Genomic DNA, 54,994 nt, shown 5'->3' on the forward strand with positions numbered 1-54,994 from the left:
CGACCCGGTCCTTGGTCTTCGCCTGGGACCAGCCGATCATCTTCGGGACCAGGGCGATGTTCTGGGCGACGGTCATGTGCGGGAAGAGGCCGGACGCCTGGATGGCGTAGCCGATCTTGCGGCGCAGCTTGACCGGGTCCATGTCGGTGACGTCCTCGTCGCCGATCCGGATCCGTCCGGAGCTCGGTTCGATCAGCCTGTTGATCATCTTCAGGCAGGTGGACTTGCCGCAGCCCGAGGGCCCCACGAGGATCACGATCTCGCCGGCCTTGATCTCCATGTTGACGTTGTCCACCGCGGGGACGGGGTTCCCCTGGTAGATCTTCGTCAGGTTCTCCAGCTGGATGCTCGCACCGGAGGCGGCAGCGTTCTCGGGCGTCTCAGGCACGGATCCCCCTGGAGATGGTCAGGCGTCCGATCAGGACGTAGGCGGCGTCGAAGAGAAGGGCGAGGATGGCGATCCCGAGGGTGCCGGAGAGCACCTGGTTGAGGGAGTTGGCGCTGCCCAGCGAGGCGATCCCGCGGAAGATCTCGTTGCCCAGGCCGGGGCCGGAGGCGAACGCGGCGATGGCGGCGATGCCCATCAGCATCTGGGTGGCGACCCGGATGCCGGTGAGGATGGGCGGCCAGGCCAGCGGCAGTTCCACGCGGAAGAGCCGGGCGGCGCGGGACATCCCGATGCCGTTGGCCGCGTCGACCAGGTCCGGATCCACCCCGCGCAGCCCGACGATGGCGTTGCGGACCACCGGCAGCAGCCCGTACAGGGTCAGCGCGATCACCGTCGGGGGGACGCCCAGGCCGACGATCGGGATCAGCAGACCGATCAGGGCCAGGGACGGGATGGTCAGGATGGTGGCGGTCGACGTGGTGGCGAGGTTGCCCGCCCATTCGCTGCGGTAGGTCACCACGCCGATGAAGACGCCCAGCAGGGTGGCCAGCACCATGCACTGGAAGACGGCGCTGGCGTGCTGATACGTGTCCGTCAGCAGCTGGGCGTGCCGGGTGCCGACGTACTCCCAGAAGCTCACTCGGTCTCCTCGGTCAGTCTGCCGATGCCTGTTTCACCAGCGGGACGATCCGCAACGGAACCGGATTTTCCATGACGATTGCCGTCGATGCCCGCACGATCCCATCAAAGCCCACAACCCGGTCGATCACCCGCTGTAGATCGGCGTTGGACCGAGCGACGAGCCTGCAGAGCATGTCCCCGTGTCCGGTCGTTGTATGCAGCTCCAGCACCTCGGGAACGGTCGTCAAGTGAGCACGTACGTCGTTTCCTTGCCCTTGTTTGATCTCCAGCGTCGCGAATGCGGTCACCGGATACCCGAGGGCCGCCGGGTCCACATCCGGCCCGAAGCCCCGGATCACTCCATTCGACTGAAGCCGGTCGAGCCTGGCCTGGACCGTCCCGCGGGCCACCCCCAGCCGCCGGGACGCCTCCAGCACGCCGATCCGCGGCTCCTCGGCGAGCAGTTCCAGCAGCGCCCCGTCCAAATGATCGATCGCCATCGTTCGTACCGCCCTTGGTGATGGTCATCATGTACAGATAGCCGGGCGACTTCGCCCTTTCGCTATGCATAATGCCCAGAAGATTCGCGAACTATTGCGCACCTTGTGGATCGGGGGGACTCTGCGAACATGGCAGACACCACGATGCACACCCGGACCCAGACCACGGCCCCCGACACGGCCCGGCAGGCGGACCCCTTCCCGGTCAAGGGGATGGACGCGGTCGTCTTCGCCGTCGGGAACGCCAAGCAGGCCGCGCACTACTACTCGACCGCCTTCGGGATGCAGCGCGTCGCCTACTCCGGCCCGGAGAACGGCAGCCGCGAGACCGCGAGTTATGTGCTCGAATCCGGCGGCGCCCGGTTCGTGTTCACCTCCGTCGTCAAGCCCACGACCGAGTGGGGCCGCTTCCTCGCCGACCATGTCGCGGCGCACGGCGACGGCGTCATCGACCTCGCCATCGAGGTCCCGGACGCCCGCGCCGCCTACGAGCACGCGGTCGCCCACGGCGCCACCGGCCTGGAGAAGCCGCACGAGGTCCGCGACGAGCACGGCACCGTCGTCCTGGCGGCCATCGCCACGTACGGCAAGACCCGGCACACCCTCGTCGAGCGTTCCGGCTACGACGGCCCCTACCTGCCCGGCTTCGTCGCCGCCGAGCCGCTGGTGGCGCCCGGCCCGCGCCGCTTCCAGGCCATCGACCACTGCGTCGGCAACGTCGAACTCGGCAGGATGAACGAGTGGGTGGCCTTCTACAACGACGTCATGGGCTTCACCAACATGAAGGAGTTCGTGGGCGACGACATCGCCACCGAATACAGCGCCCTGATGTCGAAGGTCGTCGCGGACGGCACGCTCAAGGTCAAGTTCCCGATCAACGAGCCCGCGATCGCGAAGAAGAAGTCGCAGATCGACGAGTACCTGGAGTTCTACGGCGGCCCCGGCGTCCAGCACATCGCGCTGGCCACCAATGACATCGTCGCCAGCGTCCGGGCGATGCGCGCCGCCGGCGTCGAATTCCTCAACACCCCCGATTCCTACTACGACACCCTCGGCGAGTGGGCCGGCGAGACCCGGGTGCCCGTGGAAACGCTCCGTGAGCTGAAGATCCTGGTCGACCGGGACGAGGACGGCTATCTGCTGCAGATCTTCACCAAGCCGGTCCAGGACCGGCCGACGGTGTTCTTCGAAATGATCGAGCGGCACGGCTCCATGGGCTTCGGCAAGGGCAACTTCAAGGCGCTCTTCGAGGCGATCGAGCGGGAGCAGGAGCGGCGCGGCAATCTCTGACACGTGAGGCGTCGCCCGGCCCGGTGGCCGGTGCGGGCACGGGCCACCGGCCGTACGGTGGCCCGGTGCCCGGCCGTCCGGTGATCTTCCGTGTACGGCCCATCGATGCGAGGCTGAGGGTATGGACCTCATCGCACGTCTGCGCGCCGGGCTCCCGGGGGAAGCGATTCTCACCGACCCCGAGGTGACCGGCTCCTACGCCAACGACATGGCGAGCTTCTGCGAGGCCGGGACGCCCGCCGTGGTCGTGCTGCCGCGCACCGTCGAGCAGGTCCAGCACATCATGCGGACGGCCTCCGAGCTGCGGGTCCCGGTCGTCCCGCAGGGCGCGCGCACGGGGCTTTCGGGCGCCGCCAACGCCTCCGACGGCTGCCTGGTGCTCTCGCTGGTCAAGATGGACCGGATCCTCGAGATCAACCCCGTCGACCGGATCGCGGTGGTCGAACCCGGGGTCATCAACGCCGTGCTGTCCCGCGCGGTGAACGAGCACGGCCTCTACTACCCGCCCGACCCCTCCAGTTGGGAGCAGTGCTCGATCGGCGGGAACATCGGCACCGCCTCCGGCGGCCTGTGCTGCGTCAAATACGGCGTCACCGCCGAGTACGTCCTCGGCCTGGACGTCGTCCTCGCCGACGGGCGGCTGCTGACGACCGGCCGGCGCACCGCCAAGGGCGTCGCGGGCTACGACCTCACCCGGCTGTTCGTCGGCTCCGAGGGCAGCCTGGGCATCGTCGTACGCGCCGTGCTCGCCCTCAAGCCGGAGCCGCCCGCGCAGCTGGCGCTGGCCGCCGAGTTCCCCTCCACCGCGGCCGCCTGCGAGGCGGTCTGCGAGATCATGGCCCGCGGCCACGCCCCGTCGCTGCTGGAGCTGATGGACCGTACGAGCATCCGCGCGGTCAACGCCATGGCGCGGATGGGACTCCCGGACAGCACCGAGGCGCTGCTGCTGGCCGCCTTCGACACCCCCGATCCGGCCGCCGACCTCGCCGCCGTCGGCGCGCTGTGCACCGCCGCCGGCGCCACCGAGGTGGTGCCCGCCGAGACCGCCGCCGAGTCCGACCTGCTGCTGCAGGCCCGCCGGCTGACCCTGACCGCGCTGGAGCGGGTCAAATCCGCCACGATGATCGACGATGTGTGCGTACCGCGCTCCCGGCTCGCCGAACTGCTCGACGGCACCGCCGCCATCGCCGAGAAGTACGACCTGACCATCGGTGTCTGCGCGCACGCGGGGGACGGCAACACCCACCCCACGGTCTGCTTCGACGCCGCGGACGCCGACGAGTCCCGCCGGGCCCGGGAGTCCTTCGACGCCATCATGGCGCTCGGCCTGCAACTGGGCGGCACCATCACCGGTGAGCACGGCGTCGGCGTCCTGAAGAAGGAGTGGCTGGCGCGCGAACTGGGGCCGGTGGGCCTGGAGTTGCAGCGCGGCATCAAGGGCGTCTTCGACCCGCTGGGAATCCTCAACCCCGGAAAGCTCTTCTGAAGCACCCGCGCCCCGCCGGCCCGGCCGGGACCGGGATGTACAGGGCGGGGAGAGGGACGGTTGACTTCACCCATGACGATCAACGATCCGCACCGACCCGGCGAGGGCATGGTCACCTTCCGGGTGACCGGGAAGGGCGTCGACGACCTCACCTACGCCGTCCAGGCGCCGGGTGACTCCGGGGGCGAACAGCAGGTGGTCCGGCCCGGGTTGCCGTGGTTCGTGGTGACCGACGCACGGGGCGTGGGCGCGATGCCGATGCTCACCCTCACCCTCGAAGGACCGGACGCCTACGCCGAATGCGAGATCCTCACGGACGGCGCACCGGCCGTCCGGGGCAGCGTGCACGGCCCCGCGGCGACTGCCGTGTTCATGGCACGTGCCGCCGCCTCGTAGAGTTCCGGCATGGATTACGCACCCCTCGTAGCAGCAGTTTTCCTCCTCATCGGGGCCGCCGGCTTCGCCAGAGGGAGTGACCTGCGGGCCAAGCGGCAGGACCTGCGGCTCCAGCGGCTGGAACGCAAGGTGGACCTGCTGCTCGCACAGGCCGGGATCGTCGAGCCGGAGGACCCCAGGATGGCCGAGCTGGACGCCCTGCTGGCACAGGGGAAGAAGATCCAGGCGATCAAGGTGCACCGCGAGGTGACCGGCTCCGGACTCGCCGAGGCCAAGGAAGCGGTCGAACGCCGGATGCGCTGACGGCCCGTTGGGCAGAGGATGGCCAGAAGGACCCGCCGGGCCCACCGGGCCCTCACGTCCACCGGGCCCCCTCATGCCCACGCAGGAAGCGAGAGCCGATGGCAGCGACCGAAGCGAACCGAGCCGCTGATGAGGCGTATGACGTCATCGTGCTGGGGGCGGGGCCGACCGGCGAGAACGTCGCCGACCGGGCGCACGCCGCCGGGCTGAGCGCGGTGGTCGTGGAGAGCGAACTCGTCGGCGGCGAGTGCTCCTACTGGGCGTGTATGCCCAGCAAGGCCCTGCTGCGCCCGGTCGCCGCCCGCGCCGAGGCCCGCCGGGTCCCCGGCCTCAAGGAGGCCGCTGACGTGCCCCTGGACGTACCGGCGGTGCTCGCCCACCGCGACGAGTTCGTCTCCTACTGGAAGGACGACGGACAGGTCCGCTGGCTGGACTCGTCCGGCATCGACCTGGTGCGCGGCCACGGCCGGCTCGCCGGACCCCGGCGGGTGGTCGTCGACGGCGGACGGGTGCTCACCGCCCGGCACGCGGTCGCGGTGTGCACCGGCAGCCGCGCGGTGCTGCCCCCCGTCCCCGGGCTCGCCGAGGCCCGGCCCTGGACCAGCCGCGAGGCCACCAGCGCCAAGGCCGTACCGGGCCGTCTGGTGGTGGTCGGCGGCGGCGTGGTGGGCGTCGAGATGGCCACCGCCTGGCGGGCCCTGGGCTCCTCCGTGACGCTGCTGGTACGCGGCGACGGGCTGCTGCCCCGTATGGAGCCGTTCGCCGGCCACCTGGTCGCCGAATCGCTCGCCGAGGCCGGGGTCTTCCTGCGGACCGGCGTCGAGGTGCGCGAGGTACGCCGGGAAGCCCCGGGCGGCCCCGTCACCGTGCTGCTGGACTCTCCCCCTGGGCCTGGCGGCCCGGGAGGTGCCCCCAGGGACGAGATCGTCGCCGACGAGCTGCTGATCGCCACCGGCCGGGCCCCGCGCACCGAGGACATCGGCCTGGACACGGTCGGCCTGACCCCCGGCTCCTGGCTGGACGTCGACGACAGCCTCCGGGTGACGGGCGTGACCGGCGGCTGGCTCTACGGCGTCGGCGACGTCAACCACCGCGCCCTCCTGACCCACCAGGGCAAATACCAGGCCAGGATCGCCGGCGCCGCCATCTCCGCGCGCGCCCGGGGCGTCCCGATCCTGGAGTCCGACCGCTGGGGCGCGCACGCCGCCACCGCCGACCGTCTCGCCGTCCCCCAGGTCATCTTCACCGACCCCGAAGCCGCCTCGGTGGGCCTGACCGCCGCCGCGGCGGAGCAGGCCGGATACCGCATCCGGGTGGTCGACCAGGACCTGGCGGCCGTCGCCGGGGCGTCCCTGTACGCGGACGGCTACCGCGGCCGCGCCCGGATGGTCGTCGACCTGGACCGCGAGGTGCTGCTCGGCGCCACCTTCGTCGGCTCCGGGATCGCGGAGCTGCTGCACTCCGCGACGGTCGCGGTGGCCGGCGAGGTCCCCCTCGAACGGCTGTGGCACGCGGTGCCCTCCTACCCGACGATCAGCGAGGTCTGGCTGCGGCTGCTGGAGGCCTACCGCGGCTGAGCACGGCGCCCGCGCCGGGCCGCGGCGGCCGGGCGCCGTCCGCAACCCGGCCCCGGCGCGCCCCCGTTGGCCCACGTGGCAGCGGCCGCGCCACCCCTTACGCCCCGGGCTCGGGCGACTCCTCCGAGGGCCGGGGGCCGCCCGGCCGCTGCTCCTCCGCCGCCTCCGTCGGCGCCATGGCGAGCAGTTCGCTCAGTCCTTTGTCGAGGTCCAGATGCCCCTGCTCGGCCCCCGGCGGCACCACCCGCAACGTGCGCGCCAGCCATGCCGAGACCGCGGGGGCCGGTGTCTCCAGCAGCGCCCGGCCGTCCGGCGAGTCCAGCTCGATGCAGACCAGGCTGCGCCCGTCGAGCTTGGTCGGCCACACCCGTACGTCGCCGTCACCGCACGGCCGGAACACGCCCTCGACGAGCAGTTCGCGGGCGAAGGTCCACCGGACCGGGGAGTGGGAACCGATATGGAACGCCACATGCACGGCGTACGGGTCGTCCGTCCGGTACGTCAGCCGGGCCGGGACCGGAACACTCCGCTCCGGTGACAGGACCAGGCCCAGCTCCAGCTCTCGCTCCACCACGGTGTGCATGACGTCCGCCTCTCCTCGCGCCCGCGGGCACCCGGTACCGGGCCCGCACACAGGAGAGAGGCGCCGTGCGCCGGACCATTACACGACTTCGTACAACTTTTTTCCCGCGCCTCTTCCAGGTGGTCGTGGGCGGGCACGGGGATGAGCGCGACCGGGGTCTGATAGATGTGGACGCCGCCTTGCGGCAGACTGCACCCCACACCCACCAGGCCGAGTACAGATACGGGACTTCGGACATGAGCGCCCCTACCTCAGGATCCGCCGGCGGTAGCCCCACGCCAGGCTTCTACCCGGACCCGTCCATCCCCGGCTACATCCGGTACTGGAACGGTGCCGCATGGGTGCCGGGCACCAGCCGGCCCGCCCCCGCCGAGGGCGAGGCGATGCCCGCACCGCCGCCCGGTGTGGCCCCGGCGGCTTCCCCCGCCGTCGAGGAGACCGGACCGGTGTTCTTCGACGAGGAGGGGCCGGCCGGCGGCTCCTCGGTGCCGGCCGTACGCCAGAGCGGCGAGGTCGAGGCCCGGCCCGCGGCCGGCTGGGACGACCCGGCCCGGCTGCACGGCGCCGGCCCCGAACCGGCGGCCTCCTGGCAGGCCGACGCCTCCCGGCAGGGCGGCTACGGCGCCGAGACCGACCGCCGGATCTCCTGGGGCTCACCGGACCAGGCGCCCGCCGGTACTCCGTCGGGCGCCGCTCCCTGGGGCGGGGTGCCGCCACAGCGCGAGCAGGGCGGCGACGGGGCCCCGGCCGGCGAGGCGCCCGGCGCGTCCTCGCCCGCGCGGACCGAGGGCCCGTCCGACGGGACCGTCGCCATCCGGGCCGTGAACCCGGCCGCCCGCCGCGGCAACACCTCCGCGGACCAGGGCACCACCGCGATCCGTGCGGTACGGCCCGGCGCCGCACAGCCCGCCAAGGGCGGCGAGACCATGGCGATCCGTGTCGCGGGCGGCGGCCGTACCCCGACCCCGTCCGCCGCGCCCGCTGACGCCTCCCCGCAGTCGCTGCCGTCCGTCGGCAAGGGACAGCAGGACCGCCCGGCGCCGCAGCAGACCCCGGGTCCCGCCCCGCAGCACCAGGCCGCACAGCACCAGGCCGCCCCGCAGGCCCCGCAGCACCAGGCGTCCCCGGGCCCGCAGACCCCCGGCCCGCAGGCTTCCGCCCCCTCGGCCGGCTTCCCGGCGCAGGGCGGCGGCGCACCGGCCGGATCCGGCGCGCAGGGCGCCGACGCCGACGGTGTCATCCCCTGGAAGCCGCCGGCCGCCGCCGATCCGTTCTCGGCTCTGGCCCAGGCCGCGCAGGGCCACCCGGCCGGGCTCGGCCGCAGGCTGGCGGCCCGGCTGATCGACACGCTGGTGCTGGGGGCGCTCACCGCCGCGGTGGCCGTTCCCATGTGGAGCACCGTCACGGACCACATCGACGCCAAGGTCGAGGCGGCCAAGCAGTCCGGCCGCCAGATGACGGTCTATCTGATCGACGGCACCACCATCCCGGTCTTCGCCACGATCCTGGCCGTCCTGCTGCTCGGCGGTGCGCTCTACGAGGTGCTGCCGACCCTCAAGTGGGGCCGCACCCTGGGCAAGAAGCTGTGCGGCGTACGGGTCCTGGACATCGAGAGCCATGACACCCCGGCCCTCGGGGCGGCGCTGCGGCGCTGGTTCGTCTACGGCGTCCTCGGCGTGCTCGTCGTCGGCGTGCTGAACGTCCTGTGGTGCCTGTTCGACCGGCCGTGGCGCCAGTGCTGGCACGACAAGGCCGCGCGGACGTTCGTCGCCTCCGGCTGAGGCTCCTGGGGCCTGTCTCCACAGCGCCGCCCGCCGCGCCGCCCGCCCGGCCGGTAGCCGTCCCCCGAACGGACTTCGCCGGATGCGGCGGGCCGCGACAAGGGGTCGACTCGGGCCATGAGTACCGACCAGCCCCGGCCCGGTTCCGGTGAGCCGCCGGAGGACGACCCGTTCCTGAAGAAGCCGCAGGAGCCCCCGGCGGGCGGCGCTCCCCGTAACAGCTCGCCCCGCGAGAACGGCGCCCAGCGCAACCACGCTCCGCGCGGCAACGGTACGGGCGGCAACGGTACGGGCGCCGGTGAGGGCGGCGCGCCGCCCCCGGGAGGCCCGCCGCCGGGTGGGACCCCGCCGCCGGGCGGCACCCCGCCCCCGGGCGGTACCCCGCCGCCCTACGCGGGCGCCCCGTACGGCAGCGGCCCGTATGCCGGTGACCCCTACGGCGGGCAGCCCGGCCCGGCCGACCCGCTGGCCGGTATGCCGCCGTTGGCGAACCGCGGGCGCCGGCTCGTGGCGCGCATCATCGACGCGATCATCATCGGGGTGCCGGTATCCGTGATCATGACGCTGATCGTCGGCGGGGTGGACTACTTCAGTACCGACAGCGTGGAGGCCGGCAGGCAGTCGACGGTATCGGGCGTCACCATGCTGGCGTATCTCATCTACGAAGGGCTGATGCTCTCCAGCCGCGGCCAGACCCTCGGCAAGATGGCGATGAAGATCCGGGTGGCGATGCTCTCGAACGGCTCGATCCCCACCGCGCAGGCGGGCTGGACCCGGGCCGCGGTCTATACGCTGCCGGAGATCGTGCCGTGCTGCGGCTTTATCTTCTGGCTGGTCAACGTCCTGTGGTGTACCTGGGACCAGCCGTATCACCAGTGTCTGCACGACAAGGCGGCGAAAACCGTGGTGGTGTCCACCCAGACACCGGCACAGACACCGATGGCCGGAACTCCCTCGGCGTGAGTGCCCGCCGCGGTGTGGGCGCGCGCCCCGGCGCGAGGGTGCGCCTCAGCGCGGGAGTACCCGCCTCAGCGTGAGTGCTCGCCGATCCGGCTGTCCGTGGCGGCGGCGGCCGGTTCGGCGCAGCGGCCCCAGGGGACGCGGGGGGATGAGGCCGCCGCGGGCGTCAGAGGCCCGGGCGGCGTCGGTACGGCCTGGGGCGGGGCGGGCGCGGCGGGTGCCTCGTCCCGTACGAGATGCCGGCGGACCACCCGCGGCACCCCGGGCATCGGGACCGTCATGGCGACCAGCAGTCCGAGCCCGAGCCCGGCGATGGCGATGACCGCGACCCCGATCCCGGTCTGCGTCTGCGAGAGCAGCAGCATCGCGAGGGTGGAGAGAAAGACGGTGGCCGAACCGTAGGCGAGCTGTGCGGGGGTCGGACGAGGCATGGCGGAATCCGTCCTCGGAGGGTCGGCAGGGGGTCTCGGTCAAGGGCGCGCCATCAAGCGAGGCTACGGTCCTTACTGCCCGAACGGAACGCCAGGTAAGCGTGACCTAACCCACGGTCCCGGTGCACAGGGGGCGCACAACACCGGCGCCCGTGTGGATGCCCCGTGCCGTCATGGCTGTTGGGGACGGGGGCGCATGCCCGGCAGGCATATACACCGGGCCTCTGCCCAACGAGGGGGCGCCCGGAACGACGCCGCCGCGCGGTGTCCGATAGCCGCAACTCGCGAGCCGAGTAACGTACTTCGCTGACGTGGCCAAGTCAAGATCTGTCTTTTTCCCCGTACTTCCGGTCGAATGCCGTCGAACAGTGACCGGTTCGAAGGGGAGGACAGCGCCAAGTGAGAGACAACAGAACGGTGTTCAGATCGGCCGCCCTGGCCACGGCAATTGCCGCGATCGGGGCGGCCGCTTTGTCTTCGGGGGTGGCCGCGGCCGACGCGCAGGGACCCTCGCCCGTGGCCAGGCGCCATGACCCGGCCCCCGAGCGGACCGTGGACCACGACCTCAAGGGCCCGTTCAGCGACCGGCAGGCGGCCGAGCGCAAGGAAGCGCTCCAGCAGGTCATCTCCGGTGACGCCAAGGCGTTCGTGCGGGGCGGTTCCAAGGTCGTCAAGCTCGGCAAGAGCAAGTACGTCGAGCTCGCCCGGCAGAAGACCGACAAGATCTTCACGATCCTCGTGGACTTCGGCGACAAGGTCGACGACACCACGATGTTCGACCCGGACGGCGACGGCCCCAAGCCGCCGGTGAAGAAGTACGGCGGGGACCCCGGCCCGGCGCACAACAAGATAGCCGAGCCGGACCGTGCCACGGACAACAGCACGGCCTGGCAGAAGGACTTCAGTCAGAAGCACTTCCAGGACCTCTACTTCTCGCACGACAAGAAGAAGCAGTCGCTGGCCAAGTACTACGAGAAGCAGTCCTCCGGCCGCTACTCGGTCGCCGGCGAGGTCTCCGACTGGGTCAAGGTCGACGCGAACGAGGCCCGCTACGGCTCCAACTACTGCGGCCAGCACAACTGCAACAACGTCTGGGACCTGGTCCGCGACGGCGTCAACCAGTGGGCCAAGGACCAGAAGGCCAAGGGCCGCACCGACGCCCAGATCAAGGCCGACCTCGCCAAGTACGACCAGTGGGACCGCTACGACCACGACGGCGACGGCAACTTCAACGAGCCCGACGGCTACATCGACCACTTCCAGATCGTGCACGCCGGTGAGGACGAGTCCGCCGGCGGCGGCGTCCAGAAGACCGATGCTCTCTGGGCACACCGCTGGTACGCCTACGGCACCGACGCGGGCAAGACCGGCCCGGGGGCCAACAAGGCGGGCGGCACCCAGATCGGCGACACCGGGATCTGGGTCGGCGACTACACGATGCAGCCGGAGAACGGCGGACTCGGCGTCTTCGCCCATGAGTACGGTCACGACCTGGGCCTGCCGGACGAGTACGACACCTCCGGCACCGGCGAATCCTCCGTGGACTTCTGGTCGTTGATGTCGGGCGGCTCCTGGCTCGGCACCGGCAAGGACAGCATCGGCGACCTGCCCGGTGACATGAGCGCCTGGGACAAGCTGCAGCTGGGCTGGCTCAACTACGGCAAGGCGAAGGCCGCGTCCAAGTCCTCGTACAAGCTGGGCGTCGCGGAGTACAACACCAGGAACAAGCAGGCCGTGGTCGTCACCCTGCCGGCCAAGAAGGTCACGACCGAGGTCGTCCAGCCCGCCGAGGGCTCGCACCAGTGGTGGAGCGGCAGGGGCGACGACCTGAAGAACACCCTGTCCCGGCAGGTGGACCTCACCGGTAAGTCCAAGGCGTCCCTGGGCCTCAAGGGCTGGTGGGACATCGAGAAGGACTACGACTACCTCTACGCCGAGGTCTCGACCGACGGCGGCAACAACTGGACCGCGCTGGAAGGCACCGCGGGCGGCAAGGCCATCCCGCGCGACGGCAGCGACAAGCCCGCCCTGACCGGCACCGTCGCCGCCTACCAGGACCTCGCCTACCCGCTGGACGCCTACGCGGGCAAGAAGATCGACCTGCGCTTCCGCTACCAGACCGACGGCGGCACCAGCGGCAAGGGCTTCGCGGCCGACACCGTCAGCGTGACCGCCGACGGCAAGCCGCTGTTCAGCGACAACGCCGAGAGCGGCGACAACGGCTGGACCAGCAAGGGCTTCTCGCGCATCGGCGCGTCCTTCACCAAGGACTACCCGCAGTACTACATCGCCGAGAACCGCCAGTACGTGTCGTACGACAAGACCCTCAAGGTCGGCCCGTACAACTTCGGCTGGACCACCGCCAAGCCGAGCTGGGTGGAGCACTTCCCGTACCAGAACGGCGTGCTGATCTGGCTGTGGGACACCTCGCAGCCGGACAACAACGTCGGCCAGCACCCCGGCCACGGGCAGATCCTGCCGGTCGACGCGCACCCCAAGGCCGAGCACTGGGCCGACGGCAAGCTGATGCGCAACCGCTTCCAGAGCTACGACTCGACCTTCACGCGGTTCCCGACCGACGCGCTGACCCTGCACCGGGACGGCAAGCCGGTCACGATCACCTCGAAGAAGGGCGTGACGCTCTTCGACGACCGGCACGGCGTCTACTACGACAAGGCCAACCCGACCGGTGGTGTGATCGTCCCTGACACCAACACCCGGATCAAGATCTCCAAGGAGGCCCGGGACGGCTCCGCGGTGACGCTTCAGGTCGGCCCTGCTGGTAAGTAAAAGGTAAAACGGCAGGTCAATGGCTATGCGGCCGCCGCCCCCTAGCGGGCGGCGGCCGATTCGCGTTTAGATGCGTTCTACAGTTCCTTATTGACGCGAAGTCTCACGGGGGGAGATATGACGATGTCCGGTGGCGGTTTCACCAGGCTTCCCGGCGGAAGCGTGGTGGTCGCCCTGTCGCTGCCCAGGCCGCCCCACGGTGCGCGGGGCGGCCTCTACGACTGCGGATGCCGGGTGCGGGTCCTGGTCCATGCCGCGAACCGCCAGCGCGCCCTGACCAGGCTGCGCAACCTCGGCCTGCGCGCCGTCTACCTGCGCGGCAACACCAAGCCGCCCACACCCGACGAGGTCACGGCCGTCCTGCACCATCCGGACGGCCTGGTCTGGCGCGAGGCCCCGGAGGACGACACCGAGTCGTGGCACCCCATACGGGCGCTGCTGCGGAACCCGGCCCGCCCGCTGCGGGAGGAGGGCCCGGACGACGACGACCGCCCGGCCTCGGCCGCCTGACGGGCCCCGCGAACGGCTGAAGGGCGTGTCCTGGACCGGTCCGGCTGATCCAGGACACGCCCTTCAGCCGCCGAGGACCACCGGCTTGCCGGTCAGCTCGGCGCCGGCCGCCCGCAGCTCCTGAAGCGCCCGCTCGGTGGTGTGCGCGGCCACCCCGGCGGTCAGGTCCAGCAGGACATGGGTGCGCAGCCCGGCGCGGAGCGCGTCCAGCGCGGTGGCCCGTACGCAGTGATCGGTGGCGATGCCGACCACGTCGACCTCGGTGACCCGGTGTGCGTGCAGCCAGTCGGCGAGCGGGGTGCCGTTCTCGTCCGCGCCCTCGAAACCGCTGTAGGCGCCGGTGTGGGCGCCCTTGCCGAAGACCGCGTCGATGGCGCCGGAGGCGAGCGCCGGGGCGAAATTGGGGTGGAAGCCGCTGCCTTCGGTGCCGGCCACGCAGTGCACCGGCCAGGAGGTCTCGTAGTCGGGGGTGGCGGAGAAGTGGTCGCCGGGATCGATGTGGTGATCCCGGGTGGCCACGACATGGCGGTAGCAGCCGCCGGCCGTCTGGCCGATCAGATCGGTGATCGCCGCCGCCACATCCGCACCTCCCGCCACCGCGAGGCTGCCGCCCTCGCAGAAGTCGTTCTGCACATCAACGACGATCAATGCCCGGTGCATGGTGCGTGCCTTCCGGCTGGAATCGGGGGAGGGGCGCGGAGCGGGGTGGTGTGACCGAGGGTAGCCACTGGAGGGGGATTGCGGGAGTGGTGCGGAGCCCGGCGGTGCGGCGGATGCCGGGCGCCGCGCGGTCGTCAGACGTACTCGGTCGCCAGCACCGGCTCACCGCGGGAGAGCTGGGTCGCCGACAGCGGCAGCCGGTCGCGGGCGGCGATGTGCCGGGCGCGGGCGGCGTCCAGCGGCTCGCGGGCCACCACCGTGCCGGCGCTCACCAGCGGTACCAGCAGCTGCCGGTCGGCCAGCTCCGCCGGGACGGTGCCGGTGCCGATGACCTCGGCGGTGGCCACCCCGTCCTCGTCCAGCCGGCGCGCGGCCCATTTACGGCCGCCGAGCGAGCTCTTGGCGCCCATCGACTTCTTCGCGACCGGCCGCAGCGGGGCGCCCGGCTCCTCGCTGTCGGCGCGGGCGACCAGCTTGTAGACCATCGAGCAGGTCGGGTGGCCGCTGCCGGTCACCAGCTGGGTGCCGACGCCGTACGCGTCCACCGGCGCGGCGGCCAGCGAGGCGATGGCGTACTCGTCCAGATCGCTGGTGACCACGATCTTGGTCTTGGTGGCGCCCAGCTCGTCGAGCTGCTGGCGCACCCGGTGGGCGATCAGCAGCAGATCGCCGGAGTCGATCCGGACGGCGCCGAGACCCGGTCCGGCCACCTCCACCGCGGTGCGCACCGCCTCGGCGACGTCGAAGGTGTCCACGAGCAGGGTCGTCCCGCTGCCCAGGCTGTCGACCTGCGCGGTGAAGGCGTCCCGCTCGGTGTCGTGCAGCAGGGTGAAGGCGTGCGCGCTGGTGCCCACGGTGGGGATGCCGTAGCGGAAGCCGGCCGCCAGGTCGGAGGTGGTGTGGAAGCCGCCGACGTAGGCGGCGCGGGACGCGGCCACCGCGCCGAGCTCATGGGTGCGCCGGGCACCCATCTCCATCAGCGGACGGGTGCCGGCCGCCACCGACATCCGGGAGGCGGCCGCGGCCACCGCGGAGTCGTGGTTGAGGATCGAGAGGATCACCGTCTCCAGGAGGACCGCCTCGGCGAAGGTGCCCTCGACGCGCATGAGAGGGGAGCCGGGAAAGTAGACCTCGCCCTCCGGGTAGCCCCAGATGTCGCCGCGGAAACGGAAGCCGGCCAGCCACTCCAGGGTCGGCTCGTCGAGGATGGCGCGCTCGCGCAGGAAGCCGAGGATCGTCTCGTCGAAGCGGAAGTTCTCCACCGCGTCCAGCACCCGGCCGGTGCCGCCCACCACGCCGTAGCGGCGGCCCTCGGGCAGCCGGCGGGTGAAGACCTCGAAGACCGACCGCCGGTCCGCGGTGCCGGACCGCAACGCGGCCTGCAGCATGGTGAGTTCGTACTGGTCGGTGAAGAGCGCAGTCGACGGCACGGCCACCGGCAGCCCCAGGTCTGCTGTGTTCATGGGGACGATGCTACCCCCAATACTCGTCACTTTGACGATAGTGCTCCGGGGGCGACAAAAGACCGCCCGCGGGTGCCGGGTGCCCCTCGCCGACGCGGCCCGCGTGAGGGGCATTTGTGCGTCGCCCGCCCCCGGGTGGCAGCATGGGGCCTGTGAGCGCCCACCCGTCACCCACGATCACGCTCCGGCCGCATCGCTGCACCCTCAGTGTCCCGGTCGAGACCGAGCGCCCCCAGTCGAGCGAGGCCCCCTTCGAGGTCCCCGAACCCGACGTCCCGTGGGTCACGATCGTCCACAACGACCCGGTCAACCTCATGAGCTACGTCTCGTACGTGTTCCAGTCGTACTTCGGCTACTCCAAGGGCAAGGCGCACCAGTTGATGCTCGACGTCCATCACAAGGGACGCGCGGTGGTCTCCAGCGGCAGCCGCGAGGAAATGGAGCGCGACGTGCAGGCCATGCACGGCTACGGCCTGTGGGCGACCCTTCAGCAGGACCGCCGATGACCGGGCACTTCGAGCCGCAGCCCGGCGGCGGCGCCGTCGTCCCCCTCGACGAGGTCGAGATCTCCATCCTGCGCAGCCTCGCCGTCCAGCTGATGGAGCTGATCGGTCCGGGCGAGGCGGCCGGGGAGAGCGAGAGCGACGACCTGCTGGCGTCGATCTTCAACGACGGCCCCAGCGAGCCGCCCGCCGACCCGGTGCTGGCCCGACTCTTCCCCGACGCCTACGGCGGACCCGACCTCGTCCCCGACGACGATGTGCGCGCCGCCTCCGCCGAATTCCGCCGCTACACCGAGAACGATCTGCGCGCGCGCAAGCGTGAGGACGCCCTGGCGCTGATCCGCGCGCTGGACGGCCTGGCGCCCGCCGGTGACAGTGCGCTGCTCCGCCTCGACGCCGGTGAGTGCCGGCAGTGGCTGGGAGCCCTCAACGACCTCAGGCTGGCCATCGGAACCCGGCTTGAAGTCACCGATGAAGAAGATGGCGGAGAACTGCTGCGGCTCCCGGACAGCGATCCGCGCAAGCCGATGGTGATGGCATACCTCTGGCTCGGCGGGCTCCAGGAGACGCTTGTGGACTCTCTGATGGGCTGAAAACAGGGCGTTCCACCCCTGTTGTTACCGCTGTGTTCGCTCAGCGGATGCTCAAATCCGGATAACGATCGCATCACCTCGGCCATGTGAATTGCCGCACTTCAGGGCCCTTGTCCGCTTTCTCTCGTGGTTTGATTCACGCCATCCCTAGGCGGTCCGAGAGACGCCGTGATACATGTTCACGACCTGCCGTGAGCGACGCCACCCCTGTCGCCGCGGGAGCGCTACTGCCGGCCGACCGTCGGCGTGCAGGAACTCCATCCGGGGGATCGGGATCCGATCCGGACAGACCGGGTCGGTATGGAGAAAGGCGCACCACACATGACCTCTGTGCAGGTCGACAAGCAGCAAGACGGCGATGAGGCAGCTGGGACGGCCCCCGAAGAGGGCTATCAGCGGGGTCTGGGAAACCGTCAGATCCAGATGATCGCCATTGGCGGCGCCATCGGTACCGGACTCTTCCTCGGAGCCGGCAAGGCGATCTCGATGGCAGGGCCGAGCATCATCCTCGCCTACGCCATCGTCGGTCTGGTCATTTTCTTCATCATGCGGGCCCTGGGCGAGCTGCTCATGTACCGCCCCGTCTCCGGGTCGTTCTCGGAGTACGGACGGGAATTCCTCGGCCCCTTCATCGGCTTCGTGACCGGCTGGACGTACTGGCTGTTCTGGGTCGTCACCGGCATCACGGAAGTGACCGCCGCCGCCACGTACGTGCAGTACTGGAACAAGGGCATACCGCAATGGGCCGCGGCCCTCGTCTTCACCTGCGCGCTCTTCGGCATCAACCTGATCTCCGTGAAGATCTTCGGTGAGCTGGAATTCTGGTTCTCGATGGTCAAGGTCACCGCGATCATCGGCATGATCCTGATCGGCCTCGGCGTGATCACCCTCGGCTTCTCCGACGCCGGTGACACCGCCTCCTTCACCAACCTGTGGTCCCACGGCGGCTTCTTCCCCAAGGGCATCGGCGGCACGCTGATGACGCTGCAGATCGTGATGTTCGCCTTCCTCGCCGTCGAGCTCGTCGGCGTGACCGCGGGCGAGGCGACCAACCCGAAGAAGGTCCTGCCCAAGGCGATCAACACTGTGCCGTGGCGGATCGGCCTCTTCTACATCGGTGCGCTGATCATCATCCTGTCGGTCGTCAGCTGGACGGTCTTCAAGCCGGGCGTCAGCCCCTTCGTCGCCGCCTTCCAGCAGATCGGCCTGCCGGCCGGTGCCGGCATCGTCAACTTCGTCGTGCTGACCGCCGCGCTCTCCTCGGCCAACTCCGGTATGTACTCCACCGGCCGGATGCTGCGCGACCTCGCGCTCAACGGCCAGGGCCCGAAGTTCTTCACCAAGCTCAGCAAGAACGGCCTGCCCACCTGGGGCACCGGCGTCTCGGTCGCGATGATGCTCTTCGGCGTCTACATCAATTACCAGTGGCCCGGCGAGGCGTTCAACTACGTCGTCTCCTTCGCCACCATCTCCGGTATGTGGGCGTGGATCGTCATCCTGGCCTCGCAGCTGCGCTACCGCGCCAAGGCGAACCGCGGCGAGCTGCCGCAGTCCGAGTTCAAGGCCCCCGGCAGCCCCTACACCTCGGTCTTCGCGCTGGCCTTCATCGCCATGGTGATCGTGATGATGGGCGTCGACAAGGACGCCCGGATCTCGCTCTACGCGGCTCCCGTGTGGGCGCTCATCCTGGGCGTGGGCTACCTCTGCATCAAGCGGCGGGACGCGGCGAACGGCCTGACGGCCGGCGCGGCGCCGCAGGACGCCTCCGCCAAGGACACCAACGGCTGAGTCCCCACCCGGACGGAACGGGGCACATCCCCTCCGCGTCCAGCATGCGGGCCCGCTCGTACCACTCTTCGGTACGCGCGGGCCCGCTGTTTATTCTTGGCGCCATGCTGACCCTCACCAAGGCGCTCTTCGACCAGATCGTCGAGCACTCCCGCCAGGACCACCCCGACGAGGCCTGCGGCGTGATCGCCGGCCCGGCGGGCAGCGGCCGCCCCGAGCGGTTCATCCCGATGCTGAACGCCGCCCGGTCGCCGACGTTCTACGAATTCGACTCCGCCGACCTGCTCAAGCTCTACCGCGAGATGGACGACCGGGACGAGGAGCCGGTGATCATCTACCACTCGCACACCGCCACCGAGGCCTACCCCTCGCGCACCGACATCTCCTACGCGAACGAGCCCGGCGCCCACTATGTCCTGGTCTCCACCGCCGACACCGACGATGCCGGGCCCTTCCAGTTCCGCTCGTACCGGATCGTGGACGGCGCGGTCACCGAGGAAGAAGTCGAGGTCGTGGCGGCCTACTCCTGAGGCCGTCCCACCTGGTGTACACCAATCGTCCGCATGATGGGACGAGGTTCCAATACCCGGACCGGGAATCGATACGATGACCGCATGGTTGACCACGACGTGAGCGAGAAGAGGCCGGGCATGCTGCTGCTCGCTCCGCTCGCCATACGTCGCTCCGCAACCGCACTGCTGGGCGCGTTCGGCTGCGGAGCCGCACGGCTGCACGTCGATCTGTGCCGCCTTTCCAGCGCCATCTGTCCGCGCTGCGCCGCCGCCTGAGCCGGCCCGCCAGGGCGCGCGGCGCGCGCCGCCCACAGCCCCGCACTTCCGGCGTCACCCGACGCCCTCCCGGCACGCCGTAACGCCGTGCACCCGGGACGCACCGCCCCGCCACCGCATCTGGACAGGAGCACTCCCATGGCCATCGAGGTCCGAATCCCCACCATCCTGCGCACCTACACCGACGGCGAGAAGGCCGTCGAGGGCAGCGGAGAGACCCTTGCCGACCTCTTCACCGACCTGGAGAGCCGGCACACCGGCATCCGCGAGCGCCTGGTCGAGGGCGAGCAGCTGCGCCGCTTCGTGAACGTCTACCTCAACGACGAGGACGTCCGCTTCCTCGAAGGCATCTCCACCAAGCTCGCCGACGGCGACAGCGTGACGATCCTTCCGGCGGTGGCCGGGGGCATGCGCTGATGCGGTACGACTCGCCGCTGGCGGCGGTCGGGAACACCCCTCTCGTCCGCCTGCCGCGCCTGTCGCCCTCCGACGACGTCCGCATCTGGGCGAAGCTGGAGGACCGCAACCCCACGGGCTCGGTCAAGGACCGGCCCGCGCTGCACATGATCGAACAGGCCGAGAAGGACGGCCGGCTCACCCCCGGCTGCACCATCCTCGAACCCACCAGCGGCAACACCGGCATCTCGCTCGCCATGGCGGCCAGGCTCAAGGGCTACCGCATCGTGTGCGTCATGCCGGAGAACACCTCCTCCGAGCGGCGCGAACTGCTGGCCATGTGGGGCGCCGAGATCATCTCCTCACCCGCGGCGGGCGGCTCCAACACGGCCGTCCGGGTGGCCAAGGAGCTGTCCGCCGAGCACCCCGACTGGGTGATGCTCTACCAGTACGGGAACCCCGACAACGCCGGTGCGCACTACGCCACCACCGGCCCCGAGATCCTCGCCGACCTCCCCTCCGTGACCCATTTCGTGGCCGGTCTGGGCACCACCGGCACGCTCATGGGCGTCGGCCGCTATCTGCGCGAGCACGTTCCCGGCGTCCGGATCGTCGCCGCCGAGCCGCGCTACGACGATGTGGTCTACGGTCTGCGCAACCTCGACGAGGGCTTCATCCCGGAGCTCTACGACGAATCCGTGCTCACCACCCGCTTCTCGGTGGGCTCCCACGACGCGGTCCGCCGCACCCGTGAACTCCTCGCGGAGGAGGGCATCTTCGCGGGCATCTCCACCGGCGCGGCGCTGCACGCGGCGATCGGCGTCGGCAACAAGGCCGTCAAGGCGGGGGAGAGCGCCGACATCGTCTTCGTCGTCGCCGACGGCGGCTGGAAGTACCTCTCCACCGGCGTCTACACCGCCGAGTCCACGGAAGCGGCGATCAAAACGCTGCACGGCCAGCTCTGGGCGTAGTCGCCCGCCGGCGGGTCAGCGGGACCGGCCGGAGGAGTCGCAGGAGCGGGCCGTGCGCGCCGGGCCCGGTACGTATCCGCCGTCGTGGCTTCCTGCCGCGGCGGCGGGCTTTCTCCCGGGGCGCGGCGGCAGGGTTTTCCCGGGGCGCGCCGGTACGGCCTTCCGGGGCGCGCGTCGCACCACCTCCTGGGGGCGCACAGGCGGGGGCAGGGGCGTACGGGCGTACGGGGCGACAGCCCAGACTGGTGATTCCGCCCACAGCTCGCCCCGCCGGAGGAGCTACCGGCCCCTTTGCGCCTTACGCTCGGGGGCACCGCACCGACCGCCGAGGACCCGGCATCACCCGGCAAGGACCCGCCGGGAATCCCGGCATGGACCCTTCCCCGAGCCCTTGGGCGTTCGAGCTGGGAAGACCGCTATACCGCCGCCCCCGCCACGGAGGTTCACGCCCGCTATGAAGCTCACCGTCGTCGGATGCTCGGGGTCGTTCCCTTCCGTGGAATCGGCCTGCTCGAGCTACCTCCTGGAGGCCGACGGCTTCAGGCTGCTCCTCGACATGGGCAACGGCGCCCTGGGCGAACTGCAGCGCCACATCGGCCTCTATGACCTGGATGCCGTACTCCTGTCGCATCTGCATGCCGATCACTGCATCGACCTGTGCGGCTACTTCGTGGTGCGCTACTACCGCCCGGACGGCGGACGTTGCGCGCCGATGCCGGTCTACGGGCCGGCCGGCACCGAGCGCCGGCTGACCGTCGCGCACGCCGACCTGCCGTACGACGGCGCCATGAGCGAGGTCTTCGGCTTCCGCACCCTGACGCCGGGCACCTTCACCATCGGGCCGTTCACGATCCGCACGGAGCGGGTCAGCCACCCGGTGGAGTCCTTCGCCTTCCGCATCGAACACGGCGGCCGGTCGCTGACGTACTCCGGGGACACCGGCCCCTGCGACGCGCTGGAGAGCCTTGCCGAGGGCGCCGGCTTCTTCCTGTGCGAGGCATCCTTCACCTACGGCAAGGAAGACATCCCGGATCTGCACCTCAACGGCCGGGAAGCCGGCGAGATCGCCCAGCGGGCCGGCGCGGGCCGGCTGGTGCTGACCCACATCCCGCCGTGGACCGACCCGGCCCTGAGCATCCGCGATGCCCAGAAGGCCTATGACGGACCGGTCGAGGTGGCCAAGGCGGGCGCGGTCTACGAGATCTGAGCCGGACGCGGGGTGCGTCCCCCGGGCACGGCGAAGGCCCCCGGAATCCCTGCGGTTCCGGGGGCCTTCGCCGTGTGTCCGACCGCCGTCGGGCGGTGGCGGCGGTTCAGGCCTTGTACTGGGCCTTGTCCTCCGCGGCGATCTCCTCTTCGGGCTCGCGCCCCGGGGTCGGGAGGTTGAACTTGACGATCGCGAACCGGAACACGGTGTAGTACAGCGCCGCGAAGACCAGGCCCGTGAGGGCGAGCAGCCACGGCTTGGTGGCGATGCCGAGGTTCAGTCCGAAGTCGATCGCGCCGGCCGAGAAGCCGAAGCCGTCCTTCATCCCCAGCGCCCAGGTCAGCGCCATCGAGACACCGGTCAGCACCGCGTGGATGGCGTACAGCACCGGGGCGATGAACATGAAGGTGAACTCGATCGGCTCGGTGACACCGGTGATGAAGGCGGTCAGCGCGATGGAGAACATCATGCCGCCGACGACCTTGCGGCGCTCGGGCCGTGCGCAGTGCACCATCGCCAGGCACGCGGCCGGGAGGGCGAACATCATGATCGGGAAGAAGCCGGTCATGAACTGTCCGGCCGTGGGGTCGTGGGCCAGGAAGCGGGCGATGTCGCCGTGCTTGCCCTGGTAGTCACCGGCCTGGAACCACGGGAAGGAGTTCAGCAGGTGGTGCATGCCGACCGGGATCAGCGCGCGGTTGACGACACCGAATATTCCGGCGCCCACCGCGCCCGAGCCGACGAGCCAGGCGCCGAAGCTGTGCAGCCCGGTCCCGAGAACGGGCCAGATGTAGCCGAAGACGATGCCGATGACGAGGCCGGCGAAGGCGGAGAGGATCGGCACCAGACGGCGCCCGCCGAAGAAGCCGAGCCAGTCGGGCAGCTTCTTGCGGCTGTAGCGCTGGTAGAGCAGGGCGACCACGATGCCCATCACGACGCCGCCCAGCACGCCCGCGTCCACCGGCGGGGCGACGTTGGCCACCTTGCCGTCGACGACGTCCTGGATCTTGGGCAGGTTGGTGTCCTTGAAGGTGCCCAGCACCTGCTTGAACACCAGGTAGCCGACGACCGCGGCCAGACCGGTGGAGCCGTCGGACTTCTTGGCGAAGCCGATCGCGATGCCCACCGCGAAGAGCAGCGGCATGTTGTCGAGCAGCGCGCCGCCACCGGCCGCCATGAACTCGGCGATCTTGTTCAGGAAGGCGGGGAGAGCATCCCGGCCGAGCATGTCCGGCTGGCCGAGCCGCACCATCAGCGCGGCGGCGGGCAGCGTGGCGATCGGCAGCATGAGACTGCGGCCGATGCGCTGGGCCACTGCCATGGCGCCGGCACCGCGGCCCTTCTTCTCGGGGGCCGCCTTGGTGGCGGTGGCCGAACTCATCGGATTCCTCCTGGTGAGGCGGGCACTCAAAAGGGGGGACGGCCCGCGTTTGGTCTACACCTTGGTCTACACCACTAGTGATTTAGACCATTCTTAGCACGTAGACCTGACATAAAGGAATCCATTCTTCCAAGTGGTGTGGACCACATGGCCACCGGCCCCCGGCAACGGAAAAGGCAGGCGCATTCCGCGCCTGCCCGCTCCGCCCCGTCCCCCTACTTCACGTTCTCCCGCTCCATCGCGTCCCCCACCTCATCCGGTTCCCGGCCGGGCGTCATCAGACGGAATTTCGTGATCACGAAACGGAAGAGGGTGTAGTAGACCACCGCGAAGCACAGTCCGATGGGAATGATCAGCCAGGGCTTGGTCGCCAGCCCCCAGTTGATGACGTAGTCGATCAGGCCCGCCGAGAAGCTGAAGCTGTCGTGCACCCCCAGCGCCCAGCTCACCGCCATCGACACACCCGTCAGCACGGCATGGATCGCGTACAGCGCCGGCGCCACGAAGAGGAAGGAGTACTCGATCGGCTCGGTCACACCCGTCACGAACGACGTCAGGCCGACCGACAGCATCATGCCCGCGATCTCCTTGCGGCGATGCGGCCTGGCACAGTGCGCGATCGCCAGCGCCGCGGCCGGCAGCGCGAACATCATGATCGGGAAGAACCCGGTGGTGAACTGCCCCGCCGTCGGATCGCCCGCCAGGAACCGGTTGATGTCACCGTGGACGACCGTCCCGTCCGGCTTGGTGAAACTGCCGAACTGGAACCAGACGAACGTGTTCAGGAACTGGTGCAGGCCGATCACCAGCAGCGCGCGGTTGGCGACACCGAAGATCCCCGCACCCCACGCCCCCAGCCCCGTCAGCCATTGGCTGAAGCTCGTCAGCGCATCACCGATCGGCTGCCAGACGAACAGGCACAGCACCGCGAACACCAGGCCCACGAAGGCCATGATGATCGGGACCAGCCGGCGGCCGTTGAAGAACCCCAGCCAGTCCACCAGCTTGACCCGGTGAAAGCGCTGCCACAGCCAGGCGGACAGGAACCCCATGACGATGCCGCCGAACACCCCCGGATTCTGGAAGGACGCCTGCGTCACCGTCAGCTTCCGGTCCACGCACACCCCGCTCCACAGGCCCGCCTGGGTGTACGTCTGGCCCGCGGCGCAGCCCGCCGGAAACGCGTGCATGACCGAGAAGTAGACGAGGAATCCGGCCACCGCGGCCAGCGCCGTCGAACCGTCCGCCTTCTTGGCCATGCCGATCGCCACACCGATGCAGAACAGCAGCGGCAGCCCGAGCCCCGAATCCAGCAGCGCACCGCCCGCGGCCGCGAACACCTTGCCGACGGCGTCCCAGCCCAGCCCGTCCGCGCCGAACACATCGGGCTGGCCGAGACGGTTGAGAATTCCCGCAGCGGGCAGGACGGCAATCGGCAGCTGCAGACTGCGCCCCATCTTCTGCAGACCCTGGAAGAGATTCTGCGCCCGGTGCTTCCCCGGTGCCGCCGCCGCTGCGTCCGAACTCATCCGTGTCCTCCCGGCAGTCGGCCCGTCGGCAACCGGCCTCGTGCTTGCCGCATACTGGTGGTGTAGACCACTCGTGGTGCGGACCGTTCCGGTGCGCACTCCGGTGATCGCCATCCTTCGCGAGACCGTGGACAAACGCCCATATTGTTGGGCTGAACGTGCGTTACGGTGTGAAAACCGCACGGCGGAACCGCCGGCGGCCGAGACAAGCAGGAGTGGACATGGCCAGCAAGGCTGAGAAGATCGTCGCCGGGCTCGGCGGACTCGACAACATCGAGGAGGTCGAGGGCTGCATCACCCGCCTCCGCACCGAGGTCGTCGACTCCTCCCTCGTCGACGAGGCCGCCCTCAAGGCCGCCGGCGCCCACGGCGTCGTCAAGATGGGCACCGCGATCCAGGTCGTCATCGGCACCGACGCCGACCCCATCGCCGCCGAGATCGAAGACATGATGTGAGCTGACGAGCCGGCCGCCAGGCCGCTCCCGAAGGCCCCGCCCCGGACGTCCACCGCCCCGGAGTGGGGCCCTCGCCATTCCCGATAGGGTCTACGCCATGTCTCGCATCGACGGCCGCACGCCCGAACAGCTCCGCCCGGTCACCATCGAACGCGGCTGGAGCAAGCACGCCGAAGGCTCCGTCCTCATCTCCTTCGGCGACACCAAAGTCTTCTGCACCGCCTCCGTCACCGAGGGCGTACCGCGCTGGCGCAAGGGCACCGGCGAAGGCTGGGTCACCGCCGAGTACTCGATGCTGCCCCGCTCCACCAACACCCGCGGCGACCGCGAATCCGTCCGCGGCAAGATCGGCGGCCGCACCCACGAAATCAGCCGCCTCATCGGCCGCTCGCTGCGCGCCGTCATCGACTACAAGGCCCTCGGCGAGAACACCATCGTCCTGGACTGCGACGTCCTCCAGGCCGACGGCGGCACCCGCACCGCCGCCATCACCGGCGCCTATGTCGCCCTCGCCGACGCCGTCACCTGGGCCCAGGGCAAGAAGCTCATCAAGCACGGCCGCAAGCCGCTGACCGGCACCGTCTCCGCCGTCAGCGTCGGCATCGTCGGCGGCACCCCCCTCCTCGACCTCTGCTACGAGGAGGACGTCCGCGCCGACACCGACATGAACGTCGTCTGCACCGGCGACGGCCGCTTCGTCGAGGTCCAGGGCACCGCCGAGGCCGAGCCCTTCGCCCGCGAGGAACTCAACTCCCTCCTCGACCTCGCCGTCGCCGGCTGCGCCGAACTCGACGAGGCCCAGCGGGCGGCGCTGGCCCGCACGCTCTGAGGGGGCGGCCCGCCGGCTGAGCGGGCCTGTCGGCTGTGCCGGCCCGCCGGCTGAGCGGGTCCGCCGCGCGAACCACCGCGCCACAGGGGGAGGCCCCGCACCCTCCCCCTGTGCGCCCCCTGTGAGGCTTTTCTCATGGGACGTCCCTCTCTGGAAAAGGTCCCCGCGGCCGTCGCATGGTGGAGCCATGCCCACAACTGCCGCGACCGCGCCCCGCGTCCGCGCCCGCACCGGCGGGCCCCAGGACGACTCCCGGCTCCTGGAGCACCTCCTCGGCTGGACCCTCGTCGTCGTCCTCGCCATGCTGCTCACCCAGACCGGCCTCGTCTGACCCCCGGCGCCGGTGTACGGGCAACCAAACGGCCCCGCCCCGCGTTTCTTCCTTTGCCCGAGCATGACCCGAGGGAAGGAACCGCACCATGGCCCCGCGCACCCGCCGGCACCGTCGCCCCGCCGCCACCGCAGCCGCCGCGTTAGCCGTCGCGAGCCTCGCGATACCGCTGCTCACCTCCTGCGGCGCGGTACAGAAGGCCATGGACTGCGCCAAGACCGCCACCTCCGTCGTCAACGCCGTCGACAAGCTCCAGCAGGCCGCGGACAACTCCCTCACCGACCCCCAGAAGGCCGAGCAGGCCCTCGACAACATCGACGCCAACCTGCGGAAGCTGAGCAAGGAAGCCAACGACCCCGAGCTGTCCAAGGCCGTCGACAAGACGAACGACGGCATCAAGGCCGCCCGCAAGGACCTCGACAACAACAAGGCCCCGGACATACAGCCGATCGTCGACGGGGCCCATGACATGACGCGCATCTGCACACCGGGATAATCACTGCCCATGCAGCCTCACACCGGTGGACACTCCGCAGCCCCCCGTCGCCTCATCCTCGCCACCCGCAACGCCGGCAAGGTCACCGAACTCCGGGCCATCCTGGAGGCCGCCGACCTCGATGTGGACCTTGTCGGCGCCGACGCCTATCCCGAGATCCCCGACGTCAAGGAAACCGGCGTCACCTTCGCCGAGAACGCCCTCCTCAAGGCCCATGCCCTTGCCCAGGCCACCGGCCACCCCGCCGTCGCCGACGACTCCGGCCTGTGCGTCGACGTCCTCGGCGGTGCCCCCGGCATCTTCTCCGCGCGCTGGTCGGGCACCCACGGCGACGATCAGGCCAACCTCACCCTGCTCCTCGCCCAGCTGTCCGACATTGCCGACGAACACCGCGCCGCCCACTTCTTCTGCGCCGCGGCCCTCGCCCTCCCCGACGGCACCGAGCGCGTCGTCGAGGGCAAGCTCGAAGGCACCCTCCGCCACACCCCTTCCGGCACCGGCGGCTTCGGCTACGACCCCATCCTCCAGCCCCTCGGCCACACCCGTACCTGCGCCGAACTGCCCCCCGCCGAAAAGAACGCGATCAGCCACCGCGGCCAGGCGTTCCGGGCGCTGACACCGGTGGTGCGGGAGTTGCTGGGCTGAGCCTGAACAGCACAACGGCCTCCTTGCCGAAAGGCAGGGAGGCCGTGCACGCAGGTGGGCCCGGTGGGACTCGAACCCACGACACACCGGACCTAAACCGGCGCCCTCTTGGCCAGCTGGGGTACGGGCCCGCAGTCGTCCACCTTACTGTGCTCGACCGGCCGGCGGCGCGGGGATGGTCATGTGCGGCGACGGCGGGAGAAGGTCCTCGTTTGACTGTGACAGGACGGGCACAGGTAACGCAGGTTCTCCAAGCGGTTGTCCAGCCGGTCGCCGCTGATGTGATCGATCTCCAGGACGAGCCGTCTGCCCTGCCAGATGTCGCCGATGCCGCACGCGCCGCAGGTGTGGGGCACATCTTTCGCGTCGAGGGCACGGCGCAGCAGCACGGTCTTCTCCCGTCGGGCACCGGGTTCCAGGTACCGCAGGATGTCGTCCGCGGACCTGCGGGCCGGTGAGGGCCGGCCGCGCCCGTGGCCCTGACCAGTGAAGTGCGCGGTCGAGAGGCCATACTCCGTGATGCCGTGTCCGATGCTGTGCCGGGATGCGGTACGGCCGGTGCTGCGGAGGCGCCGAAGCACCTCGGCGAGGCTGTGGGAGGCGGCTACGGCATTGGCCAGTTCACCGCGCGGGAGCAGTAAGGACCCGTTCCTGCGGCACGTGAAGTGCGAAGTGTCGATGCCGAATTGGTCCAGTTTCTTGCGGAGATGGCTGTACGCGCTGCCGTACGGTGGAACGTCCAGATAGGCCAGCATTTCCCGGATGCTGTGGGAGTGTGCGGCGGCTTCGCTCAGCAGGGGCCGGGTGTAGGCGCGACGCGCACGGCGGGGGAGCGGCTCCTCGACGAAGTGCGTCGTGTCGATGCCGTAGTGCCTCAGCCGATCGCGTAGATATCTGTACGAGCTGCTGCCCAACGGTGCGCCGAGCCGGCGCAGCATGTCGACCAGGCTGGTGGAGCCGTCGGCCGTGCGGGTCAGCAGGTCCCGGGTGTAAGTGACGCGTGCGACCATGGGCGGCACCTCACCTCCGCCGTTTGCGGCCGCGGTACGTATCGGTCACCGCATGGCAGTTGGGGCACAGTAAGCGGAGGTTGCCCGGGCGGTTGTCCCACCAGTCCCCGTTGAGATGGTCCACCTCCAGGCACAGTGGCCCGCCGTTCCATTCCGGGCCCGTGTGGCACATCGCACACTGCTCCGGAACTCCTCGCCGCAGGAGTTCCCTGCGCAGGCGCTGCCCGCTGATGCGGCCGTCTTCCGGAGAGCCCAGAGCGAGATGGCGGCGGATTCCGACGTTGCGGCCCCGCCGCGGCGGGGGCGGTGAAGTGACCGGTGTCCAGGCCCAGTTCCGCGATCCGGCGCCCGATGTGGGCCTGGTTCCCGCCGACCGGGCTGATGCCGAGGCGCCGCACGACTTCGGCGACGCTGCGCGAGCAGGCCACCAGTTCGCGGAGTCTGGCCTCGGTGTGGCGCACACCCGCGAGTGCGAAATGGGTGGTGTCCACGCCCGCTTCGCGCATCCGGGCGCGCAGGTACTGCCTTCTGCCGGGTGTCGGCGTCCTGCCGAACCACCGCACGGCGTCCTCGTAGGACGACGAGGCGCGTGCGGCTTCCGCCAGCTGTTCCCGTGTGTAGACGACCGGCATGATTCCCCCTCGTTCCGTGCGCCGGGCCCACCCCGCGCACCCCCTCGAACACACCAACGATCGAACGCGCAGCCGGTTACGGCCGTAGTGACAAGTGCGGCGAGAAAAGGCCGCGGGCCTCGGGGAGGGGGGTCCCGAGGCCCGCGGAGGGGGTGTGGTGTGGGGTCAGAAGCGTGGTTCCGGGGTCTGGGCCTCGATGAGTTCGACGGCTTCCTTCTTGGTGGCGACGGAGGGCGGGGAGCCGTCGAGGGGCTGCTGGGCGGTCTCCTTCATGCAGGCCACGGCGATGACGCCGACGAGGGCGGCGCCCATCGTGTAGTAGGCGGGGACCATCACGTTGCCGTGGAAGGCGCCCATCAGGGCGGTGATCACCAGGGGGGTGGTGCCGCCGAAGAGGGAGACGGCCAGGTTGTAGCCGATGGAGAGGGAGCCGTAGCGGACGTGGGTGGGGAAGAGGGCGGGGAGGGCGGCGGACATGGTGCCCAGCAGGCAGACCAGGCAGATGCCGAGCAGGGCCATGCCGCCGATGACCGCGCCCAGGCTGCCCTGGTTGACCAGGAGGAAGGCCGGGATGGCGGTGATGAAGAAGCCGAGCATGCCGGTCATCAGGAGGGGCTTGCGGCCGTAGCGGTCGTTCAGTTTGCCGACGGTGCTGATGACGCACATCAGGGCGACCATGGCGCCGAGAAGGATCAGCAGGCCGTGGGACTCCTCGTAGTGGAGGGTGTCCGTCAGGTAGGTCGGCATGTACGACAGCAGCATGTAGTCGGTGATGTTGTACGCGCCGACCAGGGCGACGCACAGGATGAGGGTGGGCCACTGCTGGGCGAAGATCTCGCCGATCTTCTTCTTGGGGGCGTTCTCGGACAGGTGCGAGGACTCGGCCTCGGCCTCGACGACGGCGCCGGTGGCGCCCTGGGCGTGGGCGGCCTCGAACTTCTGGAAGGCGGGGGTCTCGTCGAGCCTGACCCGGAGGTAGAGGCCCACCAGGCCGAGGGGGCCGGCGATCAGGAAGGGCAGGCGCCAGCCCCAGCTGTTCATCGCGGCGTCGCCGACGGTGGTGTTGAGCAGCAGCACGATGCCGGCCGCGCCGGTGTACCCGATCAGGGTGCCCATCTCCAGGAAGCTGCCGTAGAAACCGCGCTTCTTGTCGGGGGCGTACTCGGCGATGAAGGTGGAGGCGCCGCCGTACTCACCACCGGTGGAGAAGCCCTGGATGAGGCGGAAGAGGATGAGCAGGACCGGGGACCAGAAGCCGATGGTGGCGTAGGACGGGATCAGGCCGATGCAGAAGGTGCCCAGTGCCATCATGATCATGGTGAGGGCGAGGACCTTCTTGCGGCCGATACGGTCGCCGAGCGGGCCGAAGTAGGCGCCGCCCAGGGGGCGTACGAGGAACGCCACCGCGAAGGTCGCGAACGACGACAGCAGCTTGGTGGTGTCGCTGCCGCCGGGGAAGAAGACGTTGCCGATGATGACCGCGAGGTAGCTGTAGATCCCGAAGTCGAACCATTCCATGGCGTTGCCGAGCGCGGCGGCCTTCACGGCCCGCTTGACCACGCGCTCGTCGGTGACGGTGATGTCGGTGCGCCGCAGTTTGGGGTTCTTGCGCCGGGCGACGGCACGGAAGAGCACCCGGTGGCGCTTTCGCGCGTCCCGGTCCTGGTCGGGCGCGGGGTCGGCTTCGGTGCTGCCGGTCGGCACGAGGCGGTCCTCTCGGTCGGTCAGCGCGCGGTGCGCGGCGGGGATACGACAGGTGCGCCTGCGCAGCGGAGCGCCCCTCCAAACCACTCTGGAGCGACGAAGCGAGATTCGTCACGTGTGGCCGGTCCGTCCGGTGCGCGGGGCGGCTTCCGGCAGGGGTGGGCCGGGGTCCGCGCCAGGGGTGCGACAGGGCTTGTTACAGGACTGGTACACAGCCGAGTGGTCACCGCAGCGTCCGGGCAATCAGCCTGTGTCCGGGGGGCGGCAGAGTGGGCCGCCGGGTGCGGCATTCTTGGGTGCCGAATGGGGGTACGGGGTGTGGTCCCCGGGAGGAGAACGTGATGACCGACCGCGAGAGGTCTCGCCGGCTTCGGGCGCGTACCGCGCTGGCGGCCTGTGCCGCGGTGACGGTGCTGGTGGCCGGCGGGGTGTGGTTCGGCCGGGCGTCGGACCGTGCGACGGCGGTGGACGCCGCGCCGAAGACGGCGGCGGTGCAGGACGTGAAGGAGGACGGCAAGCCGCCCTCCGGCCTGCCGGGGGTGCGGGACTGCGGTTTCGGCACGCCGGTGTCCAAGCCGCATGTCATCACGCTGGCCTGCCGGGACGCGGGGACGGTGGCGACGGGGATCTCGTGGAAGTACTACGGTGCCCGTGAGGCGTTCGGCGCTGGTGTGGTGCAGGTGGAGAAGACCACGGGGGGCGGTGCGGATGCCGGTTTCCCGGCGACCTTCCGGCTGTTCGCCCCGAAGGCGGTCGACGGGGGGCTGGTGTTCACCGGTCTCGAGGTGCGGTACGAGGGCTCGACGCCGCTCGGTGACACGACGGAGATGTACAACCTCGCGTGATGGGCATTCGAGGCCGGATCGCCCTGGCCATTTCGGGAATGACGGCGCTGGCCGTGGTGGTGCTCGGTTTCGCGGTGCACCACATAGCGGACGCCGAGCGGGAGCGGGCGGCGCGGGCGTATCAGGACGACCGGCTGAGTTCGGCGCTGCAGATCTACGAGCGGGACGGCACGCGGGCGCTGGGGGCGCAGGTGGACGATGCGACCCTGCCGTCGCCGTTGCGGGACGCGGTGTTCAAGAACCGGTCGGGGACGTACATCAGCGGCGGTGAGGATCCCCGGGTGTGGGCGGCGACCGGGGTCGGGGGCTCCGGCGAGGGTGCTCCGACGCGGACGCTCTCGGTGTCCGCTTCCTACCCGCACGACGATCCGTCGCAACTGGCGCTGGACCGTGCGCTGTTGATCGCGGGGTGCGGCACGGTCGTGCTGATGGCGGTGGTGTCGTGGTTCGTCGCGCAGCGGCTGTCGCGGCGGCTGCGGCTGAGCGCCGCGGCGGCGCGGCGGATCGCGGCGGGGGAGGCGCCGGACGCGGAGGCGCTGGCGAGCAACGGCCGTGACGAGGTGGCCGAGTTGGGCCGGAGCGTGCATCACATGGCGATGTCGCTGGCGGCTCAGGCGCAGGCGGAGCGCGAGTTCACCGCGGATGTGGCGCATGAGCTGCGGACGCCGGTGGCCGGTCTGGTCGCGGCCGCCGAGCTGTTGCCGCAGCCGCGGGCGGTGGAGCTGGTGCGGGACCGGGCGCAGGCGATGCGGCGGCTGGTGGAGGACCTGCTGGAGGTCTCGCGGCTGGATGCGGGGGTGGAGCGGGCGGATCTGGACGCCTGTGAGCTGCCGTCGCTGGTGCGCGGGATCGTGCGGCGGGCGGCGCGCCAGCGCGGGGTGGACGAGGTGTCGGTGTCCGTGGAGGGGGAGCCGCGGATCGTGGAGACGGACCGGCGGCGGGTGGAGCGGGTGCTGGTGAACCTGCTGGCGAACGCGGCCAAGCACGGCGAGCCGCCGATCGAGGTGGTGGTGGCGGGGTCGCGGATCGTGGTGCGCGATCACGGTCCGGGCTATCCGGCGGAGCTGTGTGCGGAGGGGCCGCGGCGGTTCCGTACGGCGGCGCCGGAGCGGGGGACCGGGCACGGTCTGGGGCTGACGATCGCGGCCGGGCAGGCGGAGGTGCTGGGGGCGCGGCTGGACTTCGGCGCCGCCGCGGACGGCGGCGCCGAAGCCGTGCTCGAACTGCCGGACCATACGGCCACGGCGTCGGGAACCCGTGGTGCACTCGCGGGAACCGACAACGGCTCCTGCCCCGGGTCACCCTGACGCGGGTGCCGTGCCGGGGCCGTGCCGGAACTGCCGGACCATCCGGAGCCGGCGTCGGGAACCGGTGTTTCACCTGCCGGAACCGGCAACGGCTCCTGCCCCGGGTCACCCCGACGCGGGGTGCCGCCCTCGCCTCGGCTACAGCCCCAGGTCCTTGATGATCTTGGCGACATGGCCGGTGGCCTTGACGTTGTAGAGGGCGCGCTCGACCGTGCCCTCCTCGTCGAGGATGACGGTGGAGCGGATGACGCCGGTGACGGTCTTGCCGTAGAGCTTCTTCTCGCCGAAGGCGCCGTAGGCCTCCAGGACCGTCTTGTCGGGGTCGCCGAGGAGGGTGACCTTGAGCTCTTCCTTCTCGCGGAACGCGGCCAGCTTCTCGGGCTTGTCGGGGGAGATGCCGATGACGTCGTAGCCGTGGCCGGCGAGGAAGCCGAGGTTGTCGGTGAAGTCGCAGGCCTGCTTGGTGCAGCCGGGGGTCAGGGCGGCCGGGTAGAAGTAGACGATGACCTTGCGGCCCCGGTGGTCGGCGAGCGAGACCTGCTTGCCGTCCGCGTCGGGCAGGGTGAAGGCGGGGGCGGTGTCGCCCGGCTGCAGTCGCTCGCTCATGACTCTCCTTGGTGTGGGTCCGCAGGGGCCCCGAAGCGTGGGTCCGTACGCCCCCGACATTAGCCAGCCGGGGCGCGGAGGGTCGCCCGGGGCGTCCCGGGGCACCTCAGGGGGGCGAAACGGGGGTGCTGTGGGGCGCAGGGGGGTGTGAGCTGACAGACTGTCCATCACGAATCGGCAGTCAGCTGTAGGGCCGGTTCCGTACGGGGCCTCGTGCCCGGCCCCCGTACGCATCGGCGCGAGACGACGGAGGCAGCGCGGTGGCGGAAGCCAGGACCCCGGCGCAGATCGAGGCGGACATCGTCCGCAGGCGGCAGGAGCTCGCCGTCACGCTCGACGAGATCGGTGTGCGGCTGCACCCGAAGACGATCATGGACGATGCCAAGGCGAGGGCGGCGGCCGCCGTGGACCGTACGGCGGGGCGGGCGTATGTGGCCGCCAATCGTGCGGTCTCGGACGTGCGGGCCCAACTGGTGTCGGAGGACGGGGCGCCGCGACTGGAGCGGATCGTTCCGGTGGCGATGGTCGGCGTGGCCCTGGTCGGTCTGCTGACGCTGCGCGCCCGGCGCCGCCGCTGAGCGCTTGTCCCCCGGGGCGGCCGCGGTGCGTGCCGGGTGCCGCCGGGCAGGTACGGTCATGCCGTGAGCCCGAATAACACCAAGGACACCCACGACAAGCTGCCGATCCGGATGCTGCACGACCGTGTGCTGGTCCGGACGGACATCCCCGAGGGCGAGCGCCGCTCGTCGGGGGGCATCGTTATTCCCGCGACCGCTGCGGTCGGCCGCCGCCTGGCCTGGGCCGAGGTGGTGGCGGTCGGGCAGAACGTGCGGACCGTCGAGGTGGGGGACCGGGTGCTGTACGACCCGGAGGACCGGGCCGAGGTCGAGGTGCGCGGGGTGGCGTATGTGCTGATGCGCGAGCGCGATCTGCATGCGGTGGCCGCGGAGCGGCTGGAGGGCGCGGAGGACGCGACCGGGCTGTACCTGTAGCCAGGTCGGCGGCCCGTCACCACGCAGGGGCCGCAGTCCCCTCCGCTCCTCACGGGCGGTGACCGGGGTCACCGCCCGTTCCGCTGCCCTTTGCTAGCCTCGGGACGCACCCGACGAGACGCGCCGTACCGGGTCATGACAAGACGACGCACCCCTGGTGAAGCTCTTGTCGCGGAGGTGCCCGTCATGGCCTGGATCCTGCTCATGATCGCCGGACTGCTGGAGGTCGGCTGGTCGGTCGGGATGAAGTTCACGGACGGCTTCACCCGGCTGTGGCCCAGTGTGTTCACCGGCGCGGGCATCGTCACCAGCATGGTCCTGCTCTCGTACGCGGCCCGGAGCCTGCCGATCGGTACCGCCTACGGCGTGTGGGTCGGCATCGGTGCGGCCGGTGCGGCGGTGGTCGGCATGACGACGCTCGGCGAACCGGTCACGGCGGCCCGGATCTTCTTCATCTGCCTGCTGCTGGTGGCGGTGGTCGGGCTCAAGGCGACCTCGGGGCATTGAGGGGGGCGTACGCCTCCGCTCGGGGCGCCGCCCCTGTCCGCTGCGGCCCCTGCCCGTTGCCGCCCCTGTCCGCTGCGGCCCCTGCCCGTTGCCGCCCCTGCCCCGCTGTGGCTGCTGGCCGCCCCTGCCGCCACCCGCTGCCGCCGTTACCCGCCCTCGCCCCACCGCCACCGCCACCGCAGCCGCTGCTCCAGGTCGTCGCTCTGGGGCTCGTACGTCGGGGTGTCGTGAGTGGGCTGCGCGGTCGGCGTGGGTTCGGCCGGCGCGGTGGGGGTGGGCGGGGCGCCGGTCGGCCGGGTGGGGGCGCCGGTGGGCGGGGTGGGAAGGGTGGATCCGGTCGGATCCTCGGACGGCGAGTCCGAGACGTCGGGGGAGGCCGAGTCGCTGCCGTACGGCGAGGGCGACTGCGGCTGTGCGCCCTCCTCCAGTTGCAGGTCGAAATCGCGGACCGGGCGCCCGTTCAGCGCGGCAGCGGTGTAGTCGGCCCAGATCTGGGCGGGGTAGTCGCCGCCGTTGACCCGCGCCAGCCCTCCGGCGCCGTAGAGGGGTTCCTGGGCGGCGCTCTCCGGGTTCTGGCCGAGCACCGCGACGACGGTGGCGAGATCGGGGGTGTAGCCGGCGAACCACGCCGCTTTGTCGTCCTCCGCGGTGCCCGTCTTGCCCGCGGCGGGCCGTCCGGCGCCCTGGGCCGCGGTGCCGGTGCCGCCGTCGACGACGCTGCGCAGGATCGATGTGGTGGTGTCGGCCGCGGTGCGCGGGATGGCGGTGATCTCCTCGCGCTCGGGCAGCTCGATCTCCTCCTGCTCACTCTTGGTGATCTTGTCGACCAGGGTGTACGGCCGGTGGCTGCCGTGGTGGGCGAGGGTGGCGTAGACCTGGGTCATGTCCAGGACGCTGGGGGTGGCGGTGCCCAGCGAGATCGCGCCCTGGGACGAGGCGAGGCTGGGGGTGCCGGCGGGGATGCCCAGGTCGACGGCGGTGGCCTTGACCTTGGCGGGGCCGACGTCGATGCCCATCTGCGCGTAGACGGCGTTGACGGACTTGTCGGTGGCCTCGCTGACGGTGATCGGGCCGTAGGAGCGGTCGTCCTCGTTGGCGGGGGCGAAGCCGGTGCGGGTGCCGTGACTGACCGTCATCCGCTTGTTGGTGCCGTCGTAGACGGTGTTGGGGGTGATCCGCTCGCCGTCCTGGGTGGTGGAGTTGTTCTGTACGGCGGAGGCGAAGACGATCGGCTTGAAGGTGGAGCCGACCTGGTAGTCGCTGCGGGTGGCGCCGTTGACGAACTGCTTGGCGTAGTCGATGCCGCCGTAGAGGGCGACGACCCGGCCGCTCGCGGGGTCGATGGAGGCGCCGCCGGCCCGGACGTAGCGGTCGACCTTCCGGGAGTCGTCGAGGCGGTCCATCACCCGGGTGTTGACCGCCTTGACGAAGGCGTTCTGGCGTTTCCTGCTGATGGTGGTGGTGATGCGGTAGCCGCCGGTCCGCAGGGTGTCCTCGTCGAGGATCTTGTTGTCGGTGAGGTAGTTCTTGACCGCTTCGACGAGGTAGCCGCGCTGGCCGGACAGCCCCGCGGAGGGCTTGGCGGGCCTGGGCAGGGGGAACTCCAGCGCGGCCCGGTCGGCCCGGGTGAGCCACTTCTGCTTGACCATGCCGTCCAGGACGTAGTTCCAGCGCGCCAGCACCCGGGCGCGGTTGCCGGGGTGGGCGGTGATGTCGTAGGCGCTGGGGGCGTTGAGGAGGGTGGCGAGGTAGGCGCCCTGAGCGGTGGTCAGCTGCTCCGCGTTGCGGCCGTAGTAGGACTGGGCGGCGGCCTGGATGCCGTAGGCGTTGCGGCCGTAGTAGCTGGAGTTGAGGTAGCCCTCCAGGATCCTGTCCTTGCTCACCTCGCGGTCCAGCTTGATGGCGATGAAGAATTCCTTGGCCTTGCGGGTGAGGGTCTGTTCCTGGCCGAGGTAGTAGTTCTTCACGTACTGCTGGGTGATGGTGGAGCCGGACTGCTTGCCCTTGCCGGTGACGGTGTTCCAGGCGGCGCGGAGCATCGCGGCGGGGTCGACCGCGGACTCGGAGTAGAAATCGCGGTCCTCGGCGGCGAGTACGGCCTGCTGGACGGACTTCGGGACCTGGCCGAGGGTGACGTTCTGCCGGTTGATCTCGCCGTCGCGGGCCAGCTCGGAGCCGTCGGAGTAGAGGTAGACGGTGCTCTGGGCCTTCGCCGCGCTGTTGGCCGGCGGGATCCCGACGAGCAGATAGCCGGCGACCAGCCCGCCGATGATGAGCAGCAGGAACAGCAGCACGGTGCCCAGCACCGCGCGCCAGGTGGGAAGGACACGGCGCCAGCCTGTGCGTTGTCCGCTCATGTAGGTATGGACTCCTCGGCCGCCGCCGAAGGTTGTACCGCGGCGGTCGTGTCGTGTCGGGGGATGCGCGCGGGATGCCGCCGGAGCAACTGCCGCCCGTGGGGAAACTCTCGCATCATGTGCCCCGGCCCGGCGGGGCGGCACGCACCGGAGTCCGCCAGCTGACCGGCCGAACGGCGCCCACGGCTCACCCGAAGCGGTGATAATGCGATGGCGGGTTGCCGTGCACGGCCTCTAGGCTCCGGTGTTTTGGCCGTCCGACGACTACGGGGCTGGGGGAAGAGCGTCGTGTGGTACGTCGCGGTGGCAGCCGGCAGCTTCCGGCGGTACGCCACCTACCGCATCGCCACCGTGGCGGGCGTCTTCACCAATACCGTCTTCGGCTTCATCGTCGCCTTCACCTACCTCGCGCTGTGGCACGAGCGGCCGCATCTGGGCGGCTACGACCAGGCACAGGCGCTGGCCTTCGTCTGGACCGGGCAGGCGCTGCTGGCCTGTACGGGCCTGATGGGCGGCGGCGGTCTGGAGGAGCTGCAGGAGCGGATCCGCACCGGCGACATCGCCGTGGACCTCTACCGGCCCGCGGATCTGCAGCTGTGGTGGCTCGCCGCGGATCTGGGGCGGGCCGGACTGCAGCTGATCGGCCGCGGGGTGGCGCCGATGGCGGTGGGCGCCCTCGCCTTTCCGCTCGCGCTGCCCGGCGATGCGCTGACCTGGGGCTGTTTCCTGCTGTCGGTGCTGCTCGGGGTGCTGGTCAGTTTTACGCTGCGCTACCTCGTCGCACTGGCCTCCTTCTGGCTCCTCGACGGCACGGGGCTGGCCCTGATCAGCTCTCTGGCCTGCATGTTCTTCTCGGGGATGGTGCTGCCGCTGCGGGTCTTCCCCGGCGCCCTGGGCGAGGTGGCCCAGCTGCTGCCCTGGGCGGCGGTCCTGCAGGTGCCGGCCGATGTGCTGGTGGGCGCGCGCGGCGGCGGTGCGCTGCTGCGGGGGCTGCTGTTCCAGGCCGGGTGGGCGGTGGCGCTGCTGGCGCTGGGACGGCTGGTGCAGTCGGCGGCGACCCGCAAGGTGGTGGTGCACGGTGGCTAGGAGGGAGGCGGGCGACGGCGGGGGCCGGGTTGCGCAGGGGTTCCTGGCGTACCGGCTGATCGTGCGGATGTGGATGCGCTCCGCCCTGGCCTACCGGGCGTCGTTCCTGATGATGGCGTTCGGCAACTTCGCGGCCAACGCCCTGGACTTCGTCGCGATCATGCTGATGTTCTCGCAGATCGACGCGCTCGGCGGATTCTCGCTGCCCGAAGTGGCCTTCCTGTACGGGACATCCGGGGTGTCGCTGGGCCTGGCGGACCTGCTGCTGGGCAGCATCGAAGGGCTGGGCCGGCGGGTGCGGGACGGCACCCTCGACGTCCTGCTGCTGCGCCCCGCGCCGGTCTTCGCGCAGGTCGCGGCGGACCGTTTCGCGCTGCGCAGGCTGGGCCGGATCACCCAGGCGCTGCTGGTGCTCGGCTGGTCGCTGCCGCATCTCCCGGTGGAGTGGACGGTGGGCCGGGTGCTGATGGTGCCGCTGATGGCGGTGTGCGGCACGGCCATCTTCGCGGCGGTCTTCACGGCGGGCGCCGCCTTCCAGTTCTGGGCGCAGGACGCGGCCGAGGTGCAGAACTCCTTCACCTACGGCGGCAACGCGATGCTGCAGTACCCGCCGACGGTGTTCGCCAGGGAGCTGGTGCGCGGGGTCACCTTCCTCGTCCCGCTGGCCTTCGTGAACTGGCTGCCCGCGCTGCGGCTGCTGGGCCGGCCCGATCCGCTGGGGCTGCCGGGCTGGGTGGACTTCCTGGGGCCCGTGGTGGCGGCGCTGATGTGTACGGGGGCCGGGCTGGCGTGGCGGCTGGGGCTCCGGGCGTACCGGAGCACGGGCAGTTGACGGGGCATCACGTGCGGGACGGGCCGGGCGGGGACGGGAACGGGTCGAGGGAAGAGGAGGACGCGTGGTGAGCGAAACCGCCGGGGCGGCGCCGCTGATCGAGGTGGAGGGCCTGGAGAAGGTCTTCTCGGTGCGGCGCAAGGCGGGCCGGCTGCGGCGGGTGCGGCAGGAGGTCCGGGCCGTGGACGGCATCTCCTTCGGGGTGCCGCGCGGGGAGCTGGTCGGCTTCATCGGCCCGAACGGGGCCGGGAAGTCCACCACGATCAAGATGCTGACGGGCATTCTGGTGCCCAGTGGCGGCCGGCTGCGGATCGCGGGCATCGACCCGTCCCCGGGGTCCGGTCTCCGCGCGGGCCACGACCGCGGGCGGACCCGGCTCGCCCGCCGGATCGGGGTGGTCTTCGGGCAGCGCACCACCCTGTGGTGGGACCTGCCGCTCAAGGACTCCTACGAGCTGGTGCGGCGGATGTACCGGGTCCCGGACGCCGTCTACCGCGCCAACCTGGCGCGCTGTGTCGAGCTGCTGGACCTGGGCCCGCTGCTGCCCGTACCGGTGCGGCAGCTGTCGCTGGGGCAGCGGATGCGCGGCGATCTCGCGGCGGCGCTGCTGCACGACCCCGAGGTGCTGTACCTCGACGAGCCGACCATCGGCCTCGACGTGGTCAGCAAGGCGAAGGTGCGCGGGTTCCTGCGCGAGGTGAACGCCGAGCGGGGCACCACGGTCCTGCTGACCACCCATGACCTCACCGACATCGAGCAGCTGTGCCGCCGGGTGATGGTCATCGACCACGGCCGGCTGGTCTACGACGGCGGCCTCGACGGGCTGCGGGCGTCCGGCGGTGGCGAGCGGACGCTGGTGGTGGACCTGGAGCGGCAACTGCCCCCGATCGAGGGCGTACCGGGCGCCCGTACGGTCAAGGTGGACGGGCCGCGGCAGTGGCTGGCGTTCCCGGCGTCGCAGAGCGCGGCCCCGCTGGTCGCCGCGGTCGCCGCGCGCTATCCGCTGGTGGACCTGTCGGTGCGCGAACCGGACATCGAGACCTTGATCGCCGAGCTGTACGCGAGCGGGGGAAAACGACCGGAAACCGGTCGGAGCGGGGGCAACAGGGGTCCGGCGCTCTAATGTGTCCGTATGACTGAAGACCTCCCGGCGCTGCGCGCCTCCGACGCCGACCGCGAACGGGTCGCCGAGATCCTGCGCGACGCCGTCGCCGAAGGGCGGCTGGCGATGGAGGAGTTCGACGAGCGGCTGGACGCGGCGTACCAGGCCCGCACCTACCGGGAGTTGGAAGTGCTCACCGCCGATCTGCCGGCGGGCGCGGCGGCCCCGGCCCCGCTCTCGCTGCGCAAGGAGAGCGCGGCCCCCGCGCCGTGGGCGGAGCGGATCGTGGACGGCACGCAGGGCTCGTCGGTCGGTCTGGCCCTCATGAGCGGGTTCCAGCGCAAGGGCCGGTGGACGATCGGGCGCCGCTTCACGGCGGCCTGCCTCATGGGCGGCGGCGAGATCGATCTGCGTGAGGCGGACTTCGCCGGCCCCGAGGTCGTCATCACCTGCTGGGCGGTCATGGGCGGGGTGAACATCCTGGTGCCGCCGGGCGTCGGGGTCGAGGTGCGCGGCGTGGGCATCATGGGCGGTTTCGACGCGCGCGAGGAGGGGGTGCCGGGCGAGCCCGGCGCGCCCCGCGTGATCGTCAAGGGCCTGGCGATGATGGGCGGCGTCGGCGTCGAGCGGAAGCTGCCGAGGGCCGAGAAGCAGCGGCTGAAGGAGGAGCGGCGCCGCCTCAAGGAGGAGCGGCGCCGCCTCGACGGCCACCCGCGCGAGGAGTTGGGCTGAGGCGGCGGCCCCTGCGCCGTTCGCGTTACAGCGCGGCGGGCGCGGCCAGCTTGAGGTGGGCGAGGTTCACCGCGTTCGCCATCGCCCTAAAACCCTCGTCGCTCGGGTGGAGATGGTCACCGGAGTCGTAGGAGGGCCGCAGCCGCACCGGCGCCGACGGATCGCGCAGCGCCTTGTCGAAGTCGACGACCTCGTCGTAGACGGTGCCGGAGCGGATGATGTGGTTGACCTGTTCGCGCACCGAATTCAGCAGGTTGGAGTAACCGCGGTGCCCCCCGAACGGGGTAAGGGTGCTGCCGGTGACGCGCAGACCGCGGGCGTGCGCCTGCCGGACGATCTCCCGCATCCCCGCCACGATCTTCTGCGGGTCGAGCTGGCGCGGCGTCTTGAACAGGTCGTTCAGCCCGATCTCGACGATCACCGCCTTCACCCCGGTCCGCGACAGCGCGTCGCGTTGCAGGCGGGACAGCACGCTGGGTCCGTTGTTCGGGGAGAACCTGGAGCCGTTGACCAGCAGGCGGTTGCCGCTGATGCCCTGGTTGAGGACGCCGTAGCGGGGTGCGCCGGGCTCGGTGCGCAGCCTGGCCGCGAGGAAGTCCGTCCAGCGGTGGTTGGCGCCGGCGGTGGAGGTGATGCCGTCGGTGATCGAGTCGCCGATCGCCACGACGGACCCGTGGGCCTGGGTGCTCCACACGTCCACACCGGTCAGATAGCGCCAGTACGGGCTCTGCTCGGTGTAGGCCGCGCCGGTGGCGTCCTCGGCCCGGTCACCGCGCGCCAGGTAGGAGGTCTGCCGGGCGTACGGGTGGTAGGTGGCGGGCCCCGAGGGGGACGGGGAGTACGTCGTGACCAGCAGGTCGGCGTCGCCGGGCACCTTCAGCCGGGTCGGGTCGCTGGTGACCGCGCCGCCCGCCGGGATGGTCACCGCGGGCTTGCCGTTGAAGGACAGCCGCCGCATGGTGCCGCTCGCGGCCGTGGGGTTGCTGGGGGCCGCGGCCAGCGCCAGGGTGGCATGGCTCACCACCAGCGGACGAGTGCCGTACAGGTTGGACAGCTGGATGCGCGCGCCCGCCCCGCCGACGCTGGTGTGCACGACGTTGCGTATCGACATTCCCGCGTAGCCATTGAGCGTGCCGGGCTCGGCCGCCGCCGCGGCCGCCGACCAGGTCCCGACCCACTGCCCGGAGACCGCCGGTGCGGCAGGGTCGCGGGGCTTGTGCGAGGAACCGTCCAGTCCGCCGCCGTCGCCGCCGAAGCCGACGAATATGGCGGTCGAGATCAGCACCACCACTGCCGCCAGACCGGCGAGCAGGGAGTAACCCACACTTTTCTTCATGCGGGAGAGGTCTCCTGGGTAAAGCGGAGCAGCACGCTCCGGGCGGGCAAGGGCAGCGGATGATCAGCGGCACCGTTGCGGTCCGATCGATCCATCATGATCCCACGGACCTCCGGGGTGCCGCCCGGCGCCCCGCTCGATGCCTCCCCGGCATGGACGCGGGGAACTCGTGGTGCGTTCCGGGAGTAGGTCACAGTGGGATATATGGCTGGACCGGCGGCCGGGTGCGCGGAGCGGGGCGGTCCGGAGGGATGGCGGGGCACGGTGGGAGCGGTGGAGCGGATGGAACGCACAAATGCCGAGGTGGCGCCGAGGGCGGAACGGGTGCCGGGGCCGGGAGCGGCGCCGGCGGGCCGGAGGGCACCGGGCGGCGGCTTCGCGTACGGCGCCGCCGACGAGGAGCGCCGGCGCGCCGTGCGCCGGATGAAGGCGACGGCCACCGGTCTGCTGCTGGTCGTCGCCTTGGTCTACGTCCTGGCGAAATGGGCCGGGGCGTCCGGTGCGGGCGGCTGGACCGGATTCGTCGCCGCGGCCGCGGAGGCCGGGATGGTCGGTGCGCTGGCCGACTGGTTCGCGGTCACCGCGCTGTTCAAGCGGCCGATGGGGCTGCCGATTCCGCACACCGCCATCATCCCTACCAAAAAGGACCAACTGGGTCAGAGTCTGGGTGATTTCGTCGGCGAGAACTTCCTCTCCGGCGAGGTCGTCCGCCGCCGGCTGCGCTCCGTCGGCGTCGGCCGCCGGGTCGGCGGCTGGCTCGCCGAGCCGCAGAACACCGACCGGGTCACCGCCGAGCTGTCCACCGCGCTGCGCGGCGCGCTGACCGTGCTGCGCGACTCCGATGTGCAGGCGGTGGTGGGCGAGGCGATCACCCGCCGCGCCGACGCGTACGAGATCGCGCCCGGGATCGGCGCGATGCTGGAGAAGATCGTCGCCGAGGGCGGCCACCGGCGGGTGGTGGACCTGGTCGTCGCCCGCCTCCACGACTGGCTGGTCGAGCACGGCGATTTCGTGATGAGCGCGGTCTCCGGCGGCGCACCCGGATGGACCCCGCGGTTCGTCGACCGCAAGGTGGGCGACCGGGTCTACAAGGAGCTGATGCGCTTCGTCACCGAGATGCGGGACATGCCCGAGCATCCGGCGCGCGGGGCGATCGACCGCTTCCTGCGGGACTTCGCGGCCGATCTGCAGGCCGACCCGGACACCCGGGCCAAGGTCGAGCGGCTGAAGTCCGAGGTGCTGAGGCGCGGCGAGGTGCAGGATCTGATCACCTCGGCCTGGGGCTCGGTGCGCACCATGATCGTCGCCGCGGCCGAGGACGAGCGCAGCGAACTGCGGCTGCGGGTGCGGGCGGCGCTGCTGTCCCTGGGCCGGCGGCTGGCCGGTGAGAAGCGGCTGCAGGACAAGGTGGACGGCTGGCTGGAGAACGCGGCCGTCTATGTGGTGACGACGTATCAGCGCGAGATCACCTCGCTGATCACCGACACCGTCGCCGGCTGGGACGCCGAGCACACCTCGAAGAAGATCGAGGCGCACATCGGCCGTGACCTGCAGTTCATCCGGATCAACGGCACCGTCGTCGGCGCACTGGCCGGCCTCGCCATCTACGCCGTCTCGCAGGCCTTCGGCGGCTGACCCCGGCGCGGGGGACAAGCCGTGCGCCGTCTCTGGTGACTTCGGCCCGCAGGGCTTACGGTGCCCGCGTGCGGGAGCGGATACCGGTAGTCGTACAGGGGCGGCGCACCCGTCGCTCCCGTACCGCGCGGGTGCTGTGGACGGGTGCGGAGCTGGCCGTGACGCTCGGCGCCGTCCTGCTGCTGCTCGTCGTCCACCAGCTGTGGTGGACGAACCGTCAGGCGCAGGACGCGGCGCACGATCAGGTGGACCGGCTGGAGCGGACGTGGGACGCCCGGCCGCCGTCACCGGCCGGGCCCGCGGCACCCGGTGCGGACGACGGGGCGGCGGCGCGGACCACGCGCGGCGGCCCGCCGTCCCGGACACCCGCCCGCCGCACCGCCGGACGGACCCCTCCTCCGCCGCGGAACGCCGCGTACGCCGTGCTGCGCATCCCGCGGATCGGCCTGACCGCCCCGGTCGCCCAGGGCGTCGGCAAGGCCGCGGTCCTCAACAAGGGCTACGTCGGCCACTATCCGCACAGCGCCGAGCCCGGTGAGGCCGGCAATGTCGCACTGGCCGGGCACCGCAACACCCACGGCGAGCCGTTCCGCCGTCTCGACCGGCTGCGCCCCGGCGACACCGTCCTCCTCGACACCGCCGGGGCCCGCTACACCTATGTCGTCCGGCGCACCCTGCCGCGGACCACCCCCGCCGACGGCACGGTCCTCGCCACCGTCCCGTACAGCGGCGTGCACCCCGCCTACCGCTTCACGGCCCCCGGCTCGTATCTGACCCTGACGACCTGTACGCCGCAGTACACCTCCACCTACCGGCTGGTGGTCTGGGGCGTGTTGCGGTCGACACAGTCCCGGTGAGGGCGGGCGTGGGTCGCCTAGGCTCTTCCCCCGTGCGAAACGAGACCACCGGAGGGCGATCCCCGGGTTCGAGACGGCGCCTGGCGCTGCTGTGGCTGCTGCTGCCGTATGTGCTGTTCCTGGCGGTGCTGCCGCTGGTGAACCGGGTGACACCGACGGTGCTCGGCCTGCCGTTCCTGTTCTTCTGGATGCTGGTGGCGACGCTGGCGACCCCGCTGTCGGTGGGGCTGGCGCGGCGCGGCGACCTCAAGCGGGGCCGGGGATGAACGCCACGGTGTCCACCGCGATATTCGGCGGCTTCATGGTGCTCACCGTCGCCCTCGGCCTGCTCGCGGTGCGCGGGCGGAGTTCAAGTAAGGGGCAGCCCGAAGGGCTTCCGGGGAAGGGCGGTGGCGGGCGACGGGAGGGCCTTGCCGAGTGGTCGGTGGGCGGCCGGAGCCTGGGGACCGTCTTCATCTGGGTGCTGATGGCGGGCGAGAGCTATACGAGCTTCAGCTACCTCGGCGCGGCCGGCTGGGGCTACAACTTCGGCGCCCCGGTGCTCTACGTCCTGGCCTATATGTCCTGCGGCTATGCGCTCGGGTACGTCGTCGGCCCGATGCTGTGGGCCTACGCCCGCCGCCACCGGCTGGTCGGGATCACCGACATGGTCGCGCACCGCTACCGGGCGCCCTGGCTCGGCGCCGCCGTTGCCGTTCTCGCCACCGTCTGCCTGCTGCCGTACATCCAGCTGCAGATCACCGGCATGGGCGTGGTCGTCTCGACCATCTCCTACGGTGCCATCAGCCTCAACTGGGCCTATTTCCTGGCCTTCGCCGTCACCACGGGCTTCGTCGTGATCAGTGGGCTGCGCGGCAGTGCCTGGGTGTCGGTGCTCAAGGACGTCCTCGTCATCGGCACCCTCGGCTTCCTCGCGGTGTATGTGCCGCTGCACTACTTCGGCGGCTACGGGCCCTTCCTGCACCGGATCGTCGCCGAGAAGCCGCAGTGGCTGACCTTTCCCGGCCATGCGTCGGGCGGGCTGGGTCCGGTCTGGTTCATCACCACCACCGTCGTCAACTCCCTCACGGTGGTGATCTTCCCGACGACCGTGGCGGGCTATCTGGGGGCCCGCAACGCCGAGGTGCTGCGCCGTAACGCGCTCTGTCTCCCCTTCTACAACGTCCTGTTGTTCGTGCCGATGCTGCTCGGGATGGCGGCGCTGTTCGTGGTGCCAGGGCTGGTGGGCGCGGACTCCAATCTCGCGCTGTTCAAGCTGGTGGTGGACTCCCTTCCGGCCTGGGCCGTGGGGCTGACCGGGGTGGCCGCCGCGCTCTCCTCCATCGTGCCGATGGCCGTGTTCATGCTGGTCATCGGCACGATGTGGGGGAGGAGCGTGCTGGGGGCGCGCGCGAATCCGGACGGCGGGGCCGGGGAGGCTTCCGGGGACGGCGGGCGGCAGAAGCGGTGGTCGCAGGTGGTCGTGGTGGTGGCCGGGGCGCTGGCGCTGCTGCTGACCTACACCGCCCCCGACACCCTCGTCCGGCTGTCCTTGATTTCGTACGAGGGCATGGCACAGCTCGTGCCGATGCTGCTGCTGGGGCTGGTGTGGCGGCGGCTGACGCTTCGCGCCGCGGTGAGCGGCCTGGTGGCGGGCTTCGCTCTGGTCTGTGTCCTGGTCTTCGGGGGACACGACCCGGTCGGGGGGATGAACGCGGGGATCGTCGCGCTCGCCGTGAACGTGGCGGTGGCGCTCGGGGTCACCTGGCTGGGGCCGCGCGATGCGGACGACAGGCCGGACGCCGAGGTCCTGGCGCTGGACGACGAGTTCCCCCGGGACGGTGCCCTGCCGCGGGACGGGGCGGCCGGCCCTACGGCGTCGTCGTGATCTTCTTGCCCTCCTTGGAGACCGCGAACCACAGGCCCATCTTGCCCTGGCCGTTGATGTCACCGGGCTGCTTGTCCCCGGTGAACCAGTAGACCGGCCAGCAGTCGACGGCCAGCTGGCGGGTGCCGTCGGGGCGGGTGACGGTGGAGATGAGCTTGGGGGCGATGCCGTTGAGCTTGGAGCGGTCGGCCGGCTTGGCGGGCTTCCAGGTGTCCAGGCAGGCGTCGTTGCAGCCGAACTTCATCGGCCAGGCGCTGTCCTTGTTGAAGCGGTAGAGGGTGCGGCCCATGCCGTCGACGAGGATCGAGCCGAGCTGCGGGTGGTCGAACACCGAGACATCGCCGGGCTTCTGCGCGCCGGCCTTCTTGCCGTCGGCGGCCAGCGCGTTCCAGGTGCCGCCCACGCCCTGGCCCTTGGTGTCGCCCGGCTTGGTGTCCTTGGCGTAGCGGTAGGCGGGCCAGCCGCCGATGGTGAGCTGCTTGGTGCCGTCGGCGCGGGTGACCGAGCCCAGCTTGCTCTTGTCGATGCCGGCCGGGGCGGTGGCGCCGTCGGCGGGGACCACCGGCCAGGTGGTGGCGCAGGAGCCCGAGCAGTTGGACTTGGACGGGTCCGCGGTGTCCTTGTCGAAGCGGTAGAGGGTCATGCCCTTGGCGTCGGTGACGACCGGGCCGAGCTCGGTGTCCTGGTGCAGGGCCAGCTTTCCGGCGCTGGGGGCGGCCTGCGGGGCCTTGCCGCCGGTGTCGCCGCCGGCCTGGCCGCCTGCGCCGCCCGCGCCGCCGGAGGACCCGTAGCCGTAGTCGTTGGTGCCCTGCCCGGCGGGCTGGACGTTGTCGGCGGTGGCGGTGCCGGCGCTCTGTTCGGTGCTGCTGCCGCAGGCGGCGGTCAGGGCCAGGGTGGCGACCGCCGCGGCCGCGAGACCCGCACGACGTCGAGTGCTCATGATGTCTCCTTGGTCGGTTGGTGAGTGTGTCGCTTGCCGAGGTGAGGGCTGGGACGGTGGCCCGGGCGCCGATGCGGCCCGGGGCCCCGGCGGGGTGCCGTCGCCGGGGGAATACGCGCTACGGGGTGCCGGGCGTTCAACGGAGCCGAAGAATTTTCTCCACGGCCGAAAACCGTGCCCGGCACCGCCGTTGACGCCCAAAAGCCGTGCCCGGCACCCCGGCCCGCGCCCCCGCCCGCACCTCAGTTGCCGCCCTGCACCCGCAGCGCGAGCGCCGGGCAGCGGCGTACCGCGAGCTGCGCCCGGCGCCGCATCCGGGCCGGCAGCGGCATGCTGGCCTTCTCCGGATAGCCGTCCGGGCCCAGCTTGATGATGCCGGGCACCACATCCGCACACAGGCCGTGGCCGCGGCACAGCGTCCAGTCGACCAGCAGCCGTTCCTGCGGCGGCGCGGCCGCCCGGGACGGGGCGGGCGCCGGCTGGGGGACGGTGGACGGCAGCGGCCGGTTCCCGGTGACCGGCAGGGCACCGGTCACCGGGCGGCCGCATCCGAACCCCTGCGCATGCCGCTCGAACTCCTCGGGGAAGGCGGCGAGAGCCGAGGCGACGAAGCGCGCGGTACCGTCCGGATGGCTGCAGGCGCCGCGCTTCTCGACCGCCCGCATCCGCGCCTGGACGGCTTCCAGGGCGGCGGCGCCGCCGCCCCGTACGGCGCGGTCGAGCTGTTCGGCGAGCGCGGGCAGGCCCAGCACGCAGGGGCCGCACTGGCCGGCCGATTCGGCGCCCATCCACTGCGCGACGCGTACCGTCTCGCCGGCCGGGCAGGTGTCGTAGGGCAGCGGCAGCACCGCTCCCGCCCCGAGCACCGCGTTGTACTCGGCCAGCGACTCCTTCGACAGGTTCGCGGTCAGCGCGTCGGTGGGCGAGACGAAGGTGCCGTGGTAGCCGCCGATCAGCACGCCCTGCCCCTGGTCCATGCCGCACAGCGCCAGGACCCGGGCCAGCGAGACGCCGTAGGGCACCTCCACCACCCGGCTGCCGGCGACCGTCAGCAGCAGCGTGCCGGGCTCCGTGGGCAGGCCCGTGGTGCGGTAGCCGAGCGCACCGAGCCGGGCGGCGACGGCGAGCTGGGCGTAGGTCTCGGTGTTCGACAGCAGTGTCGGCACACCGTTCAGCCCCCGCTCGCTGGAGCGGATCTTGCGGCCCGAGGGCAGGCCGGCGCCGCCGCCCAGACCGTTCGTCATCGCGGAGCCCTCACCGGTGACGAACCGTTCGGTCAGCAGGGTGACCCGTAACGTCGGCCGCACCGGGCCGCGTTCGTCGATGGCGCTCTGCACGGAGTTCAGCACGTCCATGCGGGTCACGCCGATCGCGACCTCCTGGGCACCGAGCGCGTCGGCGGCCAGCAGGGCGCCGTCGAGCATCAGGTGCGGGGCGTGCAGCAGCAGCGCGGTGTCCTTGAGGCAACTGGGCTCGCCCTCGCTGCCGTTGACGACCACCGCGCCCTTGCCGTCGGCCTTGCGCATCCCCTCCATGACGGCGGTGAGCTTGCGGGCGAAGGGGAAGCCCGCACCTCCCCGGCCGCGCAGGTCGATGTCCTCGGCGAGCGCCACCAGCTCCGTGGAGCTGAGCTGGGGCAGGCCGCCGTGACGGGCGAGATGCGCCACCCGGCCCATGCGCGGCATCTCGTCGAGCCCCGCCAGCAGGCGGGGCGGGCCGAAGGACGCCAGGGTCGGCACGGGCTCCGCGGGGCCGGGAACGGCCGGGAGCGGGCGGGTGGGGGCGGGGGCGGTCATGGGAGTTCTCCTGTGTTCCTGCGTGAGTCGCGCATGCGCAGCGCGAGTCGTACGGCCACCGCGACGAGGCAGATGGCATAGCCGACGAGGGCGTAACCGGCCGCGGGCCGGCCCGCCCTGAGGCCGTGCACCAGTGCCAGCCCCCAGGCGGCGTACGCGCTCATGTGCAGCCCCCGCCACCACCGCGAGGCCGTGATGCCGGTGAAGGCGCCGCGCACCGCGCCGGTCACCGCGACGGCGATGAACACGTAGGCGGCGAGGGTGCCGAGGCCGATGAGGCCGGGGCGGGCGCCATCGGTGAAGGGCACCGCGGCGGCCATCGCATCGGTGTGGCCCTCGGTGACCTTGATCCAGATGTGCAGGCCGAGGAAGCCGAGGCCGGCGACGCCCGTGCCGCGGTGCACGGCCTGGGCGAGCAGCCGGTGGCCGGAGTTGAGCACCATCCGGTCGGTGGCGGCCAGGCCCCACAGCACGGTGACCGACAGGGAGACCAGCGTGAGCACCCCGGCGCCGAAGTCGAGGAAGTTCAGCAGGCCGTCCATCGCGCCGGAGTGCAGCACGACGGCGAGGAAGAGCAGCAGTGCGGCCGGAAGCGCCGGGCGGAGCACGGCGGTTCCGGCGAAGCCGCCGGCCGGTCGGCGGGCCGGCGGCCCGGGTTCGTTCGGGGGGCGCCGGGGGCGGGGCACGAACGGCGAGGGCCGGGCTCGGTGCGCGGCGCGGCGGCTCTGCATGCGCGGTGCGGACATCGGACCTCCCGGTGTCAGGGCGCGGGTGCGGGATGCGAATTTCGATGAAATCTCCCGGGGGCGTAATTTGCCCGGGGCTTTTGTTCGGGTGACCCCCGGTAACACTAAACATTCTGTGACCGGTCGGATACGCAGGGCCGTAATCCGGATGTGTAAAAGCATCTCCGAAGGCGTTCAAGCTTTCGTAAGGTTTATCGCGCTGTGACAAATTCCTGCACTGGCATCGCGGTCCCGCGGGGTGACTCCGGATGATGCCGACTCAGGCGCACGGGGGGCGCCAATCCCCAGTAACAGCCGCATCCCCGCCAGGATCGAGGTAGCGATGTGTGATCTCCTGAACCGCATCTGGTCGCGTCCACGAGGTGAGTGGAACCGGGTAGTCAGAAATGAACTTCCGGATCTCGCCGACAAGTTGGTCGCGGAGTTGCAACGCGGATTTCCCGCATTGTCCGCACTTCTCGGGGATACTCCCGTAGAAGAGGCACAATGGGCACTTGAACAGGCCTTGCTGACAGTTCTTGGGTACCAAAAAGAGTCGGAGAGTAAACCTGGGGCCGTGCCGTCCGTGGTGACTCCGATGCCGGTGGCCCGGGCCCGCCAGGACCTGTTCGACGTTCTTGCCGGACAACGGGAGATGCCGGAGGAGGGGTTGACCGAGCTGTCCCGCGCGGCGGGCTGGCCCATCCCCGACACCCTCCAGGCCGTCGTCCTCGCCACACCCGCCGAGGCCGCCCAGCTCGCCGCGGCGCTCGGACACGCGCTCATCGGCTCGGTCGACGGGTACACCTGTCTGTTCGTCCCCGACCCGGCCACCCAGACCCGGGCCCGCCTGGAGGCGGCGCTCAAGGGCCGGCCGGCCGCGGTCGGACACGTCGTACCGGCCACCGACACCGCGTCCTCGCTGCGTTGGGCCCGCTATCTGCTGACGCTGGCCCCGGGCCGGGTCGGCCCCGAGTCGCGGCCCGCGTTCGTCGACGACCATCTCTCCGCGCTGCTGCTGCTCCAGGACGAGTCGCTGGCCGACGCGCTGACCTCCCGCTGGCTGGGCCCGCTGGAGGAGCTGACGCCCCGGCAGAGCGAACGGCTCGAAGTCACGCTGCTGGCATGGCTGGAGGGCGGCGGTGCCCCCGAAGCGGCCAAACTGCTGCATGTACACCCCCAGACGGTCCGCTACCGTCTGCGTCAGATCGAAAAGCTCTTCGGCCCGGTGCTGCGCGATCCGCGCACCCGCTTCGAGCTGGAAATGGCGCTGCGCAGCCGCCGCCTGATGGCGCACGTCCGCAGCTACCGCGCACGGGCCGGCCGCCGCGCACGCGCCGTCGCCTCGTCCATACGCCCGCTGGGCATGGCCCGTGAGGCCCGCGTCAACGGTCTTTGAGGACCGGCGGATGAGCCACCGCGCCCCTTGAGCTGACAGCCGCCCGGAACGGTGGGGGCCTTCCGGCACAGCGACAGCCACCCGGCGCCGAGCAGCGGCCCCGACCCCCGGACATCCGGGTCGGGGCCGCTGCTTTGCCATGCGCCGTGGGCTGCGGGCCAGGGGCACGGCCTCGGGCGACGGGCCCTCGGGCGAGGGCCCCTCGGATGAGGGCCACGAGGTCACGGCCACGGGGTCACGCCACGGGCGACGGCCACGGGCCCCGGGCTCCGGGACACGTTCCACGGCCAAGGGCCGCGACGACCGAGAGCGCTCACCGGCCATCAGCCACCCGCCACCGCTCACCGACCCCACACGGACCGCCGCCCACCGGGCGCCACTCCACCGCCCAAGCCCCGCCGGCCCCACACGGATCGCCGCCCACCGACCACCGCGGCCACCCGCCGGCGACGGCCCGTGAGTGAGCCCCTCGGGGGATCCCCCAAGGGGCTCAGGGCTCACCGGGGCTGGTTTCAGGTGCAGTTACGGCCGCTGTTGATGCAGTCGACCGCCTTGCTCATCAGCTGGTCCGGCATCACGTTGATGAAGTCGCCGTGGTCGGTCACCGGTTTGTGCAGCTGCTCGGGGAAGCTGTCCACCGCGAAGCTGTCGCCCTGCGGGACGTCGTAGGTGATCCGCTGGGTGAGCTGCGGGATCGCCTTGAAGCCGTTGGGGCAGACGCCGTTCTGGTCCGAGAACGCCACGTGGTCACGGTGGTTGCCGCTGTCGATGTCCCGGCCGTTCCAGCAGTTCTGGAAGGCGAAGGTCCGCACGACCTGGGAACCCTCGGGGCACAGCGGGTACTTGTCCTTCAGCTGCCGGTCCTCGAAGCCGGTGCAGCTCCAGGAGGCGTTGGCGTTCTTGGTGCCGTTGGTGAACGCCTTGGCATCGCCGGTGATGATCTTCATGAAGCGGGGCATCGCCTCGACCTGGCCGACCTGGCTGCCACGGAACTTCAGGGTCACCGTGGCCGGGGTCAGGGTCGTGCCGACGTTGGCGTCCTGCGCGGCGCCCGGCTTCTGCTCCGCGTTGCCGTCCAGCTTGCGCAGCACGGGCCAGTAGTGGGTGGACTGGTCGCCGTTGTTGCAGGTGGTGTCGGAGGCGGCGAGCTTGTTGTCGTCGGCGAAGGCGTCGGTGGCCTTGTTGCCGACGTAGTCGTGGGTGTGGTGGGCGCCGTTGCTGACACCCGGGGTCACGATGACGTTGTCGGAGTTGAAGTGGCCGTCCTCGTTGCGCCCGCACTCGGTGGTGAAGGTGCCGGTCGAGGCGTTGCCTCCCCTGGGGGCGCCGAACGGCGGGGCGTCCGCGTTCGGCTGGACGGTGGTGATGTCCACGAAGTCGTCGGGGGAGGGCCCGCCGGCCTGACCCTGCTGGCCGCCCTGCTGGCCGCCCTGCTGGTTCGGGTCCTGCTGGTTCGGGTCCTGGCCCTGCTGGTCTTGCTGCGGCCCCTGCTGGCCGTCCTGGGTCTGGTTCGGGGTCTGCCCCTGGTACCAGCCCTCCTTCACGGTCTTCGTGGAGTCGTTGCCGCCCGTGCCGGCGCCCTCGGTCACGGGCTTGGTGGTACAGCCGCTCATCTTGATCAGATAGCCCGGCCGCTTGGTGTTCTTGGCGATCGCGGTGACCATCATCCTGATGGTCTTCTCCCGCTGCGCCTTGAGCGGGGCCATGACGGCACTGCCGCTGCCGCCCATCATCTTGTGGTACGCGTCGTGCACCTGCTTGTCGAGAGCGGACAGCCCCTTGGAGACCGGGAGCTGGGCGCTGCGCGGGACGGTCCGCAGCCGTTCGCCCACATCGGGGCAGGAGATGGTGATGCCGGACGCGGTGTGCTGGTGGCCGGACGCCGTGCCGGGGGTGGTCTGGTTGCCCGCCAGCGCCGTGGTGGCGTAGGCGGCCAGCCCGCCGCCGCCCAGCAGGAGGGCGGTCGCGCCGATGAGCATTCTGTTCGTCAAACGCGAGCGTTTATGGGCCTGTTGCCGTTGCCTCATGAGATCACTTCGCTTCGTCCGATGTGAGGGGTGTGGTCCTGGTCGGTTTCACAGGGGTTGTGGGCGGATCCGAAGAACCGGGAACTGCCTGCGGTCAGCTGGTGTGCAGGGTGTTGAAGTCGACGTTCCCGGTCTTCTCCAGGACCGTGATGTGGTCCAGCACGACGCTGTTGGCGCGGTCCGCCAGGGCCCGCACCATCGTGTTCCTGGTCTGATCGCGGACCAGGGCGATCAGCCCGAAGACCTTGCCGTGGGCCCGGCGCAGCAACTCGGCCAGCGTCGCGTCGAACTCCTTGCCCTGGGCGGTCTTGAGCTGCCCGAGCCAGCCCTGCTGGGCGACGTTGGGCTCCGTGGGCAGGTCGACGCCCAGCGCCCGCCCGGCCTCGTTCGACCGCCGGTCCAGCTCGGTGTGTCCCGCCACGAGGTGGTTGCCGGCCGTGCGGACGGCGGCGGTCGTCCCGCGCTGCTGCGCCATCCGGCCGGAGGGCAGCTCCCACAGCCCGGCCAGCTTGACCTTGCGTACGAAGTCCCGGTCCATCGCGGTGAGCGGACCGTAGCGGGTCTCGACCGTGCCGCCGCCGTCGTCGTCGTACGACAGGGTGGTGGTCGCCGCGGCCGCGGACTCGCCGAAGAGCTGGACGGGCAGCAGCAGCGCCGCGAGCGTGGCCACGAGCGCGGCAACCACCAGGCCGGTAGCGATGGTCCGCCCGGATGTTGCGGAATTGCTGAGGATGGACCGCACACGGCCTCCCGGTTCGTCACTACTGGAATCCCACCGGACGCTAAGCGCCGCACCGGCCCGGCGGGCCCGGGTCCTCACCCCTGGACAAATTACGGCCGGGCCCGCCGTGGCACTGCTACGGTGCCGCATGCGGGCCCGGCCGGGGGAACGGGTGACGTGCGTCGGATTTCGTATGCCCGGCCGGGCCCGTCCAGCGCGGTGTGCGCGTGCTCAGCGCGCGTACAGCCCCGCCGCGGCCCAGCGGCGGCGGTCCCGGCGCGTGCCGGGGTCCTCGCGCTTGCCCTCCGCGTACAGGGCGTCGATCTCC

At 71.0% G+C, this 54,994-nt stretch carries 56 protein-coding genes, 1 tRNA gene and 1 riboswitch (2 of these 58 only partly in view); of the genes, 36 read left to right on the plus strand and 21 right to left on the minus strand.

All coding sequences use genetic code 11. From position 1 onward, the window contains the following. The 3 genes in view from ABZ851_RS04605 to ABZ851_RS04615 are tightly spaced (at most 13 nt apart) and all read right to left on the minus strand, a layout consistent with a single transcriptional unit that may run on beyond the window. Positions 1-388, minus strand: partial view of a betaine/proline/choline family ABC transporter ATP-binding protein gene (locus ABZ851_RS04605; RefSeq protein ID WP_361122095.1) — the start only. It extends 851 nt beyond the left edge of the window; only the first 388 of its 1,239 coding nucleotides appear in the window; its start codon is at positions 386-388; its stop codon lies off the left edge, out of view. Beyond that, complete coding sequence (locus ABZ851_RS04610; RefSeq protein ID WP_361122098.1) at positions 381-1,028, minus strand: ABC transporter permease; 648 nt, start codon at positions 1,026-1,028, stop codon at positions 381-383. Before ABZ851_RS04610 ends, ABZ851_RS04605 begins: the two co-directional genes overlap by 8 nt. 13 nt (positions 1,029-1,041) lie before the next feature. Then, entirely contained in the window at positions 1,042-1,509 is a 468-nt protein-coding gene (locus ABZ851_RS04615) for an Lrp/AsnC family transcriptional regulator (protein ID WP_086715635.1), read from the minus strand. 129 nt (positions 1,510-1,638) lie between these two features. Here ABZ851_RS04615 and hppD point away from each other — a divergent pair, with 129 nt between their 5' ends. The 5 genes from hppD to ABZ851_RS04640 all read left to right on the plus strand — a co-directional run bounded on the left by hppD (position 1,639) and on the right by ABZ851_RS04640 (position 6,561). After that, on the plus strand, positions 1,639-2,799 hold the full coding sequence (gene hppD / locus ABZ851_RS04620; protein ID WP_361122101.1) for a 4-hydroxyphenylpyruvate dioxygenase: 1,161 nt from the start codon (positions 1,639-1,641) through the stop codon (positions 2,797-2,799). Positions 2,800-2,920: 121 nt separating this feature from the next. Further along, positions 2,921-4,285, plus strand: coding sequence for an FAD-linked oxidase C-terminal domain-containing protein (locus ABZ851_RS04625; RefSeq protein ID WP_361122104.1), 1,365 nt, complete (start codon positions 2,921-2,923; stop codon positions 4,283-4,285). A gap of 72 nt (positions 4,286-4,357) precedes the next feature. Further along, entirely contained in the window at positions 4,358-4,681 is a 324-nt protein-coding gene (locus ABZ851_RS04630) for a hypothetical protein (protein ID WP_361122107.1), read from the plus strand. A 9-nt stretch (positions 4,682-4,690) separates the two neighbouring features. Further along, entirely contained in the window at positions 4,691-4,984 is a 294-nt protein-coding gene (locus ABZ851_RS04635; RefSeq protein WP_361122110.1) for a ribosomal protein L7/L12, read from the plus strand. A gap of 98 nt (positions 4,985-5,082) precedes the next feature. After that, on the plus strand, positions 5,083-6,561 hold the full coding sequence (locus ABZ851_RS04640; protein WP_361122113.1) for an NAD(P)/FAD-dependent oxidoreductase: 1,479 nt from the start codon (positions 5,083-5,085) through the stop codon (positions 6,559-6,561). A gap of 97 nt (positions 6,562-6,658) precedes the next feature. Here ABZ851_RS04640 and ABZ851_RS04645 read toward each other — a convergent pair whose 3' ends face one another. Next, entirely contained in the window at positions 6,659-7,144 is a 486-nt protein-coding gene (locus ABZ851_RS04645) for an SsgA family sporulation/cell division regulator (protein WP_361122116.1), read from the minus strand. Positions 7,145-7,380: 236 nt separating this feature from the next. On the opposite strand from ABZ851_RS04645, the gene ABZ851_RS04650 reads away from it, so the two are divergent. Both ABZ851_RS04650 and ABZ851_RS04655 read left to right on the plus strand, forming a co-directional pair. Next, positions 7,381-8,925 carry an RDD family protein gene (locus ABZ851_RS04650; RefSeq protein WP_361122119.1) on the plus strand — a complete coding sequence of 515 codons (1,545 nt, stop codon included), beginning with the start codon at positions 7,381-7,383 and terminating at the stop codon, positions 8,923-8,925. A gap of 117 nt (positions 8,926-9,042) precedes the next feature. Continuing rightward, on the plus strand, positions 9,043-9,888 hold the full coding sequence (locus tag ABZ851_RS04655) for an RDD family protein (protein ID WP_361122122.1): 846 nt from the start codon (positions 9,043-9,045) through the stop codon (positions 9,886-9,888). A gap of 65 nt (positions 9,889-9,953) precedes the next feature. Here the strand turns inward: ABZ851_RS04655 and ABZ851_RS04660 are convergent, their stop codons facing one another. After that, positions 9,954-10,316, minus strand: a complete 363-nt coding sequence (locus tag ABZ851_RS04660) for a hypothetical protein (protein WP_361122126.1) — start codon at positions 10,314-10,316, stop codon at positions 9,954-9,956. Positions 10,317-10,715: 399 nt separating this feature from the next. Between ABZ851_RS04660 and ABZ851_RS04665 the strand changes: the two genes are divergently transcribed. Both ABZ851_RS04665 and ABZ851_RS04670 read left to right on the plus strand, forming a co-directional pair. Further along, entirely contained in the window at positions 10,716-13,106 is a 2,391-nt protein-coding gene (locus tag ABZ851_RS04665) for an immune inhibitor A domain-containing protein (RefSeq protein WP_361122129.1), read from the plus strand. Between the two features lie 117 nt (positions 13,107-13,223). Continuing rightward, positions 13,224-13,616, plus strand: a complete 393-nt coding sequence (locus ABZ851_RS04670) for a hypothetical protein (protein WP_361122132.1) — start codon at positions 13,224-13,226, stop codon at positions 13,614-13,616. Between the two features lie 63 nt (positions 13,617-13,679). On the opposite strand, the gene ABZ851_RS04675 is transcribed toward ABZ851_RS04670, so the two are convergent. Further along, positions 13,680-14,276 carry an isochorismatase family protein gene (locus ABZ851_RS04675; RefSeq protein WP_361122135.1) on the minus strand — a complete coding sequence of 199 codons (597 nt, stop codon included), beginning with the start codon at positions 14,274-14,276 and terminating at the stop codon, positions 13,680-13,682. 134 nt (positions 14,277-14,410) lie between these two features. Next, entirely contained in the window at positions 14,411-15,739 is a 1,329-nt protein-coding gene (locus ABZ851_RS04680) for a nicotinate phosphoribosyltransferase (RefSeq protein ID WP_361122138.1), read from the minus strand. A gap of 176 nt (positions 15,740-15,915) precedes the next feature. Here ABZ851_RS04680 and clpS point away from each other — a divergent pair, with 176 nt between their 5' ends. The 8 genes from clpS to ABZ851_RS04720 all read left to right on the plus strand — a co-directional run bounded on the left by clpS (position 15,916) and on the right by ABZ851_RS04720 (position 21,985). Continuing rightward, positions 15,916-16,245: an ATP-dependent Clp protease adapter ClpS gene (clpS, locus tag ABZ851_RS04685; RefSeq protein WP_361123705.1), complete on the plus strand. Its 330-nt coding sequence runs from the start codon at positions 15,916-15,918 to the stop codon at positions 16,243-16,245. Beyond that, positions 16,242-16,835: a DUF2017 domain-containing protein gene (locus ABZ851_RS04690; protein ID WP_361122141.1), complete on the plus strand. Its 594-nt coding sequence runs from the start codon at positions 16,242-16,244 to the stop codon at positions 16,833-16,835. The genes clpS and ABZ851_RS04690 overlap by 4 nt, the downstream gene beginning before the upstream one ends. 321 nt (positions 16,836-17,156) lie before the next feature. After that, positions 17,157-18,623: an amino acid permease gene (locus ABZ851_RS04695; RefSeq protein ID WP_361122144.1), complete on the plus strand. Its 1,467-nt coding sequence runs from the start codon at positions 17,157-17,159 to the stop codon at positions 18,621-18,623. A gap of 104 nt (positions 18,624-18,727) precedes the next feature. After that, on the plus strand, positions 18,728-19,153 hold the full coding sequence (locus tag ABZ851_RS04700; RefSeq protein ID WP_088802074.1) for a M67 family metallopeptidase: 426 nt from the start codon (positions 18,728-18,730) through the stop codon (positions 19,151-19,153). An 84-nt stretch (positions 19,154-19,237) separates the two neighbouring features. Continuing rightward, positions 19,238-19,411 carry a putative leader peptide gene (locus ABZ851_RS04705; RefSeq protein WP_336053743.1) on the plus strand — a complete coding sequence of 58 codons (174 nt, stop codon included), beginning with the start codon at positions 19,238-19,240 and terminating at the stop codon, positions 19,409-19,411. A gap of 138 nt (positions 19,412-19,549) precedes the next feature. Then, positions 19,550-19,828, plus strand: coding sequence for a MoaD/ThiS family protein (locus ABZ851_RS04710; RefSeq protein WP_336053741.1), 279 nt, complete (start codon positions 19,550-19,552; stop codon positions 19,826-19,828). Further along, entirely contained in the window at positions 19,828-20,778 is a 951-nt protein-coding gene (locus ABZ851_RS04715; protein ID WP_361122149.1) for a cysteine synthase, read from the plus strand. The genes ABZ851_RS04710 and ABZ851_RS04715 overlap by 1 nt, the downstream gene beginning before the upstream one ends. Positions 20,779-21,232: 454 nt before the next feature. Continuing rightward, positions 21,233-21,985 carry an MBL fold metallo-hydrolase gene (locus tag ABZ851_RS04720; RefSeq protein ID WP_361122152.1) on the plus strand — a complete coding sequence of 251 codons (753 nt, stop codon included), beginning with the start codon at positions 21,233-21,235 and terminating at the stop codon, positions 21,983-21,985. Positions 21,986-22,091: 106 nt separating this feature from the next. Here ABZ851_RS04720 and ABZ851_RS04725 read toward each other — a convergent pair whose 3' ends face one another. Both ABZ851_RS04725 and ABZ851_RS04730 read right to left on the minus strand, forming a co-directional pair. Beyond that, complete coding sequence (locus ABZ851_RS04725; protein ID WP_361122155.1) at positions 22,092-23,366, minus strand: PTS transporter subunit EIIC; 1,275 nt, start codon at positions 23,364-23,366, stop codon at positions 22,092-22,094. A gap of 215 nt (positions 23,367-23,581) precedes the next feature. After that, positions 23,582-24,895, minus strand: a complete 1,314-nt coding sequence (locus ABZ851_RS04730) for a PTS transporter subunit EIIC (protein ID WP_361122158.1) — start codon at positions 24,893-24,895, stop codon at positions 23,582-23,584. 215 nt (positions 24,896-25,110) lie between these two features. Between ABZ851_RS04730 and ABZ851_RS04735 the strand changes: the two genes are divergently transcribed. The 5 genes from ABZ851_RS04735 to rdgB all read left to right on the plus strand — a co-directional run bounded on the left by ABZ851_RS04735 (position 25,111) and on the right by rdgB (position 27,651). Further along, positions 25,111-25,350: a PTS glucose/sucrose transporter subunit IIB gene (locus ABZ851_RS04735; protein WP_208683897.1), complete on the plus strand. Its 240-nt coding sequence runs from the start codon at positions 25,111-25,113 to the stop codon at positions 25,348-25,350. 97 nt (positions 25,351-25,447) lie between these two features. Next, positions 25,448-26,179, plus strand: coding sequence for a ribonuclease PH (gene rph / locus ABZ851_RS04740; RefSeq protein ID WP_088797845.1), 732 nt, complete (start codon positions 25,448-25,450; stop codon positions 26,177-26,179). Positions 26,180-26,366: 187 nt separating this feature from the next. Then, entirely contained in the window at positions 26,367-26,510 is a 144-nt protein-coding gene (locus ABZ851_RS04745) for an SCO1431 family membrane protein (protein WP_336053730.1), read from the plus strand. 88 nt (positions 26,511-26,598) lie between these two features. Then, entirely contained in the window at positions 26,599-27,006 is a 408-nt protein-coding gene (locus tag ABZ851_RS04750) for a hypothetical protein (protein WP_336053728.1), read from the plus strand. A gap of 9 nt (positions 27,007-27,015) precedes the next feature. Continuing rightward, a complete protein-coding gene (gene rdgB, locus ABZ851_RS04755; RefSeq protein WP_361122164.1) occupies positions 27,016-27,651 on the plus strand; it encodes an RdgB/HAM1 family non-canonical purine NTP pyrophosphatase in 636 nt (211 codons plus the stop codon). 55 nt (positions 27,652-27,706) lie between these two features. Here rdgB and ABZ851_RS04760 read toward each other — a convergent pair. The 3 genes from ABZ851_RS04760 to ABZ851_RS04770 all read right to left on the minus strand — a co-directional run bounded on the left by ABZ851_RS04760 (position 27,707) and on the right by ABZ851_RS04770 (position 30,997). Continuing rightward, positions 27,707-27,782, minus strand: a tRNA-Leu gene (locus tag ABZ851_RS04760). 48 nt (positions 27,783-27,830) lie between these two features. Then, positions 27,831-28,661: an HNH endonuclease signature motif containing protein gene (locus ABZ851_RS04765; RefSeq protein WP_361122167.1), complete on the minus strand. Its 831-nt coding sequence runs from the start codon at positions 28,659-28,661 to the stop codon at positions 27,831-27,833. Between the two features lie 797 nt (positions 28,662-29,458). Then, positions 29,459-30,997, minus strand: a complete 1,539-nt coding sequence (locus tag ABZ851_RS04770) for an MFS transporter (protein ID WP_361122170.1) — start codon at positions 30,995-30,997, stop codon at positions 29,459-29,461. Between the two features lie 341 nt (positions 30,998-31,338). Between ABZ851_RS04770 and ABZ851_RS04775 the strand changes: the two genes are divergently transcribed. Together ABZ851_RS04775 and ABZ851_RS04780 are read left to right on the plus strand one after the other, a co-directional pair. Continuing rightward, entirely contained in the window at positions 31,339-31,842 is a 504-nt protein-coding gene (locus tag ABZ851_RS04775) for a hypothetical protein (RefSeq protein WP_361122173.1), read from the plus strand. Then, positions 31,842-33,149 carry a HAMP domain-containing sensor histidine kinase gene (locus ABZ851_RS04780; protein WP_336053718.1) on the plus strand — a complete coding sequence of 436 codons (1,308 nt, stop codon included), beginning with the start codon at positions 31,842-31,844 and terminating at the stop codon, positions 33,147-33,149. Before ABZ851_RS04775 ends, ABZ851_RS04780 begins: the two co-directional genes overlap by 1 nt. 138 nt (positions 33,150-33,287) lie before the next feature. Here the strand turns inward: ABZ851_RS04780 and bcp are convergent, their stop codons facing one another. After that, the gene (gene bcp, locus ABZ851_RS04785) at positions 33,288-33,755 is read right to left on the minus strand and encodes a thioredoxin-dependent thiol peroxidase (RefSeq protein WP_361122177.1); all 468 of its coding nucleotides are present in this window, start codon (positions 33,753-33,755) and stop codon (positions 33,288-33,290) included. 260 nt (positions 33,756-34,015) lie between these two features. Between bcp and ABZ851_RS04790 the strand changes: the two genes are divergently transcribed. From ABZ851_RS04790 to ABZ851_RS04800, 3 genes are all read left to right on the plus strand, one after another. Continuing rightward, positions 34,016-34,333, plus strand: coding sequence for a DUF3618 domain-containing protein (locus tag ABZ851_RS04790; protein WP_088797836.1), 318 nt, complete (start codon positions 34,016-34,018; stop codon positions 34,331-34,333). 111 nt (positions 34,334-34,444) lie between these two features. Further along, the gene (locus tag ABZ851_RS04795) at positions 34,445-34,747 is read left to right on the plus strand and encodes a co-chaperone GroES (protein ID WP_048828920.1); all 303 of its coding nucleotides are present in this window, start codon (positions 34,445-34,447) and stop codon (positions 34,745-34,747) included. Positions 34,748-34,827: 80 nt separating this feature from the next. After that, positions 34,828-34,900: riboswitch (guanidine-III (ykkC-III) riboswitch) on the plus strand. A gap of 33 nt (positions 34,901-34,933) precedes the next feature. Next, positions 34,934-35,254, plus strand: a complete 321-nt coding sequence (locus ABZ851_RS04800; RefSeq protein ID WP_361122180.1) for a multidrug efflux SMR transporter — start codon at positions 34,934-34,936, stop codon at positions 35,252-35,254. Positions 35,255-35,400: 146 nt separating this feature from the next. Here the strand turns inward: ABZ851_RS04800 and ABZ851_RS04805 are convergent, their stop codons facing one another. Then, positions 35,401-37,611: a transglycosylase domain-containing protein gene (locus tag ABZ851_RS04805; RefSeq protein WP_361122183.1), complete on the minus strand. Its 2,211-nt coding sequence runs from the start codon at positions 37,609-37,611 to the stop codon at positions 35,401-35,403. Positions 37,612-37,899: 288 nt separating this feature from the next. Between ABZ851_RS04805 and ABZ851_RS04810 the strand changes: the two genes are divergently transcribed. From ABZ851_RS04810 to ABZ851_RS04825, 4 genes are all read left to right on the plus strand, one after another. Then, positions 37,900-38,697: an ABC-2 family transporter protein gene (locus ABZ851_RS04810; RefSeq protein ID WP_361123710.1), complete on the plus strand. Its 798-nt coding sequence runs from the start codon at positions 37,900-37,902 to the stop codon at positions 38,695-38,697. Positions 38,698-38,764: 67 nt separating this feature from the next. Further along, positions 38,765-39,529 (plus strand): ABC transporter permease, encoded by a 765-nt coding sequence (locus ABZ851_RS04815; RefSeq protein WP_361123713.1) that lies wholly within the window; start codon positions 38,765-38,767, stop codon positions 39,527-39,529. A gap of 64 nt (positions 39,530-39,593) precedes the next feature. Continuing rightward, positions 39,594-40,652 carry an ATP-binding cassette domain-containing protein gene (locus ABZ851_RS04820; protein ID WP_361122186.1) on the plus strand — a complete coding sequence of 353 codons (1,059 nt, stop codon included), beginning with the start codon at positions 39,594-39,596 and terminating at the stop codon, positions 40,650-40,652. A gap of 9 nt (positions 40,653-40,661) precedes the next feature. Then, positions 40,662-41,363 carry a DUF1707 domain-containing protein gene (locus tag ABZ851_RS04825; protein WP_361122189.1) on the plus strand — a complete coding sequence of 234 codons (702 nt, stop codon included), beginning with the start codon at positions 40,662-40,664 and terminating at the stop codon, positions 41,361-41,363. Positions 41,364-41,388: 25 nt separating this feature from the next. On the opposite strand, the gene ABZ851_RS04830 is transcribed toward ABZ851_RS04825, so the two are convergent. Next, complete coding sequence (locus ABZ851_RS04830; protein ID WP_361122192.1) at positions 41,389-42,699, minus strand: SGNH/GDSL hydrolase family protein; 1,311 nt, start codon at positions 42,697-42,699, stop codon at positions 41,389-41,391. 282 nt (positions 42,700-42,981) lie between these two features. On the opposite strand from ABZ851_RS04830, the gene ABZ851_RS04835 reads away from it, so the two are divergent. From ABZ851_RS04835 to ABZ851_RS04850, 4 genes are all read left to right on the plus strand, one after another. After that, positions 42,982-44,334, plus strand: coding sequence for a DUF445 domain-containing protein (locus ABZ851_RS04835; protein ID WP_361122195.1), 1,353 nt, complete (start codon positions 42,982-42,984; stop codon positions 44,332-44,334). 68 nt (positions 44,335-44,402) lie between these two features. Continuing rightward, positions 44,403-45,191 (plus strand): class E sortase, encoded by a 789-nt coding sequence (locus ABZ851_RS04840; protein WP_361122198.1) that lies wholly within the window; start codon positions 44,403-44,405, stop codon positions 45,189-45,191. Between the two features lie 32 nt (positions 45,192-45,223). Further along, a complete protein-coding gene (locus tag ABZ851_RS04845; protein ID WP_088797829.1) occupies positions 45,224-45,457 on the plus strand; it encodes a DUF3311 domain-containing protein in 234 nt (77 codons plus the stop codon). Continuing rightward, on the plus strand, positions 45,454-47,058 hold the full coding sequence (locus tag ABZ851_RS04850; RefSeq protein WP_361122201.1) for a sodium:solute symporter family protein: 1,605 nt from the start codon (positions 45,454-45,456) through the stop codon (positions 47,056-47,058). The genes ABZ851_RS04845 and ABZ851_RS04850 overlap by 4 nt, the downstream gene beginning before the upstream one ends. On the opposite strand, the gene ABZ851_RS04855 is transcribed toward ABZ851_RS04850, so the two are convergent. From ABZ851_RS04855 to ABZ851_RS04865, 3 genes are all read right to left on the minus strand, one after another. Then, entirely contained in the window at positions 47,042-47,998 is a 957-nt protein-coding gene (locus ABZ851_RS04855; RefSeq protein WP_361122204.1) for an SCO0930 family lipoprotein, read from the minus strand. The genes ABZ851_RS04850 and ABZ851_RS04855 overlap by 17 nt on opposite strands. Positions 47,999-48,240: 242 nt before the next feature. After that, the gene (locus ABZ851_RS04860) at positions 48,241-49,794 is read right to left on the minus strand and encodes an NADH-ubiquinone oxidoreductase-F iron-sulfur binding region domain-containing protein (protein WP_361122207.1); all 1,554 of its coding nucleotides are present in this window, start codon (positions 49,792-49,794) and stop codon (positions 48,241-48,243) included. Continuing rightward, positions 49,791-50,540, minus strand: a complete 750-nt coding sequence (locus ABZ851_RS04865; RefSeq protein ID WP_361122209.1) for a hypothetical protein — start codon at positions 50,538-50,540, stop codon at positions 49,791-49,793. Before ABZ851_RS04865 ends, ABZ851_RS04860 begins: the two co-directional genes overlap by 4 nt. 565 nt (positions 50,541-51,105) lie before the next feature. On the opposite strand from ABZ851_RS04865, the gene ABZ851_RS04870 reads away from it, so the two are divergent. Beyond that, positions 51,106-51,918: a helix-turn-helix domain-containing protein gene (locus tag ABZ851_RS04870; RefSeq protein ID WP_361122212.1), complete on the plus strand. Its 813-nt coding sequence runs from the start codon at positions 51,106-51,108 to the stop codon at positions 51,916-51,918. Positions 51,919-52,430: 512 nt separating this feature from the next. Here the strand turns inward: ABZ851_RS04870 and ABZ851_RS04875 are convergent. From ABZ851_RS04875 to ABZ851_RS04885, 3 genes are all read right to left on the minus strand, one after another. Next, a complete protein-coding gene (locus ABZ851_RS04875; RefSeq protein WP_361123716.1) occupies positions 52,431-53,897 on the minus strand; it encodes a DUF1996 domain-containing protein in 1,467 nt (488 codons plus the stop codon). 142 nt (positions 53,898-54,039) lie between these two features. Further along, positions 54,040-54,687: a DUF4142 domain-containing protein gene (locus ABZ851_RS04880; protein WP_361122215.1), complete on the minus strand. Its 648-nt coding sequence runs from the start codon at positions 54,685-54,687 to the stop codon at positions 54,040-54,042. A gap of 210 nt (positions 54,688-54,897) precedes the next feature. Continuing rightward, positions 54,898-54,994 carry the end of an AMP-dependent synthetase/ligase gene (locus ABZ851_RS04885; protein WP_361122218.1) on the minus strand. It continues 1,802 nt past the right edge of the window, so only the last 97 of its 1,899 coding nucleotides appear in the window; the start codon falls outside the window, past its right edge — the gene reads right to left on this strand; it ends in the stop codon at positions 54,898-54,900.

The organism is Streptomyces sp. NPDC047049, from assembly GCF_040643995.1.
GTDB classification, from domain to species: domain Bacteria; phylum Actinomycetota; class Actinomycetes; order Streptomycetales; family Streptomycetaceae; genus Streptomyces; species Streptomyces mooreae.

Bases quoted from the DNA above. Each gene is read 5' to 3' on its own strand.
- ABZ851_RS04615 (WP_086715635.1), bottom strand. From the start codon at position 1,509: ATGGCGATCGATCATTTGGACGGGGCGCTGCTGGAACTGCTCGCCGAG.
- hppD (WP_361122101.1), top strand. From the start codon at position 1,639: ATGGCAGACACCACGATGCACACCCGGACCCAGACCACGGCCCCCGAC.
- ABZ851_RS04625 (WP_361122104.1), top strand. From the start codon at position 2,921: ATGGACCTCATCGCACGTCTGCGCGCCGGGCTCCCGGGGGAAGCGATT.
- ABZ851_RS04630 (WP_361122107.1), top strand. From the start codon at position 4,358: ATGACGATCAACGATCCGCACCGACCCGGCGAGGGCATGGTCACCTTC.
- ABZ851_RS04635 (WP_361122110.1), top strand. From the start codon at position 4,691: ATGGATTACGCACCCCTCGTAGCAGCAGTTTTCCTCCTCATCGGGGCC.
- ABZ851_RS04640 (WP_361122113.1), top strand. From the start codon at position 5,083: ATGGCAGCGACCGAAGCGAACCGAGCCGCTGATGAGGCGTATGACGTC.
- ABZ851_RS04645 (WP_361122116.1), bottom strand. From the start codon at position 7,144: ATGCACACCGTGGTGGAGCGAGAGCTGGAGCTGGGCCTGGTCCTGTCA.
- ABZ851_RS04650 (WP_361122119.1), top strand. From the start codon at position 7,381: ATGAGCGCCCCTACCTCAGGATCCGCCGGCGGTAGCCCCACGCCAGGC.
- ABZ851_RS04655 (WP_361122122.1), top strand. From the start codon at position 9,043: ATGAGTACCGACCAGCCCCGGCCCGGTTCCGGTGAGCCGCCGGAGGAC.
- ABZ851_RS04660 (WP_361122126.1), bottom strand. From the start codon at position 10,316: ATGCCTCGTCCGACCCCCGCACAGCTCGCCTACGGTTCGGCCACCGTC.
- ABZ851_RS04670 (WP_361122132.1), top strand. From the start codon at position 13,224: ATGACGATGTCCGGTGGCGGTTTCACCAGGCTTCCCGGCGGAAGCGTG.
- ABZ851_RS04675 (WP_361122135.1), bottom strand. From the start codon at position 14,276: ATGCACCGGGCATTGATCGTCGTTGATGTGCAGAACGACTTCTGCGAG.
- ABZ851_RS04680 (WP_361122138.1), bottom strand. From the start codon at position 15,739: ATGAACACAGCAGACCTGGGGCTGCCGGTGGCCGTGCCGTCGACTGCG.
- ABZ851_RS04690 (WP_361122141.1), top strand. From the start codon at position 16,242: ATGACCGGGCACTTCGAGCCGCAGCCCGGCGGCGGCGCCGTCGTCCCC.
- ABZ851_RS04695 (WP_361122144.1), top strand. From the start codon at position 17,157: ATGACCTCTGTGCAGGTCGACAAGCAGCAAGACGGCGATGAGGCAGCT.
- ABZ851_RS04700 (WP_088802074.1), top strand. From the start codon at position 18,728: ATGCTGACCCTCACCAAGGCGCTCTTCGACCAGATCGTCGAGCACTCC.
- ABZ851_RS04705 (WP_336053743.1), top strand. From the start codon at position 19,238: ATGGTTGACCACGACGTGAGCGAGAAGAGGCCGGGCATGCTGCTGCTC.
- ABZ851_RS04710 (WP_336053741.1), top strand. From the start codon at position 19,550: ATGGCCATCGAGGTCCGAATCCCCACCATCCTGCGCACCTACACCGAC.
- ABZ851_RS04715 (WP_361122149.1), top strand. From the start codon at position 19,828: ATGCGGTACGACTCGCCGCTGGCGGCGGTCGGGAACACCCCTCTCGTC.
- ABZ851_RS04720 (WP_361122152.1), top strand. From the start codon at position 21,233: ATGAAGCTCACCGTCGTCGGATGCTCGGGGTCGTTCCCTTCCGTGGAA.
- ABZ851_RS04725 (WP_361122155.1), bottom strand. From the start codon at position 23,366: ATGAGTTCGGCCACCGCCACCAAGGCGGCCCCCGAGAAGAAGGGCCGC.
- ABZ851_RS04730 (WP_361122158.1), bottom strand. From the start codon at position 24,895: ATGAGTTCGGACGCAGCGGCGGCGGCACCGGGGAAGCACCGGGCGCAG.
- rph (WP_088797845.1), top strand. From the start codon at position 25,448: ATGTCTCGCATCGACGGCCGCACGCCCGAACAGCTCCGCCCGGTCACC.
- ABZ851_RS04745 (WP_336053730.1), top strand. From the start codon at position 26,367: ATGCCCACAACTGCCGCGACCGCGCCCCGCGTCCGCGCCCGCACCGGC.
- ABZ851_RS04750 (WP_336053728.1), top strand. From the start codon at position 26,599: ATGGCCCCGCGCACCCGCCGGCACCGTCGCCCCGCCGCCACCGCAGCC.
- rdgB (WP_361122164.1), top strand. From the start codon at position 27,016: ATGCAGCCTCACACCGGTGGACACTCCGCAGCCCCCCGTCGCCTCATC.
- ABZ851_RS04765 (WP_361122167.1), bottom strand. From the start codon at position 28,661: ATGGTCGCACGCGTCACTTACACCCGGGACCTGCTGACCCGCACGGCC.
- ABZ851_RS04775 (WP_361122173.1), top strand. From the start codon at position 31,339: ATGACCGACCGCGAGAGGTCTCGCCGGCTTCGGGCGCGTACCGCGCTG.
- ABZ851_RS04780 (WP_336053718.1), top strand. From the start codon at position 31,842: ATGGGCATTCGAGGCCGGATCGCCCTGGCCATTTCGGGAATGACGGCG.
- bcp (WP_361122177.1), bottom strand. From the start codon at position 33,755: ATGAGCGAGCGACTGCAGCCGGGCGACACCGCCCCCGCCTTCACCCTG.
- ABZ851_RS04795 (WP_048828920.1), top strand. From the start codon at position 34,445: ATGCTGCACGACCGTGTGCTGGTCCGGACGGACATCCCCGAGGGCGAG.
- ABZ851_RS04800 (WP_361122180.1), top strand. From the start codon at position 34,934: ATGGCCTGGATCCTGCTCATGATCGCCGGACTGCTGGAGGTCGGCTGG.
- ABZ851_RS04805 (WP_361122183.1), bottom strand. From the start codon at position 37,611: ATGAGCGGACAACGCACAGGCTGGCGCCGTGTCCTTCCCACCTGGCGC.
- ABZ851_RS04815 (WP_361123713.1), top strand. From the start codon at position 38,765: ATGTGGATGCGCTCCGCCCTGGCCTACCGGGCGTCGTTCCTGATGATG.
- ABZ851_RS04825 (WP_361122189.1), top strand. From the start codon at position 40,662: ATGACTGAAGACCTCCCGGCGCTGCGCGCCTCCGACGCCGACCGCGAA.
- ABZ851_RS04830 (WP_361122192.1), bottom strand. From the start codon at position 42,699: ATGAAGAAAAGTGTGGGTTACTCCCTGCTCGCCGGTCTGGCGGCAGTG.
- ABZ851_RS04835 (WP_361122195.1), top strand. From the start codon at position 42,982: ATGGAACGCACAAATGCCGAGGTGGCGCCGAGGGCGGAACGGGTGCCG.
- ABZ851_RS04850 (WP_361122201.1), top strand. From the start codon at position 45,454: ATGAACGCCACGGTGTCCACCGCGATATTCGGCGGCTTCATGGTGCTC.
- ABZ851_RS04855 (WP_361122204.1), bottom strand. From the start codon at position 47,998: ATGAGCACTCGACGTCGTGCGGGTCTCGCGGCCGCGGCGGTCGCCACC.
- ABZ851_RS04860 (WP_361122207.1), bottom strand. From the start codon at position 49,794: ATGACCGCCCCCGCCCCCACCCGCCCGCTCCCGGCCGTTCCCGGCCCC.
- ABZ851_RS04865 (WP_361122209.1), bottom strand. From the start codon at position 50,540: ATGTCCGCACCGCGCATGCAGAGCCGCCGCGCCGCGCACCGAGCCCGG.
- ABZ851_RS04875 (WP_361123716.1), bottom strand. From the start codon at position 53,897: ATGCTCATCGGCGCGACCGCCCTCCTGCTGGGCGGCGGCGGGCTGGCC.